Annotated in this window: 43 protein-coding genes and 3 pseudogenes; 22 read left to right on the forward strand and 24 right to left on the reverse strand. The window is 58.1% G+C overall.

Annotation, left to right across the window (positions count from 1 at the left end):
• The first annotated feature begins 85 nt into the window (after positions 1–85).
• The 9 genes from ACVW0C_RS08860 to rsgA all read left to right on the forward strand — a co-directional run bounded on the left by ACVW0C_RS08860 (position 86) and on the right by rsgA (position 9,829).
• On the forward strand, positions 86–262 hold the full coding sequence (locus ACVW0C_RS08860; RefSeq protein WP_414424808.1) for a hypothetical protein: 177 nt from the start codon (positions 86–88) through the stop codon (positions 260–262).
• A 134-nt stretch (positions 263–396) separates the two neighbouring features.
• Complete coding sequence (locus ACVW0C_RS08865; RefSeq protein WP_457384975.1) at positions 397–1,317, forward strand: hypothetical protein; 921 nt, start codon at positions 397–399, stop codon at positions 1,315–1,317.
• An 86-nt stretch (positions 1,318–1,403) separates the two neighbouring features.
• Positions 1,404–2,624 (forward strand): DUF445 domain-containing protein, encoded by a 1,221-nt coding sequence (locus tag ACVW0C_RS08870; protein ID WP_011434466.1) that lies wholly within the window; start codon positions 1,404–1,406, stop codon positions 2,622–2,624.
• A gap of 40 nt (positions 2,625–2,664) precedes the next feature.
• Positions 2,665–4,326, forward strand: a complete 1,662-nt coding sequence (locus ACVW0C_RS08875) for a bifunctional metallophosphatase/5'-nucleotidase (protein ID WP_457384977.1) — start codon at positions 2,665–2,667, stop codon at positions 4,324–4,326.
• 156 nt (positions 4,327–4,482) lie between these two features.
• Positions 4,483–5,220 (forward strand): nucleotide exchange factor GrpE, encoded by a 738-nt coding sequence (gene grpE, locus ACVW0C_RS08880; protein WP_457384978.1) that lies wholly within the window; start codon positions 4,483–4,485, stop codon positions 5,218–5,220.
• A gap of 179 nt (positions 5,221–5,399) precedes the next feature.
• Complete coding sequence (gene dnaK, locus ACVW0C_RS08885) at positions 5,400–7,208, forward strand: molecular chaperone DnaK (RefSeq protein WP_457384980.1); 1,809 nt, start codon at positions 5,400–5,402, stop codon at positions 7,206–7,208.
• Between the two features lie 130 nt (positions 7,209–7,338).
• A complete protein-coding gene (gene dnaJ, locus ACVW0C_RS08890) occupies positions 7,339–8,523 on the forward strand; it encodes a molecular chaperone DnaJ (protein ID WP_414329167.1) in 1,185 nt (394 codons plus the stop codon).
• The gene (locus ACVW0C_RS08895) at positions 8,520–8,789 is read left to right on the forward strand and encodes a sulfurtransferase TusA family protein (RefSeq protein ID WP_414329168.1); all 270 of its coding nucleotides are present in this window, start codon (positions 8,520–8,522) and stop codon (positions 8,787–8,789) included. The genes dnaJ and ACVW0C_RS08895 overlap by 4 nt, the downstream gene beginning before the upstream one ends.
• A complete protein-coding gene (gene rsgA, locus ACVW0C_RS08900; protein ID WP_457384982.1) occupies positions 8,786–9,829 on the forward strand; it encodes a ribosome small subunit-dependent GTPase A in 1,044 nt (347 codons plus the stop codon). Before ACVW0C_RS08895 ends, rsgA begins: the two co-directional genes overlap by 4 nt.
• 160 nt (positions 9,830–9,989) lie before the next feature.
• On the opposite strand, the gene ACVW0C_RS08905 is transcribed toward rsgA, so the two are convergent.
• From ACVW0C_RS08905 to rpmH, 5 genes are all read right to left on the reverse strand, one after another.
• Complete coding sequence (locus tag ACVW0C_RS08905; RefSeq protein ID WP_414382545.1) at positions 9,990–10,571, reverse strand: Uma2 family endonuclease; 582 nt, start codon at positions 10,569–10,571, stop codon at positions 9,990–9,992.
• A gap of 185 nt (positions 10,572–10,756) precedes the next feature.
• On the reverse strand, positions 10,757–11,338 hold the full coding sequence (locus tag ACVW0C_RS08910; protein ID WP_011434474.1) for a Uma2 family endonuclease: 582 nt from the start codon (positions 11,336–11,338) through the stop codon (positions 10,757–10,759).
• 88 nt (positions 11,339–11,426) lie between these two features.
• Positions 11,427–14,987, reverse strand: coding sequence for a chromosome segregation protein SMC (gene smc, locus ACVW0C_RS08915; RefSeq protein ID WP_457384984.1), 3,561 nt, complete (start codon positions 14,985–14,987; stop codon positions 11,427–11,429).
• Between the two features lie 83 nt (positions 14,988–15,070).
• Complete coding sequence (gene rnpA, locus ACVW0C_RS08920) at positions 15,071–15,472, reverse strand: ribonuclease P protein component (protein WP_414355543.1); 402 nt, start codon at positions 15,470–15,472, stop codon at positions 15,071–15,073.
• A gap of 93 nt (positions 15,473–15,565) precedes the next feature.
• Positions 15,566–15,706, reverse strand: a complete 141-nt coding sequence (gene rpmH / locus ACVW0C_RS08925; protein WP_011434477.1) for a 50S ribosomal protein L34 — start codon at positions 15,704–15,706, stop codon at positions 15,566–15,568.
• Positions 15,707–15,931: 225 nt separating this feature from the next.
• Here rpmH and dnaA point away from each other — a divergent pair, with 225 nt between their 5' ends.
• Complete coding sequence (gene dnaA / locus ACVW0C_RS08930; RefSeq protein ID WP_457384986.1) at positions 15,932–17,335, forward strand: chromosomal replication initiator protein DnaA; 1,404 nt, start codon at positions 15,932–15,934, stop codon at positions 17,333–17,335.
• A 166-nt stretch (positions 17,336–17,501) separates the two neighbouring features.
• The gene (locus tag ACVW0C_RS08935) at positions 17,502–18,185 is read left to right on the forward strand and encodes a hypothetical protein (RefSeq protein WP_148202667.1); all 684 of its coding nucleotides are present in this window, start codon (positions 17,502–17,504) and stop codon (positions 18,183–18,185) included.
• Positions 18,186–18,313: 128 nt separating this feature from the next.
• On the opposite strand, the gene ACVW0C_RS08940 is transcribed toward ACVW0C_RS08935, so the two are convergent.
• The 3 genes from ACVW0C_RS08940 to ACVW0C_RS08950 form a co-directional block, all read right to left on the reverse strand.
• The gene (locus ACVW0C_RS08940) at positions 18,314–19,135 is read right to left on the reverse strand and encodes a class I SAM-dependent methyltransferase (protein ID WP_414342194.1); all 822 of its coding nucleotides are present in this window, start codon (positions 19,133–19,135) and stop codon (positions 18,314–18,316) included.
• Between the two features lie 107 nt (positions 19,136–19,242).
• Positions 19,243–21,165 (reverse strand): ATP-dependent zinc metalloprotease FtsH, encoded by a 1,923-nt coding sequence (ftsH, locus tag ACVW0C_RS08945; protein ID WP_457384988.1) that lies wholly within the window; start codon positions 21,163–21,165, stop codon positions 19,243–19,245.
• Between the two features lie 136 nt (positions 21,166–21,301).
• Complete coding sequence (locus ACVW0C_RS08950) at positions 21,302–22,177, reverse strand: SDR family NAD(P)-dependent oxidoreductase (protein ID WP_457384989.1); 876 nt, start codon at positions 22,175–22,177, stop codon at positions 21,302–21,304.
• A 227-nt stretch (positions 22,178–22,404) separates the two neighbouring features.
• Here ACVW0C_RS08950 and ACVW0C_RS08955 point away from each other — a divergent pair, with 227 nt between their 5' ends.
• Positions 22,405–22,992: a hypothetical protein gene (locus ACVW0C_RS08955; protein ID WP_457384991.1), complete on the forward strand. Its 588-nt coding sequence runs from the start codon at positions 22,405–22,407 to the stop codon at positions 22,990–22,992.
• A 9-nt stretch (positions 22,993–23,001) separates the two neighbouring features.
• Here ACVW0C_RS08955 and ACVW0C_RS08960 read toward each other — a convergent pair whose 3' ends face one another.
• On the reverse strand, positions 23,002–25,527 hold the full coding sequence (locus ACVW0C_RS08960; RefSeq protein ID WP_457385024.1) for a DNA gyrase/topoisomerase IV subunit A: 2,526 nt from the start codon (positions 25,525–25,527) through the stop codon (positions 23,002–23,004).
• 197 nt (positions 25,528–25,724) lie between these two features.
• Between ACVW0C_RS08960 and ACVW0C_RS08965 the strand changes: the two genes are divergently transcribed.
• Complete coding sequence (locus ACVW0C_RS08965; RefSeq protein WP_457384993.1) at positions 25,725–26,471, forward strand: arsenic resistance protein; 747 nt, start codon at positions 25,725–25,727, stop codon at positions 26,469–26,471.
• 13 nt (positions 26,472–26,484) lie between these two features.
• Positions 26,485–26,676, forward strand: coding sequence for a hypothetical protein (locus ACVW0C_RS08970; RefSeq protein ID WP_457384995.1), 192 nt, complete (start codon positions 26,485–26,487; stop codon positions 26,674–26,676).
• Here ACVW0C_RS08970 and ACVW0C_RS08975 read toward each other — a convergent pair.
• The 4 genes and pseudogenes from ACVW0C_RS08975 to ACVW0C_RS08990 form a co-directional block, all read right to left on the reverse strand.
• Positions 26,673–28,578, reverse strand: a pseudogene (locus ACVW0C_RS08975) (ABC-F family ATP-binding cassette domain-containing protein). The gene ACVW0C_RS08970 and the pseudogene ACVW0C_RS08975 sit on opposite strands and share 4 nt — an antisense overlap.
• A 140-nt stretch (positions 28,579–28,718) precedes the next feature.
• Positions 28,719–29,723 (reverse strand): phosphate/phosphite/phosphonate ABC transporter substrate-binding protein, encoded by a 1,005-nt coding sequence (phnD, locus tag ACVW0C_RS08980; RefSeq protein WP_457384997.1) that lies wholly within the window; start codon positions 29,721–29,723, stop codon positions 28,719–28,721.
• Between the two features lie 183 nt (positions 29,724–29,906).
• Positions 29,907–30,224 (reverse strand): hypothetical protein, encoded by a 318-nt coding sequence (locus ACVW0C_RS08985; protein WP_457384999.1) that lies wholly within the window; start codon positions 30,222–30,224, stop codon positions 29,907–29,909.
• Positions 30,181–30,561 carry a hypothetical protein gene (locus ACVW0C_RS08990; RefSeq protein ID WP_457385000.1) on the reverse strand — a complete coding sequence of 127 codons (381 nt, stop codon included), beginning with the start codon at positions 30,559–30,561 and terminating at the stop codon, positions 30,181–30,183. The genes ACVW0C_RS08985 and ACVW0C_RS08990 overlap by 44 nt, the downstream gene beginning before the upstream one ends.
• Positions 30,562–30,831: 270 nt before the next feature.
• Here ACVW0C_RS08990 and ACVW0C_RS08995 point away from each other — a divergent pair, with 270 nt between their 5' ends.
• The gene (locus ACVW0C_RS08995; RefSeq protein WP_457385002.1) at positions 30,832–32,226 is read left to right on the forward strand and encodes a phosphoglucomutase/phosphomannomutase family protein; all 1,395 of its coding nucleotides are present in this window, start codon (positions 30,832–30,834) and stop codon (positions 32,224–32,226) included.
• A gap of 65 nt (positions 32,227–32,291) precedes the next feature.
• Here the strand turns inward: ACVW0C_RS08995 and ACVW0C_RS09000 are convergent, their stop codons facing one another.
• A complete protein-coding gene (locus ACVW0C_RS09000) occupies positions 32,292–33,536 on the reverse strand; it encodes an RNA-guided endonuclease InsQ/TnpB family protein (protein WP_457385004.1) in 1,245 nt (414 codons plus the stop codon).
• Positions 33,537–33,593: 57 nt separating this feature from the next.
• Here ACVW0C_RS09000 and tnpA point away from each other — a divergent pair, with 57 nt between their 5' ends.
• Complete coding sequence (gene tnpA / locus ACVW0C_RS09005; RefSeq protein WP_457385006.1) at positions 33,594–34,034, forward strand: IS200/IS605-like element ISSoc10 family transposase; 441 nt, start codon at positions 33,594–33,596, stop codon at positions 34,032–34,034.
• Positions 34,035–34,503: 469 nt separating this feature from the next.
• Here the strand turns inward: tnpA and ACVW0C_RS09010 are convergent, their stop codons facing one another.
• Positions 34,504–35,613, reverse strand: coding sequence for a hypothetical protein (locus ACVW0C_RS09010; RefSeq protein ID WP_457385008.1), 1,110 nt, complete (start codon positions 35,611–35,613; stop codon positions 34,504–34,506).
• Positions 35,614–35,673: 60 nt separating this feature from the next.
• A complete protein-coding gene (locus tag ACVW0C_RS09015; RefSeq protein ID WP_457385009.1) occupies positions 35,674–36,894 on the reverse strand; it encodes a DUF7933 domain-containing protein in 1,221 nt (406 codons plus the stop codon).
• A gap of 421 nt (positions 36,895–37,315) precedes the next feature.
• Here ACVW0C_RS09015 and ACVW0C_RS09020 point away from each other — a divergent pair, with 421 nt between their 5' ends.
• Positions 37,316–38,689 carry a hypothetical protein gene (locus ACVW0C_RS09020; protein ID WP_457385011.1) on the forward strand — a complete coding sequence of 458 codons (1,374 nt, stop codon included), beginning with the start codon at positions 37,316–37,318 and terminating at the stop codon, positions 38,687–38,689.
• A gap of 74 nt (positions 38,690–38,763) precedes the next feature.
• Here ACVW0C_RS09020 and ACVW0C_RS09025 read toward each other — a convergent pair whose 3' ends face one another.
• The 4 genes from ACVW0C_RS09025 to psaA form a co-directional block, all read right to left on the reverse strand.
• Positions 38,764–40,320 carry a phytoene desaturase family protein gene (locus ACVW0C_RS09025; protein ID WP_099812798.1) on the reverse strand — a complete coding sequence of 519 codons (1,557 nt, stop codon included), beginning with the start codon at positions 40,318–40,320 and terminating at the stop codon, positions 38,764–38,766.
• Between the two features lie 81 nt (positions 40,321–40,401).
• On the reverse strand, positions 40,402–40,983 hold the full coding sequence (locus tag ACVW0C_RS09030) for a Uma2 family endonuclease (protein WP_414388189.1): 582 nt from the start codon (positions 40,981–40,983) through the stop codon (positions 40,402–40,404).
• A gap of 107 nt (positions 40,984–41,090) precedes the next feature.
• The gene (gene psaB, locus ACVW0C_RS09035; RefSeq protein WP_457385013.1) at positions 41,091–43,325 is read right to left on the reverse strand and encodes a photosystem I core protein PsaB; all 2,235 of its coding nucleotides are present in this window, start codon (positions 43,323–43,325) and stop codon (positions 41,091–41,093) included.
• Between the two features lie 21 nt (positions 43,326–43,346).
• The gene (gene psaA, locus ACVW0C_RS09040) at positions 43,347–45,614 is read right to left on the reverse strand and encodes a photosystem I core protein PsaA (RefSeq protein ID WP_414351196.1); all 2,268 of its coding nucleotides are present in this window, start codon (positions 45,612–45,614) and stop codon (positions 43,347–43,349) included.
• A gap of 327 nt (positions 45,615–45,941) precedes the next feature.
• Between psaA and ACVW0C_RS09045 the strand changes: the two are divergent.
• A pseudogene (locus ACVW0C_RS09045) lies at positions 45,942–46,028 on the forward strand (hypothetical protein); the annotation flags it as partial.
• A gap of 2 nt (positions 46,029–46,030) precedes the next feature.
• Here the strand turns inward: ACVW0C_RS09045 and ACVW0C_RS09050 are convergent.
• Positions 46,031–47,242, reverse strand: coding sequence for an RNA-guided endonuclease InsQ/TnpB family protein (locus ACVW0C_RS09050; protein WP_457385015.1), 1,212 nt, complete (start codon positions 47,240–47,242; stop codon positions 46,031–46,033).
• A 74-nt stretch (positions 47,243–47,316) separates the two neighbouring features.
• Between ACVW0C_RS09050 and ureC the strand changes: the two are divergent.
• From ureC to ACVW0C_RS09065, 3 genes and pseudogenes are all read left to right on the forward strand, one after another.
• Positions 47,317–47,679: pseudogene (gene ureC / locus ACVW0C_RS09055) on the forward strand (urease subunit alpha); the annotation flags it as partial.
• A gap of 50 nt (positions 47,680–47,729) precedes the next feature.
• A complete protein-coding gene (locus ACVW0C_RS09060; protein ID WP_457385017.1) occupies positions 47,730–48,836 on the forward strand; it encodes an ABC transporter ATP-binding protein in 1,107 nt (368 codons plus the stop codon).
• A 45-nt stretch (positions 48,837–48,881) separates the two neighbouring features.
• Positions 48,882–50,141: an ABC transporter substrate-binding protein gene (locus ACVW0C_RS09065; RefSeq protein WP_457385019.1), complete on the forward strand. Its 1,260-nt coding sequence runs from the start codon at positions 48,882–48,884 to the stop codon at positions 50,139–50,141.
• 3 nt (positions 50,142–50,144) lie between these two features.
• On the opposite strand, the gene ACVW0C_RS09070 is transcribed toward ACVW0C_RS09065, so the two are convergent.
• From ACVW0C_RS09070 to ACVW0C_RS09080, 3 genes are all read right to left on the reverse strand, one after another.
• Entirely contained in the window at positions 50,145–53,123 is a 2,979-nt protein-coding gene (locus ACVW0C_RS09070; protein WP_457385020.1) for an ATP-binding protein, read from the reverse strand.
• Between the two features lie 18 nt (positions 53,124–53,141).
• A complete protein-coding gene (locus ACVW0C_RS09075) occupies positions 53,142–53,783 on the reverse strand; it encodes an ABC transporter permease (RefSeq protein WP_011431701.1) in 642 nt (213 codons plus the stop codon).
• Between the two features lie 226 nt (positions 53,784–54,009).
• Positions 54,010–54,801 carry a hypothetical protein gene (locus ACVW0C_RS09080; protein WP_457385022.1) on the reverse strand — a complete coding sequence of 264 codons (792 nt, stop codon included), beginning with the start codon at positions 54,799–54,801 and terminating at the stop codon, positions 54,010–54,012.
• 215 nt (positions 54,802–55,016) lie between these two features.
• On the opposite strand from ACVW0C_RS09080, the gene ACVW0C_RS09085 reads away from it, so the two are divergent.
• Entirely contained in the window at positions 55,017–55,502 is a 486-nt protein-coding gene (locus ACVW0C_RS09085) for an ureidoglycolate lyase (RefSeq protein ID WP_011431703.1), read from the forward strand.
• Positions 55,503–55,778: the final 276 nt, after the last annotated feature.

Consider the following 55,778-nt stretch of genomic DNA (forward strand, 5'->3'; position numbering starts at 1 on the left):
ACTCCGTCCCGCTAACGCGAATGGAAACAAACAGAATGCTATCGCTGCATAGTTGAACAGTGATGTTCAGCAGTGTTCAGCGTAAATGTATCAGCCTTCACCTTCTCCTTCTCCAGAAGGACGGTCTCCTGCAGAACCCAAGCCGGAGTCCAGCCCCGAGGCTCAGGAGAGTGAGGCTACAGAGTCTCCTAAGCCAGAATCCCCAGCCCCCCAGCCAGGGGATCCCGGCGGACCGACTCCTTCTCCTTCCCCCAGCCCCTAGGGAAAACTCGATCCAGACCTCGAACAGGCTCAATAGTGTTTTAAGAGCTTCCGATCCCTTAATACCTACTAAATCTAGTGGGCACAAGCGGGGCAGGATGTTAAGCTACTGCCAGTTGCGACTGGATGGGATCCATGAGCTCAACCTTGCAGCCGTTCCTGCATTTGTTGCAGAGGAGTTCCTTTTGGGGGGTGTTGATAGCCGGTGCCGTTACCCCGGTTGCTGCTCAGCAGTTCGAGTTCACCCCTCAGCCGGTGCCCCCCAGGGGGGATCCCGTCCCTACCCTGCCCTTGCTGAGCCCTCCGCCCTCCCCCGGCTCTGCCACGGCCCTGCCACCGATACCTCAGGTGCCGCAAATGCCGCTGGATCCCACGGCTCCGGCCTTGGATCCGATCCCGGTGGTGCCCGTTCAAGCGGCCCCAGGTGGACACCCCCCCCAAGGCGAGGCCTATTCCTATCAACGTCGGCCCGACCTCAGCCCAGGTGGGGATCTCCCTGGAGCCACGCGGGGCGAGCTGCCTGCCGGCACCCGTATTCTCCTCACGGCTTACCGCCCCATCACCTTCCAGCCCTACCAGGCCATCAACGGCCACCTGGAAGTCTCCGAGCCGGTGGTGGATCGCTTTGGCCAGGTGGTGATCCCGGCAGGGAGTGTAGTGTGGGGCACTTTTGAGCCGGTTTACCGAGAACTGAAGTTGTCTGGCCGGGAGGCGGAGAGCGCCGATCCCCAAGAGCGGGTCGTCGGCAGCCGCTTTGTGGCCAACCGCCTCACCATCGGCTCTTCCACCTACTTGGTGAGAGGCCAATCTGCGCCGCTACCAGTCGGGTTGGATCGCAACGCCGATGTCGGCACAACTGTAGCCCGCGGGGCAGGCTATGGGGCAGCAGGTGGGTTGGCCTTGGGAATTCTCACAGGGGGATGGGGCTTTTTGCCGATCTTGGCCGGCAGCTTGGCCGGCGCTGCGGCAGGCAGTACCAATATTGACCGGGTGGTGACGCTGCAGCCCAATACGCTGGTGGAGCTGGAACTGACCGATAGCCTGATCATCCAATAACTGGTCAACGCTCTTTTGCCCTGTGGCTGGCTGAAGTGACTCGGGGCAGCTCGGTAGAGTAGAAGAGAGCCCCCTCCATTGGTTCCATGGCCTTCTGGATCTACGTTGTGCCCCCGCTGGCCGGGCTGGTGATCGGCTATTTCACCAACGACATTGCCATCAAAATGCTGTTCCGGCCCTACCGCCCCTATCGGGTTTTCGGCTGGCGCATCCCCTTTACCCCCGGCCTGATCCCGCAGAACCAACCCCGTCTGGCCAAGCAGATCGCCAAGACCATCATGGGATCCCTGCTCACGCCGGAGGAACTGCACAATCTGGCCCGCAAGCTGCTGCAAACCGAGCGCATGCAAGCAGGGATCCGCTGGCTGCTGGGGGTAGCCCTGGATCGGCTGCAAAACCCTGAGCAACAGCAGCAAACTGCTCAGGTGTTGGCGCGCATTTTAGCCGACCTGTTTAACGAGTCGTTGCCCCGCCTGGTGAAGGTGCTTGCCCGTCAAGAAACCTTTTTGGAAGGGCCCATTAACCAACTGTTCGACCAAGTGTTGCTGGAGCTGCGCCTCAGCAGCGAGCAGGCTAAGCAGCTCTCGGAGTGGATCCTGAAGCAGGCGCTGCCCCCAAAGGTGTTGCGGCAGAACTTGGTGGACTTTCTCACCGATCGCAACATCGAATCCCTTGACGAGGAGTTTCGTGAACGAGCGACCGGCTCCTACTGGGTGGTGGCCAACTTGTTCGGCCTGAAAAATGCCCTGTTGCGCCTGCGCACCTATTGTCTAGAAGAGCCGGAAGGGGCAGAAGCCATCTTGGAAGATCTGCTCAAAGACATCAACGCCTCCCGCCGCCTGACCGAGATCCTGCAGAACCTCTCGCTGCAAAACCTGCCGGTTTCCGCCGTGCGTCAGTTGCGCCGTGCCCTCCGCGACGGGATTCAAGATTACCTGCGCAGCCAAGGGCCAGAGGTTATCAAAGGGCTGGGGGAGACCATCGATTGGGAAAAAGTGGCCAGCCTGGTGTTGGGACGCCTGCGCAACTCCAAGGCGTTGATCACCTCCATCGACCAGATCAGCGCCGACCTGGCTTTGGTCTTGGAGCGCTACCTAGAACGGGATCTCGAATCCCTGATGATGCAGGTGATCCCGGTGTTGAACCTGGATCAGGTCATTGCCGATAAAGTCAACGCCACCTCCCCTGCCGACCTGGAGCAGGCCATCCAGCAGATTGTGCGCCAAGAACTCCAGGCCATCGTCAACTTAGGCGGCCTCCTCGGCTTTTTGGTGGGCTGTGTGCAGGTGCTGTTCTTGCTGGGCTGACGAGTTTGGGTTGGGCTTTGACTTTGGCTATGATATGAGAATGCGATTAACAATTCTCCACACTTCGGATCTCCATGCCAATCTACATCCCTGGAACTACTTCACCGGGATCCCTGCGGAGCACGGTTTAGCCAAGCTGGCCACCCTCATCAAGCGCGTGCGAGCAGCCAGTGAGGATCCCGTCCTGCTCATCGACAGCGGCGACACCATTCAGGGATCCCCTTTAGGCAGCTACTATGCGCAAGTGGAGCGCGTCTCCCCTCACCCCTTGGCTCATGCTCTCAACGCCTTGGGCTACGACGCCTTTACCCCTGGCAACCACGACTTTAACTTTGGGCTTCAGGTTCTCCGGGATTTTGTCGGCGATCTCCGCTGTCCGGTGCTCTGTGCCAACATCCTCCGCCAGAATGGGGATCCCCTCTTCCAGCCCTACCTGATCCGGGAATTGGCCGGGGTTCGCGTTGGCTTGCTAGGGCTGACCACCCCCCGCATCGACACCTGGGAGCGACCCGACTACATTGCGGGGCTGCGCTTTGCCCCCTTGTTGGAGACCGCCCGACACTACCTATCGCTGCTGCGACCTCAGGTGGATGTTTTGATCTTGATCCTGCACAGCGGCCCCAACCAATTGCCCCCCCTGCGCACCCCTGAGCATTGGCACAACCCAGATCGCTCCGGCTGGTGCAGCAACAAAAGCCTGGCAGGGGAAAACGAACTGTTGGCCCTGGCCGAGCTGGACGGCATTGACGTCATCCTCTCCGGCCATACCCACCAGACCATCGCCGGTCTGGGGGGATCCCCAGCTCTAGTGGTGCAGCCCGGCTATTGGGGCAGCCACCTCTCCCAGGTATCCCTGGAGCTGGAGCGCCAGGGCAGCCGCTGGCAAATCATCAGCAAAAGCGCACAGCTCCTCTCCGCCGAAGGGATCCCTCCCGATCCCGAACTCTTGGCCTTGACAGAGCCCTATCATCAAGCCACCCTGCGCTACATCCGTCAGCCCATTGGCCAAGCCCGTTCTGCCTATAGCGGCGGTCTGGCAGCCCGTCTGGGGGCCAACCCTCTGGCAGAGCTGCTCCATCAGGCCCAATTGCAAGCAGTGCGGGAGGCAGGATTCCCCGCAGAGCTCTCCCTGGTCAACATCTGCAGCAGCGCCGGCCTGTCAGCAGGCCCCATCTCCCTGCAAGATGCCTACAGCCTCACCGTCTACGACAACACCCTCTGCGTTTTGGAGATCACCGGAGATATTCTGCGGCGCGCCCTGGAACAGACTGCCGGCTATTTTCGCCAGTTGGATCCCAATCACCTTCCCGCCGATCCTGCTGCCGTCGTGGCCCCCGAAGCCCGCGGCTACACCTTCGACCTCTACCACGGCATCGACTACTGCTTCGATCTCACCCGCCCCGTAGGAAAGCGCCTGGTGACCTTACAATTCCGCGGACAGCCGGTGGAACCAGCACAGACCTTTCGCCTGGCCATTAACCACTACCGAGCCGGCGGCGGCGGCGGTTACAGCATGTTCCAAGAAGCCCAAACCCTGTGGATCTCAGCCGATAGCATCCGCGACTTTCTGGTCTACTATATTCACACCCACTCCCCCATTCAACCCATCTACAGCCCCAACTGGCGCCTAATCCCCGACTTGGCCAAGATCTACTTCCCCGATTGCCTGGGCCGGCCACGGGAACATCTGCTGGTCGGCTAGGAAAGAAAAGATATTGACTTCAACTGGCTGAAAGAGAACCCGGTAGAATACGATCAACACAGAGCCTGGTTTGGCTGAGTGCAGCGGCGGTTTTGAAACTGCCAAACTGGGGATATCCGAGTCACTGCTCATTGCTAACACTTGCCGACATCGCCCATGACTGCCGAAGAGAAGCAACCGATGGCCCCAGAAGATACCCATCCTGAACTACAGGAAGAAGAGATCGACGTAGAGGCAGAGCTGGAGAAGCTGATTTTGGAAGATAGCGAAGCAGAAGCCGGTACCTCCTCCGAAGAAACCGCAGCTGAGCCTTCTCCAGATCCCGGTGAAGCTCTCAAGCAGCTCCAGCACGAGTTGGAAGTTGTCCGCCAGCAACTCAAAGAGAAAGAAGACGCCTACCTGCGCCTCTACGCCGATTTTGAAAACTACCGGCGGCGTACCCAGCGGGAAAAAGAAGAGTTCAGCCAAAAAGAACGGCAGAAATTTGTGCTGGAGATCTTGCCTGTTGTGGACAGCTTTGAGCGGGCTCAGCAGCAGCTGAAGCTGGAAACCGACCGCGAGCGGGAGTTGCACAACAGCTACCAGAGCGTCTACCGCCTGCTGGTGGAATGCCTGAAGAAGATGGGCGTCTCCCGCATGAAATCGGTGGGCCAGCCCTTCGACCCCAACCTGCACGAAGCCATAGCCCGTCAGCCCAGCCCAGACTATCCCGAGGATGTGGTAGCCATCGAATATCAGCCAGGTTACAAGTTGGGGGACTTGGTGATCCGTCATGCCATGGTGGCCGTCTCGGCGGGCAGCCCCAGCTCTGAACCATCCCCGCCAGCCCAGGCCACCAGCGAACCCGGCCCGGAGAGCACTCCTGCCTCTCCCCAAAACCCCCAACCTTCCTAGCCGAACTTGCTCACTTGAACCTTGACAAACAGAGCCAGAGCAGTCTCAGAAACGCTACAGTAAAGCTACGGAGACGAAAGCAACGTCTGAAGGTTTCAGCGGGATTCTGGGCAGAATGCTTTTAAGATCCGTGGAATCGCGTTCTTGGGTTGAGACTTGGCGCACGGGGAGAGGGGGCTATGGGTAAAGTCATCGGGATTGACCTGGGAACCACCAACAGTTGCGTGGCGGTTTTGGAAGGTGGTCAGCCCGTTGTGATCACCAACGCCGAGGGAGGGCGCACCACCCCCAGCATTGTCGGCTTTGCCAAGAACAACACCCGCTTGGTGGGCCAACTGGCCAAGCGCCAGGCGGTTACCAATGCCGAAAACACCATCTTCAGCATCAAACGCTTCATTGGCCGCACCTTTGCCGAGACCGAAGATGAGCGGAGGCGGGTTCCCTACAAGGTCATCCCCGGTCGAGACAACATGGTGGAAGTGGCGGTGCAAGATCGCGCCTACACTCCGCAGGAGATCTCCGCCATGATCCTGCAAAAGCTGAAGGCCGATGCGGAGGCCTATCTGGGGGAGCCGGTGACCCAAGCCGTGATCACCGTTCCCGCCTATTTTACCGATGCCCAGCGGCAGGCCACCAAAGATGCGGGCACCATTGCCGGCCTGGAGGTGCTGCGCATCATCAACGAGCCGACAGCAGCCGCCCTGGCCTATGGCCTAGACAAACAAGATCAAGACCTGCGCATTCTGGTTTTCGATTTGGGTGGCGGCACCTTCGACGTCTCGGTGCTGCAACTGGGCAGCGGCGTGTTTGAGGTGCAAGCGACTGCCGGCAACAACCACCTGGGGGGAGATGATTTCGACCAAAGAATTGTCGATTGGCTCATCCGTCAGTTTTTGGAGACGGAAGGGATCGACCTCTCGCGGGATCGCATGGCCCTGCAGCGGATGCGGGAGGCTGCCGAGAAGGCCAAAATTGAGCTGTCCAGCACCCAGGTTACACTCATTAACCTGCCTTTTATCACCGCCGACGATTCGGGGCCCAAGCACCTGGAAGTGGAGCTGACCCGCGGCAAGTTTGAGGAGTTGGTGCGGGATCTGGTGGAGGCCACCGTGGAGCCTACAGAACAGGCGCTGCAGGATGCTGGCCTCTCCCCTGCAGACATCGACCGCGTGCTGCTGGTGGGCGGCTCTACTCGTATTCCCGCTGTCCAGGAGAAAATTCGGCAAATCTTCAAAAAAAACCCAGATCGCTCCGTCAACCCGGACGAGGCGGTGGCCCTTGGCGCTGCCATCCAGGCAGGCGTGGTGGGTGGAGAAGTGAAAGATCTACTGCTGCTGGACGTGATCCCTCTCTCGATTGGGGTGGAAACGCTGGGGGGAGTCTTCACCCGCATCATCGAGCGCAACACCACCATTCCCACCAGTAAAACCCAGATTTTCTCCACTGCCACCGATGGCCAGAGTGTGGTGGAGATTCACGTCCTGCAGGGAGAGCGGGCCATGGCCAAAGACAACAAGACCTTGGGCCGCTTTCAACTGACCGGGATCCCGCCGGCTCCCCGTGGGGTGCCCCAGATCGAGGTTTCTTTTGACATCGATGCCAACGGGATCTTGAAAGTCTCGGCTCGGGAAAAGGGGACAGGAATCGAGCAGAGCGTCAAGATCACCAACAACGGTGGCTTGAGCAGCAGCGAGATCGAGCGAATGCGTCGGGAAGCGGAGGCCTATGCCGAAGAAGATCAGCGCCGGCGGCAGTTGGTGGAAGCCCGCAACCAGTCAGATAGCCTGCTCTACAACTACGACAAAACCCTGCAGGAGCATGGCAATCGCCTCAGCGAAGCTCGAATCCAGCGGGGGGCTCAAGTGGCGGGCACATTGAGGGCATTGCTGGCAAATGATAACGTAGACTTAGCAACTTTACGGAACGCAATGGAAGAACTGCGGGCTGTCCTGCTGGAGATGGGTAGCGAGATCTATGGAGCTCGCTGAGGATTCTAGGCAACTGCTTGCTCTCCCCCAGCTCCGGTGCCTTGTAGGTCTGCTTCGGTTGTGCTGCCTGATAAGTTGCATCTCAAGTGTGTCTGATGTTTTGATCTTTAGCCTCTTCTGAAGCGCTTCTATGGCTCGCGACTACTATGAAATCTTGGGGGTTAGCCGCGATAGCTCCAAAGAGGAGATCAAGCGCGCCTATCGACGGTTGGCTCGTAAGTACCACCCGGATGTCAACAAGGAGCCAGGCGCCGAGGAGCGCTTCAAAGAGATCAACCGTGCCTATGAGGTGCTCTCTGATAATGAGCTGAAAGCCCGCTACGATCGCTTTGGAGAAGCGGGTTTGAGTGGAGCTGCTGCGGCAGCAAGTGGATTCCAGGATTTTGCGGGGATGGGTGGCTTTGCCGACATTTTCGAGAGCTTTTTCACCAACTTTGCAGGGGCAGGAGCCAGCTATGCCCGCAGTCGCCAGGGGCCGGTACGGGGCGATGATCTGCGCTTTGACCTAAAACTGGAGTTTCTGGAAGCCATCTTCGGCGGCGAAAAGCAAATTCGCATCAGCCACCTGGAGGTCTGCAATGTCTGTGGGGGCAGCGGGGCCAAGCCCGGTACGGAGGTGAAAACTTGCCCCACCTGCGGGGGCGGTGGTCAGGTGCGACGGGCAACCCGCACGCCGTTTGGCAACTTTACCCAGGTCTCGGTTTGTCCCACCTGTGGTGGCAGCGGTCAGGTGTTGGAGGAGCCCTGCTACAACTGCAACGGCGAGGGCTTGGCCCAAACCACGAAGAAACTGCGCATCAACATCCCAGCCGGTGTAGACAGTGGCACCCGTTTGCGGGTTTCCGGGGAAGGCGATGCCGGTCGACGCGGTGGCCCGCCCGGGGATCTCTACGTCTACCTGTTTGTGGAACCGGATCCCGACTTCCAGCGAGATGGCCTGACCATTCTCTCGGAGGTGCGGGTGAGCTATTTGCAGGCCATCTTGGGGGCCAAGGTCTCTGTGCCCACCGTGGACTCGAAAGCCGGCCTGGAGGAGGAGGTGGAGCTGACCATCCCAGCCGGATCCCAGCCGGGTACAGTGCTGACCCTGGAGGGCAAGGGGGTACCTCGCATTGGCAACCCGATGTCTCGGGGCGACCACCAAATCACCTTGGTGGTGGAGATCCCCACCCGCATCAGCTCAGAAGAGCGGGAATTGCTCATGCGCCTGGCTGAGCTGCACGGAGAACGCATCAACAAGCGGGATGGTTTCTTGGGCGGGTTGTTGCGGGGGCTGGCCCAGATGCCTGGCAACCGGGAGCGTGAGGAAGAATGACTGCAGAGGCTGTTTCGTCGGAAGAGGTCAAGTTTATCCTTGACCAGCGCGGGATCCCTTGCCCACTTAACTACGTGCGGGCGAAGCTGCGCCTGGAGCGCATGGCTCCTGGAGAACTGCTGGAGCTGTGGCTGGATGCGGGAGAACCTCTGGAGCAGGTGCCCAACAGTCTAGCCATGGCCGGGCATCGGATTGAGGGACAGGCAGCTTCCCCCGAAGGCCATTACATTCTCTGGGTGCGTCGCGGCACGCCTGCGTCGCCATGAGCCCGGTGAAACCAGAAGGAAAGGGGGATCCGGGATCCAGTTGTACCGGCTGGGTGCGAGCAGCGCAGGCCAACTTTTATCGCGTGCGTATCGATCCAAGTTTGGCTGCCCTCTTTCCCGAGATCCCGGCTCGGTTTCCGGTTGAAAAGCCCACGCCGGCAGAGATTCTCTGTACCAGTCGGGCCAAGCTGAAAAAAATGGGTCAGCAGGTGATGGTGGGGGACTGGGTGGAGGTGCGCTTGCCGCCTGCTGCCGCCGACCTCTGGCCGGAGCGGGGGGTGATCGAGGCGATCCTGCCGCGGCGCACTCAGCTGCCTCGACCCGCTATTGCCAACGCGACCCAAGTTCTGGTGGTGGTGGCCCTGGCCGAGCCCGACCCTGAGCCCAACGCCCTCAGTCGTCTGCTGGTGCAAGCCGAGGCCAGCCAACTGCGGGTTCAGGTGGTGTTGAACAAATGCGACTGCGTGGATCCAGAAGTGGCGACAACTTGGGTGGAGCGTCTGCAGAGGTGGGGATATGAGCCTCTGTTGGTCAGTGCCCACACCCAAGCTGGGATCCCCCAGTTGCAACAGTGCTGTCGAGATCAGATCTCGGTGGTGACAGGCCCTTCCGGGGTGGGCAAATCCAGCTTGCTCAATCGGCTGCTGCCGGACGTTCGGCTGGCCACTCAGGCCGTCTCCAGACGTTTGGGCCATGGTCGGCACACCACCCGCCATGTGGAGCTGTTTCCTTTGCCGGAAGGCGGTTGGATCGCCGATTCGCCGGGATTCAATGCTGGCGAAGGGATCCCGCCGGTGCATCCTTTGCAGTTGATACGGTGCTTCCCCGAAGTAAGGGATCGCTTGGGCGCCTGTCAGTTTCGCGATTGCCTGCACCATCGAGAGCCGGGCTGTGGGCTCCGAGATCTGGATTGGGAACGACGGACTTTTTACTTGCAGCTTTTGCAAGAAGTCCAGCAGGTGCAAAAGGCATCGGTGGGCCTTATCCAGCCTGGCCAAGATCCCAGTCTCGCCAGAATTGCGCGAAAGACCCCAATCTGAGGACTATAGTCATTCCAAACTAGATTGAGACACTCCTCAAGCATTCCGTGCAGCTTCTGCGACCACTCCCAGCCCCTCTTCCTTTGGGAGAGGGGAGTTAGGAACCAATGCACAAATGTTTCATTCCTGTCTAAAATGACTATAAAACGACCGTAGAATGTCAGGTGGACCAGATCTTGCGGATGGGCAAGGTGAAGCCCGGCAGCACGTCCTCTCCTGATAGGGTTTCCGGATCTTCGACCAATTCCGGCGCTTGCCCTTGTCGGTAGATCATCACCCGCTTGGCCTTGGGATCCAGCAGCCACCCCAGCCGGCAGCCGTTGTCCATGTATTCTTGCATCTTGGCCTGAGTTTGAATCCAAGAGTCGGTGGGCGAGAGGATCTCCACCACAAAATCGGGGCACAAGGGCAAAAATCCTTGACGGACTGAGGGATCCAAAGCTTCCCACTTTTCAATCGGGATCCAGGCCAAATCAGGGGAGCGGTCGCTGCCTGAAGGCAAGGAAAATCCGGTGGAAGAATCAAAGCTTTTCCCTCGGCCCGATTGCCGATTCCAAACATAAACTTCCCCGGCAATTTCAAAGTTAAGATTGCCCGTTTCCCCACCGGTTGGAGACATGATGACCAATTCTCCTTGGGCAGTACGCTCCAGCTTCAGCTCAGGATTGGCGGCACAAAGCCGGATAAAATCTGCTCGGCTGAGGGTTATCAGGGGAGATAGATTCAGAGTCAGAGCAGCCATGGTAGTGTGACTCCGCCTGTTTTTGGCCTATCGCTCAACATTTTTACTGCAGCTGTTTCCAAGGTTGGGAGAGTTCTGCAATTGCGTGGGATCCCTGTCATGCAAGAGATCCATCAGAGTTGGCTGGGTTAAGGGTGTGGAAAAAAGCTGTATCAGGGATCGTAAATCCGTGAAAGCTACTCATATCAAGCCGACCAGATCTTGCGGATGGGCAAGGTGAAGCCCGGCAGCACGTCCTCTCCCGATAAGGTTTCCGGATCTTCGACCAATTCCGGCGCTTGCCCTTGTCGGTAGATCATCACCCGCTTGGCCTTGGGATCCAGCAGCCACCCCAGCCGGCAGCCGTTGTCCATGTATTCTTGCATCTTGGCCTGAGTTTGGATCCAAGAGTCGGTGGGCGAGAGGATCTCCACCACAAAATCGGGGCACAGGGGCAAAAATCCTTGACGGACTGAGGGATCCAAAGCTTCCCACTTTTCAATCGGGATCCAGGCCAAATCAGGGGAGCGGTCGCTGCCTGAAGGCAAGGAAAATCCGGTGGAAGAATCAAAGCTTTTCCCTCGGCCCGATTGCCGATTCCAAAGGGTTAAGTCTGTGGTGATTTCGGCATTCCAGTGGCCGGTTTCCCCGCCGGTTGGAGACATGATAACCAATTCTCCTTGAGCGGTACGCTCCAGCTTCAGGTCAGGATTGGCGGCACAAAGCCGAATAAAATCTGCTCGGCTCAGGGTTGTCAGGGGGGATAGATTCAGAGTCAGAGCAACCATGGCAGGCGTTTGGACACTCCTAAACCATTCTTAGAATGAGTCTAATGGGACCTCAGGATTTGCCCTCTGCTCTTAACCAAGCCACATCTTAACTGGGGTGAGGGGCGGGTTTGGTCAGGCCGATCACCTGAGTGTATGCACCGCGGGCCTGGGTTACACCAATGGTGTGCTCAGCTTTTTCGATCATGGGGCGGCGTAAACTGACCACCAAAAACTGCGCCTGACGAGATTGCTGCCAGATCATATTGGCCAATTTTTCCACATTGGCCCCGTCCAAAAACATATCTACTTCATCAAAGGCGTAAAAGCTGGAAGGGCGGAATCGCTGCAGAGCAAAAATAAAGCTGAGGGCTGTCAACGATTTTTCTCCTCCCGACATGGCGCTGAGACGGCGCACCGGCTTACCTTTGGGGTGGGCCACCAAGGTTAGACCGCCTGCGAAGGGATCCTCTGGGTTTTCCAATTCCAAATGACCATCCCCATCGGAAAGTTGGGCAAAGATGGTTTGAAAATGGCCGTTGACGGCATGAAAGGCATCCAAGAAGGCTTGCCGACGCAGGGTGGAAAAGTTCTCGATGCGCAGCAACAACTCGGTGCGCTCTTGGTGCAGGGTTTCCAGTTTGGCGCTGAGATCCCGCAGGCGAGCTTGGGTCTGTTCGTATTCGGCAATGGCCAGCATGTTTACCGGCTCCAGGGATCGCAATTGCTCTTCGGTTTTGCGTTTTTGCCGCTGCAGCTCGTCTAAGGTCAGGGTGGCGGGCAAGTCGGGCAGCGGATCCGGCAGCTCTTGGGCCACCGCTTGCAGTTGGGTTTGCAGTTGGGCCAGCAGAGCCTCTTTTTCCTGTTGTTGGGTGAGGGCGTTGTAGCGTTCCCACTCCAGGCGTTGGATTTGCTGTTGTTGGGCCCGCAGTTGAAATTCCTGCCGATCTCGCTCTTGGCGCAGGTGGGAAAGTCGGGCCTCGATCTGGCTTATCTGTTGCCGTTGCTCGGCAAGGTGTTGCTGGATGTGACCAAGGGTGGCTTGGGCTTGGACGATCTGCTCCTGCAGATAGGCTTGGCGCTGTTTGCTCTCCTGCAGGCGCTCCTGGTGGTGCTGGATTTGGGCCTGTTTCAGGTGTTGTTGGCCGGAGTTCTCCTGCTGTTGCCGCTCCAGTTGGGCCAGTTGCTGCTGCAGCTCTGCCAAGCGACTTTCTTGCTGCTGCACCGCCTGCTGCAGTTGCTGCCAATGCTGGTTCACCGGGGATCCCTCCAGTTGGCTGAGCTTGAGGGCGAGATCGGCTAGGCGCTGTTGCAAGGGATCCCAGCGCAGTTGAATCTGCTGGAGCCGCTGCTGGATCTGGTGGCTTTCGCTTTGCCTTTGCGCCAGGGATCCCTGCAGGTGTTGCAGGCGGGCCTGTTGCTTTTGGCAGTCGGCTTGGTGCCGCTCCAGATATTGCTGGGCTTGCAGGGCGTCTTGGCGAGCCAGGAGCAGGGCTTGGGCCAGTTGTTTTTCGCGGGCTTGGGCTGCTTGTAGGCGCAGGGTGAGGGCGGCCAGCAGTTCCTCCAGCTCGGCCAAGCGGGAGCGCAAGGCGGCCTCCTCGGAAGGTTCGCCGGCAGAAAAGTGGATCCCAGCTCGCTGGGGGGCGCTGCCGCCGGTCATGGCGCCCGAAGTTTCCAACAGCTCCCCTTCCAGAGTAACCATGCGGTGCTTGCCGATGTGGGGCTGGGCCAGCTCTAGGCTTTGGAAAACCAGGGTGGAGCCGAACACAAAGCCGAAAACATCCCGGTAGCGCTCTTCAAAACGCACCAAACGAATGGCGTAGTCGATCAGGCCGTCCAATTTCAGGGGGCTGGGGGGGCGGGTGGGCTGGAGCTTATTCAAGGGCAAAAAGGTGGCGCGTCCGGCTTTTTCCCGTTTCAAAAAGTTGACAGCGCTCACGGCCACGGTGTCATCCTCCACCACCACAAAGTGCAGCCGGTTGCCTGCTGCAACCTCCAGGGCCAGTTGATACTGGGGATCCACCTGCCCCAACTGGGCCACCAACCCCAAAACCCCCGGCAGACGGGCACTCAGGATGGCTTGGGTCGCCCGGGATCCCTGGGACTCTTGCAACACTTGGCGGCGGGTTTCCCATTTGTCCAGTTGCCGCTGCTTGGCGTGCAGCTCGGCGGCCAGGCGCTCGTGGGTGGCGCGATCCAACTCCAGGCCGGCCTGCAGTTGGGCCAGCTCTTGGGCCAGGGTCTGAACCTGAGCTTCCGACTGTCGGCAAGTGTGTTCCAGCTCGGCGGTGAGGGCCAGGTGGGATCCCAGCCACGCCTCGATCTGGGCAATCTCCGCCTGGATCTCTTGGCTTTGCCGTTCCAGTTGCCGTTGTCGCTCTTGCAGGCGAATTTGCTCCTGTTGGAGAGGCTCCTGTTCGGCGCGGAGTTCCTCAATGTGGCGGGTGAGGTAGCGCTGCTGTTTCACCCAGGCATCGGCGGATTGGGCTAGGGCGCGCAGTTGTTCGCGGCTCTGTTCCAGGCTGGTTTGGGCTTTCCGAACCTGGGCCTGCAGGGATCCCTGGGCTTGGGCCAGTTGCTCTTGTTGGCTGTGCAGGTGTTCCAGCTCCGCCTGCAGATGCTGCTGTTGGGCTTGGCACTCCTGATGTAGGCGCTGCGCTTGCTCGATCTCCTGCTGCCAGGCTGCGATCTGTTGGCTGACCTGTTGCCGTTGTGTTTCGGCGGCGGCAATCTGGGCTTGCAGGTGCAGGTATTCCTCCTCTCCAAGGGCGTGGATGCGGCTTTGCAACTCGGTCAGGGCGGCTTCGGCTTGCTGCAAATGCTCGCTCAAGGTCTGCACCTGAGCGGTGGCCTGCTCCTGAACCTCCAGAAGCTGCTGAATGGCCGCCTGGGTTTCTTCCACTTGGGCCTGCAAATGCCGCCAAAGCAACACCTGTTGCTGCTGCCCCAGCGTTTGCAACTGCAGCCGCAGTTGCTGATAGTGTTGGGCCTTTTCGCTCTCTCTGAGCAGCCGCTCTCCTTGAGCTTGCCATTCTTGTTCGATGAGCCGAAAACGCTCAATTTGTTCCCGCACCGCCTCCAGCTTGCTGTTGGCCTGGGCGATCTTGCGGTCGAAGGTGGCCACCCCCGCCAATTCGTCGATGATCTGCCGCCGTTCCTTGGGGTGCATGGAAATGATGCTGGTGACATCCCCCTGTAAAACGACGTTGTAGCCGTTGGGGTAGATGTGCATCGCCTCCAGTTGTTCGTGCAGCTCGCTCAGGGTACAGGGCACATCGTTGATGTAGAAAGTGCTGGTGTAGGGGAGAGAATCCGTCCCGCTATCGCGAGTGGGATCCTCAGCCTTTCCGGGCTTGACCCGCAGCCGGCGACTGACTTTCCATTCCCTGGGCTGACCATCTTCTCCCGGCCCCAGCTCAAAGGTGACAGAAACATGGGTTTCCACCTGCCGATTGCCGTTGAGGCTGCCGGAATGCACCAGATCCAAAAGCCTCTCTGCCCGCATCCCCCGCGAGGACGATAAACCCAGCGCGAACAGGATCCCATCCAGGATGTTGGACTTGCCGGAGCCATTGGGGCCGGAAATGACCGTAAAGCCCGGCAGCAGGGGTATCGAGGTTGTGCTACCAAAGGACTTAAATCGGGTCAGCTCAATCCGCTTGACGTACATGACACCCCATATCTAGCGTGACCACCGGCAGATGATGGCAACAGGCTAGCATGGGTAGCAAAAACCTGTGCAGCTCAAGTTTCTTAGGACGGCTTGGCATCTGAGTCTGCACCTGTTGAGTCTACATCTGTGCCGACGAGCAGATCGGCCTTTTGTAAAAGACGATGCACCTCTGCCCTCAGCTCCGGCCATCGGTAGGTCAGCAGGTTTGCCTTGGAGATGAACAGCAGCCGGTAGCCGGGTTTCAGGTTTGGGCACAGGGGGCGCAAGATTTCTCGCAACTGGCGGCGCAGCCGATTCCGCTTTACGGCAGATTTGCTCACCTTTCTGCCGATCACCAGTCCCACCTGGCTGGGGATCCCTTCGCACCCTGCGGGCATCGGCTGAAACAGCAGGGTCAAGCCTGCACCGGAACGACGTTGGCCCCCCTGGTAGAGCGCCTGAAAAGCTCGTCGATCCCGCAATCGATGAGGAGCCGGCAACATTGGGCACCGAGGAGAGTCTGCCCCAGAAGTCAGCGAGTTTTGGGCTGCAACGCTCCAAAAAACCAAGACAAATCAAATCTCTGACCAAAGGGCTTAGGAAACCGCCAGGCGATAACGCCCCTTGGCCCGCCGTCGCCGCAAGACCTGCCGCCCAGTTGCCGTTCGCATTCTGGCCCGAAACCCAGAGACGCGAATGCGTCTGCGATTGGTGCCACGAAGGGTACGCTGAGTCATGGTGAGAAGCCAACTTATGAATCCAAGATCATTTGCCAGAGCTGACCAGACCGAAATTAGCCCGCTTGAAACTGATCGCAGACGCTTAATCTTAGCAGACTCAATGGAAAATTGCTAGATTGGCCACCCCGCGCCGAGCAGTTAAATTGGGAATCCCGAAGCTCCTGTCGAGGAAGCCGCCGCTGTTTCCTCTGGGCTTCTGCTGTGTCGCTCTGAGTGTGTGGTGTGGATATTTCCCTGGATCAGCTCTGGGATGAAGCCCTGTGTCATCTGCAGGTGCAGCTCAGCCGCCCAACCTTTGAGGCTTGGATCAAAACGGCGCGGGCTGAATCGTTGGTGGACAACCGCCTCACCATCTGTACCCCCAGCGAATGGGCACGGGGCTGGCTGCAAAAGCACTACGCTTCCACCATCACCGAGGTGGTGCAGCGGGTAGCCGGGATCCCTTTGCAGGTGGAGTTTTCCGTTTCCCCCCACGCTTCTGTCGAGGCAGAACCCCCTTCAAGGGCGATTTCCACAACATCGGGCAGAGCCGGCAGCTTACCTGCCTCCACCACCCTAGGACTGGAAGTCGGCGGCAGCCTGCCCATGCGGGCGCCGGATCTCAACCCCAAGTATTCCTTCTCGCGGTTTGTGGTTGGCCCCAACAACCGCATGGCTCACGCTGCAGCTCTGGCTGTGGCCGACAAGCCTGGGCGCGCCTACAACCCCCTGTTTCTCTGCGGTGGGGTGGGTCTGGGCAAAACCCACCTGATGCAGGCCATTGGCCACTACCAACTGGAGGCCAATTCACGCGCCAAGGTCTTCTACGTGTCCACCGAACGGTTTACCAACGATTTAATCGATGCCATCCGGCGAGACAGCATGCAGTCTTTCCGGGAGCACTATCGGGATGTGGATATTTTATTGGTGGACGACGTTCAATTTATCGAAGGCAAAGAGTACACCCAAGAGGAGTTTTTTCACACCTTTAACACCCTGCACGAGTCCGGCAAACAGATCGTACTGGCCGCCGACCGTTCCCCCCATTTGATCCCTCGTCTGCAGGAACGTCTCTGTTCTCGGTTTTCGATGGGCCTGATTGCCGAAATTCAATCGCCGGATATCGAAACCCGCATGGCCATTCTCAAGAAGAAAGCCGAGTACGAGGGAATGAACTTGCCCGCAGAGGTGATCGAGTACATTGCCACCACCTACACCAGCAACATCCGCGAGCTGGAAGGCGCCCTGATCCGCGCCGTCGCCTATGTTTCCATTTCCGGCTTGCCGATGAGTGTAGAGACGATTCAGCCCATCCTCAATCCCCCCAGCGAGCCGAAAGAGATCACCGCCGACATGATTACCGATGTGGTCTGTGAAGAATTCGGCATCGACCGAGACAGTTTACTGGGATCCTCCCGCAAGCGCGACATCAGCCAAGCACGGCAAATTGCCATGTTCTTGATGCGCCACTACACCAACCTCAGCCTGCCCAAAATTGGCGACTACTTTGGGGGAAAAGATCACACCACCGTCCTCTATAGCTGTGAAAAGGTCAGTCAGCTACAGCGGCAAAGTCTGCAATTTGAACGGCAACTGCAAAAATTGGTCGAGCGCTTGCGGGTGGTTGCCAACAGCCGGAGCAGCTAGGCTTTCTGTTGTCGCTGGGCCGTCTTTGAGGTGTTGTTGCCGCGCTGTGGAGCACCTCCAGCCTTGCCCGTCTGCGTGGAGAATCCCTCGGAAAGCGGCTACAGTAGGGACGCGATGCATGGGGTTGCAGGCGGTGAGACAGTCTGGCAAAGGGCTTCCCCTGGGTATGCTGCTCCTCTGGGCTGGACTGGTGCCTGGGTGGCCAGTTTGGGCCAATTCCACGCAAGCCAGCATTCAGGATCCGGCGCCAGCCACGCTCTCAGCCGCTTTGGATTTGGGCTTGGATAGCCAACTTTTGGAAGGCAGCCCCGTGTTGCGCCGCTGGCTGCAAAACCCGCCCCATCTCCTGGAAGAAATCCGCAACACCCCTGTCTTGCCCACCCGCTTGCAGGCCGGCTTTGAGTCCTCTTCGCACTGGCGAATCAGCCTACAAGACTTGCGTCTGGGAGATCGCCTCACCCTCAGCGGTGACTATCGCCAATCTTCCGAACATCCCGAAGTGCGCCAGTACGGGTCGGAAATGCGCTACTTTCTGGCCCCCATGGGATCCCGTTTTAATCTGGCGCCACAACTGGGGTATCGGGCTTTGGAACAAAAGAACCGCAGCCTCAGCGGAGTTAGCTATGGGGCTTTTGCTGTTTTGGCCTTGGCTCCGGGAGGTGTAGATTTGACCGGCAGCTACAGTTGGGTTGCCCCCCAGGAGCCGGAAGAAGGACAGGCCACCCTGGCGGAGCTCACTGCTGCCTACGCCATTAGCCCTTCCTTTCGTCTTTCTGCTCGCTATAGCCTGCGCAACTCGACCCTGGATCGGGAGTTTAGCTTTGGCGTTGGGCTGGAGTGGATCCCCTAGCCTGCGCTCTCGCCCTCACTCCCAGGCCCTCTCCCGGTGGAAGAGGAGGGCTGGGGATCGACGCGACTTGGATTTGGGTGATGGCTCCGCTCTGGACTCAATGAATGGCCACCTCAACCCAGCCCAGATCAGAGGCGCACTGCCCGCACAAAGGCCACCCAACCCAAGCTGAGATAACGCTCCAACTGCAGCCCCACCTGTTGAAGGTGCTCGCGCAACTGGGTTTCCGAGAAAAAATGAAGGCCGGTGGCTTCCAGCCATTGCTGCACCATCTGCCCCCATCCCTGGACCTGCTGGCTGTGCATCGAGACAAAGGCCCCTCCCGGTTTCAAGACGCGGGCAATTTCCCGCAAACAGGGATCCAAAGGCAATTCGTTCAAGGTGGCCCCGCTGATCACCGCCCCAAAAGTTCCAGAGGCGAGGGGAAGCTGTTCAGCCCGAGCCCGCATCAGGCTGTAGTGCTGCCAGTGGGGCTGCGCTTGTTGAGCGGCTTCCGCCAATACCCCTGCTGCATTGTCCAGGCCGATCACCGTCCGTTGTGGATCCTTGGCCAGGAGCAAGCGGCTCCAGTACCCCCCGGCAGTGCCCAAATCCAAGATGGGATCCCCCTCCCCCACCAACTCGGCCAGCAGTTGACTCTCCCGCTCGCTCCCAAAGCTCTCCCCCGTCAGCAGCGACAGAGCCCAGGGCCGCCAGAGGCGATCGTAGCCCCAGGCAAACCCAGGCAGATGGGCAATGGCTTGGGCCGGCGTGAGATGCAGGTCCGATGAGCTGCCGATAAAATCCACAGCCCCAGAAGCGGTGATGGGGTAAATTTGGCCACAACTGGGACAATAAACCCGATCTGCCACGGATCCCTGTTCCCGCCCTGGTGATTGGGTCAACCCTTCCCGACCGCAGCTCAGGCAGCGATAAAGGTGAACCGGCAAAGCAGAGAGCGAAGAGAGCATGCGACAGCCCAACGCAACCCAAAACTCGCGAGGAAAAGGGGGCAGCTGCCGGGATCCAGCCCCAACAACCCCCCCAGTTGTCTATCTGGCAATGGAGATGGGATCCCTTAGACCAGCTTTGGACTCCGTCCCGCTTCCGGGAATGGACTGGGTAGGCCGACCTTCTCCGGGATGGGCACATACTCCGAGACAATCGCCCGGAATTCGTCGCCATCCAGGGTTTCCCGTTCCACCAAGGTATCGGCCAATCGATCCAGCAGAGGGCGGTGCTCCAGCAAAATCTGCTTGGCTTTCTGGTAACAGCTCTCCAGGATCTGCCGCACCTGGCGGTCGATCTTGGCGGCCACATCCTCCGAGTACTCGACGCGGTTCATCCAGCCGCCGCCCAAGAATACCTCGTTGTTGGGGGGATCCAGCATCAAGGGCCCCAGCTCAGACATGCCAAAGCGGGTCACCATCTGCCGCACCAGATTCGTGTTCTGCTGCAGGTCGTTGCTGGCTCCGGTGGTCACTTCCGAGTAGCCGAAGACGATCTCTTCGGCCGCCCGACCGCCAAAGCCCACCACCACCCGATCCAGCAGCCAAGCGCGGCTGTACATGCCGGAGTCGATCTGCTCCTCGTTGGGCAGTTGCTGGGCAAAGCCACCTGCGCCGCCGGAACGGGGGATGATGGTCACCTTGTTCAAGGGATCTGCATGGGGCAGCAGCGTCATCAACAGGGCATGGCCACACTCGTGGTAGGCGATCAGGCGCTTGCTCTTGCCGTCCAGAAGCGGCGGCTTGGTCAGGCCAATGGTGATGCGGTCAATGGCGTCCTCAATGTCTTGGTTGGTGATGGCCATGCGCTGACGGCGGGCCGCCAAAATGGCCGCTTCATTGAGCAGGTTGGCCAGATCCGCACCGGCAAAGCCAGGGGTACGGCGGGCAATCGCCTCCAGGCTGACCTCTTCCGCCAGCTTCTTGTTGCGGGCATGCACCCGCAAGATCTCGTAGCGCCCCTTAAAGCTAGGCCGATCCACCGTAACCTGGCGGTCGAAGCGCCCCGGACGCAAGAGAGCGGCATCCAACACATCAGGGCGGTTGGTGGCGGCAATCACGATAATGCCGGTGTTGCCCTCAAAGCCGTCCATCTCGGTGAGCAACTGGTTCAGGGTTTGCTCGCGTTCGTCGTTGCCCCCGCCAATGCCGGCCCCCCGCTGCCGGCCCACCGCGTCAATCTCGTCGATGAAGACGATGCAGGGCGCATTCTCCTTGGCCTTCTTGAAGAGATCCCGTACGCGAGAGGCACCCACCCCGACAAACATTTCCACAAACTCAGAGCCGGACAGGCTAAAGAAAGGCACTCCTGCCTCGCCGGCAATGGCCTTGGCCAGAAGGGTTTTGCCCGTCCCCGGCGGCCCCACCAACAACACGCCTTTGGGGATCTTGGCCCCAACAGCGGTGAAGCGCTCCGGCTTCTTCAAGAAGGTAACCACCTCTTGCAATTCTTCTTTGGCTTCTTCAATCCCGGCCACATCGTCGAACTTAACGCCGGTTTTGGCTTCCATCTGAAAGCGGGCCCGCGATTTGCCGAAGTTCATTGCCTGCCCAGGGCCGCCCGCTCCGCCACCGGCACGCCGCAGGAAAAAGAACAACCCCCCCAACAGCAACAGCGGGATCACCAGGTTGCCCAGAAGCGCCCAAAAGGCGCTGCCATTGCGGGTGGGTACCACTGCCACTTCGATCCCCTGCTCGGTGAGGCGGTCCACCAGTTGCGGTACGGTGTTGGGCAGCAGGTTCACTCGGTAGCGGGTGGAATGCTGGGTCTGGGGATCCACAGCCGTAACTTCAGCTACCAGATTGTTGTCCGTGAGGCGCACATCCGTAACCCGCCCCTCCTCGACGTAGCGCAAAAAGCGATCGTAGGTGAGGGCCGAGGCCAAAGCTGCATGGGCGGGTGCAGGCTGCAGCACCAGGCCGGATCCCTGCCAGAGACAAAAGCCCAGCAGGAGGGCGATCAGCCAGCGCTGGGGAGATAGAGGCTTGTTCATAGGGAAGAGAACGCTCGGTTATTAAAAGTCCTTTAACAAACTTAACCTGTCCCTCCTGGAAGGCACAACCCTACCCCCGCAAGGATGAGCTCCTGAGGGATCCCTGCCTCATCCGATGCCCGCCACAAGCCTGCAGTTAGGCCGAGCCGGGGGATCCCAGACCATCCAGCCCATAGACGCGCCGCCACATGGAGTCAGCCAGAGCAGCGGGCATGAGCCGCATCAGCCCCAACGCCACCTTACCCCCCGTGAAAGCGGTGTAGCGGTCGGAAGGGTGAGGATCGGTCATCGCCCTCAAGATCGGCTCCGCCACTTTTTCCACCGGCCAGGCCATTTTGCTGAACGAGCTGGCCAGCTCGGCGGTCTTGTCCAAGATCGCCTTGTAGGGGCCGTTGGGGTTGACAACGGCAGCAAAGGTTTCTTCCGCCACGCGGCCAAACTCGGTGGCTACCGGCCCCGGCTCGATCAAGATGACCTTGATGCCGAAGGGGGCCACTTCCACCCGCAGGGCGTCGCTGAGGGCTTCGACAGCAAACTTGGTGGCGCTGTAAACGCCGCTGAAAGGCATGGACAGCTGGCCGGCCACCGAGCTGAGGTTGAGGATGCGGCCACTGCCCCGTTCCCGCATTTGGGGCAAGAGGGCACGGGTGAGGGCGTGCAAGCCAAATACATTCACCTCAAACTGGCGCCGCATGGCCGCCACATCCACCTCTTCCACCGGCCCCATCTGGCCATAGCCGGCGTTGTTCACCAGGATATCCACCCGGCCAAAGTGATCCAGAGCCTTTTGGGCCAGCGCCTCCACCTGGGCCGTATCGGCCATGTCGGTGGGCACCACCAGCGCCTCCGCTCCCCGACTCTCCACCAAGTCTTTGACGTTTCGCAGCAGCCCTTCCCGGCGGGCCGCCAGCACCAAGCGAGCCCCGCGTTTGGCCGCCTCCAGAGCGACGGCTTCCCCAATTCCAGCAGAGGCACCGGTAATCAGCACCACTTGATTGGCAAGTGAAGGCATGGTTTCTTTATATCCAAACTCTCCACCATCCTAGAAGAACGACCGGGATCCCTGGAGAGGGGCAGCCTCGCCTTCCGAACTTCTGGATTCGGCATCCGCTATCATGGCTACATTGGGTAAACCCAGAAAACAGCCGGGACAAAGCCCGATAGACAGGTCTCTGCTTGGGCTGAAGTCCTATGGTGCTTTGATTTAAAGTAGAGAGTTGTGTATAGGGTGCAGCGACTGTGAAGTACTTCTGCAGGCGAGTTGGCCGAGGTCGATCTCTCTCCCCGGAAGAGCGTTGGGTTGTTACTGAGGTTCGATTGGCTCAATTGCTCAGGGCAGCGGAAGCCAACTTGCGGGCCAATTCTGAGTTGCGCCAACAGCAGCAGGAGCAGCAAAAGCAACTGGAAGCCGAGCGCCGCCACAGCGAAGCCCTAAGAGACTCGACCGCCGATTTGCGCACCAGCGTGATGGAGCTGCGGGAAGGACAGGCCCTTTGGCAGAGCCATGTGGAAGAGCTGCGCTCTTGTCTGCGGGAGCTGCTCAAGGAACAAAGCGAACTGGTGCAGATTGTTGCCCAGCAGCAGCACATCCTGAAGGATTGTCAGGAAGTCATCCGCGCCATGCTGGAGCAAATGCGAGATGACCACCGAGACTTCCGCTCTGCCATCAGCATCTTGCTGGAGGAGCTGCACCAAACCGTGCGCTGTTTGGTTCTCAAGGCAGGTGGAACCCTTCCCAAGCCCGTTCGCCATCCCGAAGCGCCGGAGACGGATCCCAGCTCTCAGCCGGCCGATTCTGCCTCGCCTGGGGAAGGCTCTCCGTCCTAGCGGCAGTAGCTATCCTGCCTCGGCTTCCGGCAGCCACTGCGGCCAGAACAGGCGCAACTCCCTGACCCGCTCCCCTTTGACCAGGAGGGATCCGTCCCCGGATCGGCTTTGCAGCGGGATGTCAGCAGGGGAGAAGGAGTACATCCGTTCGGACTCCGTGAGCACATCCAGTTGCAGATGGGGATGCTGCTCCAAATCGGGGGGGAGACCCACCAAGCTCGCCAAGCCATCTCCCCGGTCGGAGAAGTGAAAGGCCGGCACGCCCACTTGACTCCGCTCCAGGATGGGGATCTCGCTCAGGGGCAAGCGCTTCAGGTGGCCCAACCGGCTGGCCAGAACCAGGATCCCTTGCGGGGGCAGCAGCGCCATACCAACTATTCGCTCGGCGCGCCCCAAACGCAGGGCCGGCGATCCCATAGCCGCTCGACCCATCAAAGGGATCCCTTCGGCAGCCAGCCGCAGCACCCGTCCCCCTGAAGTAGCCAGGACGACGCTGTAGCCTTGGTGGCCGGGATCCCAAAGGGCTGCCCAGCCCAGCTCATCTCCCTCTTTTAGCTTTAGGACAGTGGATCCCCGTTGGGTGAGGCCCATCAACTCTGCCAGGGCCAGCCGCTTGATCCGCCCCTGCCGGCTGAGCACCACCAAACTTGCCTTGCCCGGATCCGGATCCAACGTGAAGGTGGCAACCATCGGCTCAGGGTTGGGAAGAAGGGTGAGCAGGGGTACCCCCCGTGAAGACCCAGTGCTGAGGGGGATCCCTGCGATGGGCACGGTAAAAGCCTTGCCGCCGGGGGTGAGCACCAAGATTTCCTGCTCCAGCGTGACGCATTCCAGGCCGACCAGCACATCTTCCCCCAGTTCCCGTTGCGCCGGGTTGCTGCGGGAGCGACGGCCAGGCAGAGGCAGGCGGCGCACATAGCCCTTGCGGGTGAATTGCAGCAAGAAGTGGGTCTCTTCCGTCTCTTCGCCGCTGGGGATTTGGGCCACTTCCGCTTCCAGCTCCGAGGCCGAGAGGATCTGGGTGCGCCGGGGATCCCCGAAGGTCTTTTTCAGGTGTCGCAGCTCTTTTTTCAAATAATTCAAGAGCTTGCGGCGGTCGCTGAGTAGCCCCTGCAGTTCTTCGATGCGGGTCTGCAACTGGGCGTGTTCCTGGTGCAGCCGTTCCCGCTCCAATCCCGTCAGGCGACGCAGAGGCATGGCCAAAATCGTCTCTGCCTGCTGGGGGGTACAGCCCAGGCGAGTTTGCAATTGGGCTTTGGCCGTGGTGCCATCGGGCGCTTGCCGCAGCAGCTCGATCACCCCCTCCAGATCCGCCAACGCCAGCAACATTCCTGCCACCTCTTCCGCCTTGCGCTGCACCTGCTGCAACTCGGCACGGAACATCCGGTTGAGGGTGGCCTCGCGAAATTGCAAAAAGTGTTGCAGGATCTCCTTGAGGCTGAGCTGCCGCGGTTCCCCGTTCACCAAAGCCAGCAGGATGGCTCCAAAGTTGCTTTGCAAAGGGGTGAGCTTATACAACTGCTGCAAAACCGCCTGCGGGTTGGCTTCTCGCTTGAGCTCCACCACCACGCGAATGCCGCTGCGATCCGACTCATCCCGCAGATCGGCGATGCCGCTGATGCGGTCTTGGTTGGCCAGCTCGGCCACTTTTTCGATCCAGGCGGCTTTGTTCACCTGATAGGGAAACTCGCTGATGATCAGGGCGGGTCGGCGGTGGCGTCCTTTGCCCGGCTGGATCTCCTCGAAGCGGGCTACCCCCCGCAGGGTGATGGAACCGCGCCCGGTGAGGTAGGCTGCGCGGATCCCTTGGGTGTCTAAGATTTGGCCGCCGGTGGGAAAATCCGGCCCTGGGATCCACCGCAACAGTTCCTCAGGGCTGAGGTCGGGATGGTCGATCAAAGCCAACAGGCCATCCACCACTTCCCCCAGGTTGTGGGGTGGGATATTGGTGGCCATGCCCACAGCAATGCCGGCAGAGCCGTTGAGCAGCAAAATGGGCAAGCGGGCCGGAAGAACGGTGGGCTCCGCCTGGGATCCGTCGAAATTGGGCATGAAATCGACAATCGCTTCCGATACCTGCTCCAGAAGCGCTGTGTGGCTCAGCTCCGCCAGCCGGCACTCCGTGTAGCGCATAGCCGCCGGCGGGTCATCATCCACAGAGCCGAAGTTGCCGTGTCCCGCCACCAGGGGATAGCGGCTGGAAAAGTCTTGTGCCATGCGCACCAGCGCGTCATAAACTGCCTGATCCCCGTGGGGGTGATATTTCCCCAGCACATCCCCCACCACCCGTGCGCATTTGCGGTAGGGGCGATCCGGCGTCAGGCCCAGCTCGTGCATGGCGTAGAGGATGCGGCGGTGTACCGGCTTGAGGCCATCCCGCACATCCGGCAAGGCCCGCCCCACGATCACGCTCATGGCGTATTCCAGGTAGGAGCGCTGCATCTCCCCCTGCAAATCGGTGGCAATCACCCGCCCTTGACGCGGCCCCCCGTTCGATTCGGATCCCAGTCCGTCGAGAGTCAGTTGCTGAGTCATGGCACAAAGGAGCGGAACGCTTTCCAGGTTACTGTAGCCGTTTCTCTGGTTCTTGCGAGGTGGGATCCCACACTGACAGGGGCTGAGAGACTGGAAATGCTGCTCACTATCCATCGAGTTGTATCCATGCGTTTCTCTGAAAGAGCTCAACCTTTGCTCGTTGTGGTATCGATCGGCGTGGGTCTGGCCCTCACAGGATGGCCAAACTCTGTCCAAATCTTAAGAGGCTGGGTACAACCTCTGTTGGCTTTGCTGCTTTATCTCACTTTCCTGGGCATTCCACTCGCATCTGGGGGAAAGGTTTTTTTCAGAAACTTGAGCAGGTTAATCGCGCTTCTAAAGCTGTATTGGCAGTGGCGTTGGCCAGTTTGTCGATCAACTTTCTGTGGACTCCGATTTTTGCCTGGGGATTGGGGGCTGTTTTTTTATCGGATCTGCCAGATTTGTGGGTTGGCCTGCTCATGTTGATGGTAACTCCTTGTACGGATTGGTATTTGGTTTTTACAGGGATAGCGGGTGGAAATGTGGTTTTAGCAACGGCCCTGTTGCCTGTTAATTTGGTTCTGCAAGTTTTGCTTTTGCCAGTTTATCTTTTGCTTTTGGCAGGAGATTTAGTCGAATTAAATGTTGAAATTTTATTGTCAGGCTTGTTTTGGATCCTTTTCTTGCCTTTGCTGGCAGCAGCACTCACACAATACTCCATTCGGCAAATCAAAACGGAACGTGGAGAGAGGGGATCCCTTGAAAGCTATCAAGACCGGATTAGCATCATGCAGATTGTGGCTTTGAATCTAGCGATAGTTTTTATTTTTGCCACTGAAGGAAGCATTCTCGCTGAGAATCCAGCCCTACTTTTCAAGCTTCTGCCTCCCATTCTGGTTTTTTTTCGCCGTCAACTTCCTCTTGGCTTACCAGGTCAGCCGCTGGCTGGGTTTGGCTTATGAGGAGTGGGTCTGTTTGACCTGTACAACCTTGGCTCGCAATTCTCCGCTTGCTTTGGCCATTGCTGCTTCTGCTTTTCCGCAGCGTCCGTTGATCCTTCTGGCTTTGGTGATCGGCCCCCTGATCGAGCTGCCGGTTTTGACGATTGTTGCCCAGATGCTGTTGCAAATTCGACAGAAGAGATGCTGGAAGCAGGCTCGACGCTAGTTGAGGTGGCGCTCGGCCAATTCTAGCCAACGGGCGGTCCCGGAGTCGATGGCGGCGGTTAAGTCTGCCAGTTTCTGGGCTAACTTTTGCACTTCGCTGTAGCCGCTGGGAGGGTTGCGATAAAGGATCTGCTCAATTTCAGCTTTTTCTGCCTCCATCTGCGGAATTTGGCTTTCAAGCTGCTCATATTCCCGTTTTTCTTTGAAGGAGAGTTTTCTGCTTTGTGGGATCCTATCAAGCTCTTTTTCAGGCTGGGGAATGAGAGGGACAGACTCAGGGCGGGCGGATTTGATCTCACTCTCTTGGCGCTGCTTATGCTCCAGATAAACAGAATAGTTGCCAGGATATTGCCGGATTTGGCCGGATCCCTCAAAGGCGAAGATGCGATTCACGGTGCGATCCAAAAAATAGCGGTCATGAGACACCACGATCACACAACCATTGAATTCTTCCAGATAGTCTTCCAATACTGCCAAGGTTTGCACATCCAGATCATTGGTGGGCTCATCCAAAATCAACACATTCGGCGCTTGCATCAACACCCTCAACAAAAACAAGCGGCGGCGCTCACCACCGGAAGTGGAGTGGGGCATATTGTTGATTGGGGGGAAAGAGAAAGCGCTCCAACATTTGCGATGCGGTGATCGTCTCCCCATCGGCAGTTTTCACCAGCTCTGCCACTTCTTTGAGGTACTCGATCACCCGTTGGTCGGGGTTGAGGCTGAGATCGTCAGAGTGTTGGTCGAAGTAGCCAATGTGGATGGTGGGGCCAATCTCCACTCGGCCCGCATCTGGAGCCAATTTGCCGATGATGATATTCATCAAAGTCGATTTTCCCGCCCCATTGGGGCCAATAATGCCCACCCGATCATCGGGGGCAAAGGTATAGGTAAAGTCTTGAATGAGGAGTTGGTCGCCGTAGGATTTGTGGATCCCTTCTAGCTCGATCACCTTTTTGCCGATGCGACGCCCGGCGGTCGCAATATCCACTTGTCCCAGAGCTTGCTTGAATTCTTGATTTTGTAGGTCTTCGATGCGCTGTTTGCGGGCTTTTTGCTTGGTGCTGCGGGCTTTGGCGCCTCGTTTGAGCCATTCCAATTCCCGCCGTAAGAGATTGGCATACTTGCGTTGGGATCCCTTTTCGACCGCTTCAGCAGCCGCTTTTTTCTCCAGGTAGTAAGAGTAGTTGCCGCTGTAGGCATACAGATCGCCGCGATCAATTTCCAGAATGCGCTGGGTAACCCGATCCAAAAAATAGCGGTCGTGGGTGATCAGCAGCACTGCCCCAGCAAAACGATTCAAATAATCTTGCAACCATTCCACCGATTCGGCATCCAAGTGGTTGGTGGGCTCATCCATCAGTAGAGCATCTGGCTCTGCCAAGAGGGCTGACGCAATGGCAATCCGCTTACGGTATCCCCCCGACAAATCGCCAACGCGGGCCTGAAAGTCTGCAATGCCCAAACGGCTGAGAATGGTTTTGGCCTGGGTTTCCAGATCCCAAGCGGATTCCACCTCGATACGCTCGCTAATACTGGCCAACTGGGATAACAGACTGGGATCCCCACCTTGATGGGCCAAGCGATGGGAAAGCTCCTCGTAGGCTCGGATCAGGCGCATTTTTTCTCCGGCAGCCGCAAACACCTGCTCCAGCACCGTATGCTCGGGATCCATCTCTGGCTGTTGGGGTAGGTAGATTATCCTCGCCCCAGAACTGACCCAGAGGTCGCCCCCATCGATGGGTTCTAGGCCAGCGATCATCTTGAGCAGTGTGGATTTTCCGGAACCGTTGGTGCCGATGATGCCGACTTTATCGCCTTCTTCTAGGCTGAAACTGGCATTCCTCAGGAGTTCCTTGATGCCAAAATCTTTGCGAACGGAGTTGAGGGTGAACAGGGCCATGGGGGATCAGGATGCTGGGATCTGCAGGATAGGTCTGCAACGATGATACTGTCCGGCTCGATCCTGACTGTTGCAGGACAACAAAAAGGGATCCCCGATCGAGAAGGGATCCCATAAGTGAAAGATCTGCTGGAGAGGATTTAGAGCTTGTACTCCACGCCGCTGGCTTTATCAATAGTGCGGATCACTTCCCAATACTCTTTGTAAGTGATGGGAATGAACTGCTCCTCACCACTCTTGCCAAACTCTTCCGCTAGCTTGGTGCCTTCCCACTCAAAGGTGAAGAAAGCCTCTTTCACTTTTTCCGCCACTTCTGGGTGGAGGTTGTAGACAACTCCATAGGCTGTGGTGGGGAAAGTTTGAGATTTGTAGATGGTGCGAATTTTGCTGGGATCAATCGTGCCCCGCTTGGCCATGCGGGTCATCACGGAGTTGGCAATAGCCGCCGCCTCGTAGTCACCGTTAAACACACCCAAGATAGAGTTCTCGTGGTTGCCTGAGAAGACAGTTTGGTAGTCAACCCCGGGCTTCATGCCAAATTCCGCTTTCAGCAGCGCCGAAGGAGCCTTAAAGCCAGAGTTGGAGGTTTCGCTAGTGAAAGCCAATTGCCGACCGCGCAGATCTTCGATGGATTGGATATCGCTATCGGCAGGAACGATGATCTCCATTTCGTAGCCGAAGCTGCCATCCAAGCTGGCCATCATAGCAAAAGGACGGAAGCCCACCGCATTCACCGCCAAAGGGACAGAGCCGGTGTTAAAGCCGGTCACATGCAAACGGCCCGCCCGCATCGCTTCCAACTGAGCAGCATTGGACTGCACTGGGAAGTATTCCACCTTCTTGCCGGTTACCTCTGCCAAGTGATCGAGAAACTCAGCCCAAACGTTCTCGTAAATTGAGGGATCCTCAACGGGGGTGTAGGCAAAGATCAGGGTATCCGGATTGATCCACTCGTTCGGATCTTCCGGCACATCGGCAATCAAATCGCCATCGCGGTCGCAGAAGCGCACATCCATCTCCGGCGGACGGGGGCAATCTTTGGCCCGGGCATGCACCAGTCCAGACAGGGCTACAGAAGCACCGGCCACGGTGGCAACTAGCCCCACGAGCAAAGAGCGACGGCCTGCCAAGAAAGTTTTCATCATAGTGTCCATTGACTCCTCAATGAGGGCTTAGTGTTTCTTCAAGGAACTGATAGAAAATAGCAGGCTAGAGTTAACTTTTCGTTAAGCGAAGATTAAGAAAAGGTAATCTCCACTCAAAATCCGCAGAATTTCAGAGAGGGATCCCAGTGATTGCTACTGATACGCTGGGTTTACCCGTAGAACTCACTCCCAGGCCCGAATGGCCGAAATGGCCACCAGCAAGCTACCAAAACCGACAACACCCGCCAAAAATGCCCCAAAGTGCCCTTCGGTTTCGGGTAGCTCGTGCTTCAGCACTTGAAAGATTAAAACCCCCGCTACAAAGGCAATGCTGGCGGCTAAGGCTATCTCCGGCAAAATGGCCCTTTGCCCCATCAGCCAACCGACAAAAAGGGATCCGATCAACAGCCAACGCCCTTGGTGCTGAAATAAGTGGGGATGATGCTCAAATAGATCTTTACAGACGATGCTGAGGTGGATAGCCAAAGCGATGGTCAGCAACAGGCAACTGAGCCATTCTTGCACCGTGTGTCTTAGCAAATAACCCTTGCTTGGAAGATTGGGCCAGCCCCTCTAACCCATATACCGTAACAATGCCCAGCAACATGAGCAGATGAATGTGTTCAATCAAATAGCCCAACACAGGCACTTCTAGGGGCATCAAGTGTTGTTGCAGCTCCGTCACTTCCGCCAAAAAAGCCGTGAACACATAGGCCAGAGAAATCCCTCCACCCAGAGAGAGCCAGTAGCGCTGCGGAATGTTGTGCAGGAGTTGCTGTAGCCGCCGGGTGAAGAAGATCACCCCAATCAAGGTCAGCAGAAGGAGTAGGCTGAACATCTTGGCACCACAACTTGCAGAACTGTACCCACGTAAATACGCGGAGGAACTCCCTCGCAGATACCTTGGGCCGTCAGGCTGGGAGCTGGATTGATGAACCCTGCAAGAGAAACTCCTCTCTTATTACCCCCGCTCCAGCTGAGAATGCAGCCCATTTTGCCTGAGAGTGGGCTGAGAAACCGCAGATCAACCGCTTTTTCGTCCTCCTTGAAACCATTGACCTTGGCATCATGCTATGAGTTGATGCGACGGGATCCGATACATCAAGCCATGCCCACCCCCCCCATCCGCTTTGGCACCGACGGCTGGCGAGCCGTGATCGCCGATGGCTTTACTTTCCAAAACTTGGCCCTTGCCGCCCAGGCCAGCGCCCAAGTATTGGCCCGCACCTACCCCGGCGAAGGGATCCTGGTCGGCTACGACAACCGCTTTCTTTCGGAACGCTTTGCCGCCCACGTTGCTGAGGTGGTGGCCCGCCTGGGGATCCCAGTTTACCTCTCCACCTGTGTGGCCCCAACGCCGGCCTTTAGCTGGGGTGCCAAGGAGCGGGGCTGCCACGGCGCTTTGGTGATCACCGCCAGCCACAACCCCCCCCACTATTCCGGCCTCAAGGTCAAGGGGGGATTCGGTGGCTCCGTGCCGCCGGAAGTTACCGCCGCCATCGAGCAGGAGCTGCAAAGCCTCCAGCCTCTTGGATCCCACAAGGCCCCCATCCACACCTGGGATCCCTGGCCCGGCTACCTGGCTCAGCTCAGCCGCTTTGTGGATCTGGAAAAGCTCAAGGGATCCCCGGCCAAGATTTGGGTGGATGTCATGTTTGGCTCTGGCGCTGGCGGCCTCAAGCGCCTCTTGGGGGAGAAGGTCATTGAGTTGCAGGCGCATCGGGATCCCTTGTTTGGGGGATTTCCCCCTGAGCCTTTGCCCCAAAACCTGCAGGCTTCTGCTCAGATCATCGCGGCGGATCCGGCCCCCTTGAAAATGGGCCTGGTCTTTGATGGAGATGCCGACCGCATTGCCGCCCTGGATGGGCAGGGCCATTTCCTCAGCCCGCAGATCCTGATCCCCATCTTGATCGACCACTTGGCGGGGCGACGCGGCTTACGGGGCGAGATTGTCAAAACCATCAGCGGCTCCGAGCTGTTTGTTAAAGTTGCACAGCACTATGGCCTACCGGTTACGGAAATGCCGGTGGGCTTTAAGTACATCGCCGAGCGCATGATGAGCACCCAGGTGCTGTTGGGCGGGGAAGAATCGGGCGGCATCGGCTACCTGGGCCACATTCCCGAGCGGGATGCTCTGCTTTCGGCCCTCTATCTCATCGAAGCGGTCGCGGAAACCGGCCAAGATCTCAGCGCCCTTTACCGAGCTTTGCAGGAACGGGAAGGGTTCACCTCTGTTTACCTGCGCCGCGATCTCCACCTCGCGGATCAAAACCAACAAACTGAGTTATTCAAACGGCTACAGATGGATCCCCCGGCTGAGATTTTGGGGCAGAAAGTGATCAAGCATTTCGACAAAGACGGCCACAAATTTACCCTTGCCGACGGCAGTTGGGTGATGATTCGCGGCAGTGGCACCGAGCCTCTGCTGAGGTTGTACTCAGAGGCGAAAGACCTAAAAGCAGTGAACGCCCTCCTGGATTGGGCAGCAACATTGGCAGCTTAGTTCAGATCCGAGTACCAAGCCCTACGATACTGATCCGAAAAGCACGGAGTGACATACTCCCGCACTCATGCTGACGCAAAGCGCTCCGCGCCGCTAAAGCGAAAGAGTGCGGGCTTCTCAGTGACTCCTGTGAAGGACGTTTCCTGAGCTTTAAGAACGGGATGCCCCACCGCTCTGTATTTGATGTTTATCGCCGCGTTGTGGTCTCGGCTCAGCTCTAGCCCACAATGCGGGCAAGAGTGCCACCTGTCTTGAATGGTCTTCGGTACCTTTTGGCCGCACCGAGAGCAGTTTTGGCTTGTGCCGTTTGGATCCACTGCGATCACCCTCAGCCCAGCTCTTTCAGCCTTGACTGCGAGAATCCGCAGGAATTGCCCCCACCCGGCATCATAAGTAGATTTCGCTAGTTTGGTTCTGGCAATACCTTTGATGTTGAGCGCCTCATACGCAATATGCTTTCCCTTGCTTACCAGCTTCTTGGCTGTTTTGTAGTGGAAGTCTTTACGCTGGTTGGCCACCCTGAGATGAGCCTTGGCCACCCGCTTCAGGGCTTTCTTACGGCGGTTTGACCCTTTCTGCTTGCGGGATAAAGACCGCTGCAGCCTCTCCAGCCGCTTTTGGGCGCGGCGGTAATACTGGGGCACTGGGACGGACTCCCCCGTATCGGTCGTCAAAAAGGAGTCCAGCCCCATGTCGATCCCCATGGTGTTCTCCAGTGTTGGCAGGTCAGGAGTGAACTCGGGGACAGACGTATCTTGCAGGCTTAATGTCACATACCACCCGTCCGCTTTGCGGGTGATGGTAGCAGTCTTGATGACAAAACCGTCAGGCAAAGGACGGTGCTGAATCAGCTTAACTGTGCCAATCTTGGGCAGATGAATGAACTTCCCCTGAAGGCAGTCCTGCTTCATCTGGGGGAAGGTGAAGGAACGATACCGGCCCACCCCCTTGAATCTCGGCCTCCCTATCCTCTTGCCGTTGCGGTCGCCTTTCAGCCAGCGGTCGAATGCTTTGTGCACTCGCTCTACGCAATCTTGGAGGACTTGCGAGTGGACTGCTTGGTATTCGGGGAACCTTGCCTTGGTGTTCACCAAGTCTCGTTTTTGGGAGTAGACATCCGGCCTGTCTCTCAGATCAGGCAAATGACAGATTAAAGGGCAAGCGTTGATATCACAGCGGTTTTGCTCCCACCAGTTAAACCGCTCTGCCAGCCGATAGTTGTACTGCTTGCGCAACAGCTCCAGCCATTGCTCCATCAGGACAACTTGACTGGGCGTAGGCCGCAGGCGGTACTGATAGGCAGTCCTCATCTTAAGCGTACTCAGAAACCGCTACACTGATTATAGCGCCAGCAGGGATTAGCGACCATGAAGCATGATTTTGTTTCCAGCGGCAGAGCTGTATCTGATTTGAAGGCACACTTGGTCTTAACCACCAAGTACCGACGCAAGGTATTTACTAGAGAAATGTTGCAGCGATTGCATGAAGTTATGTATGACCTCTGCCAAAAGTGGGGCTGCAAACTTATTGAGTTTAACGGCGAGGCAGACCATGTTCATCTGCTGTTCCAGTACTACCCGCAGGTGGATCTGTCCAAATTGGTAAACAACATCAAATCCGTCTCTAGTCGCAGGATGAGAAGCGAGTTTGCGGACTACATCAGCAAGATATACCGGAAAAATGTGCTGTGGAATGAATCTTATTTCATCGCTTCATGTGGTGGGGTAACAGTCTCGGCATTGAGCCAGTACATTGAAAGCCAAGGTACTCCCGCCTCTCATCCCGACCCAAGCGCTCCGCGCCGCTAGCGCGTTCGCTTCAGCGGGCCGTAGGCCATACGTCCTGCGGACAGAGGGCGGGGCTTCTCGGCGGACTAGCTAAGCGCGCCCAGCCCCTGAGGAGACACGCTGGGGACTTTGGATTTGATGTGATCAGTTCCATCACCCCCTCCTAGCTTTGCACAGATTTCTTAGAGGCGATATTTGCTATTCGACTTTAACTGAAACAAACTTTTGAGCTGAAATCGGAGGAATCGAAGAATCGGTAACGGTCACCAATGCAGAGAAAGAAAGGCCAATGGGGGGCTGGTTTGCTGCCGCTGGACATTGAACGGAAATGATGCCTGTTGCGGGGTCGAATGCGAAGGGTGCTGCGGGAGCTGGCTCAGCTTTGAAAGTAAGAGGACTCTTAATGGTGCCGGTAAGAGTAACTTTTGGAGGCACAGTAAGCTTCAAGTTAAGTTTAGCGCTGCAGTTCACCGACGTATCGTATTCAATCCTAGATACTGGCAGGTGGCGGAGTTGGCAGCGCTTTAACTTCAACAGGGATCACAGCACTAAGATCGCTGGTCAAGAAATTGGTAGCAGTGGTCAGAGCTGTATTGAGCTTAATAGTGACTGAGCCTGCAGCTGCACCATCGGTCAGGCGAATAACCGCGAATTCCTGAGGTCCTTTGTTGCCTTCCTTAAAGACTAGCGTGCTGGTCGAAACGGTAAACGGAGCGCCTGGCACAAAAGGATTGGGAGTTCCGCTCACATCCAATACAACCTGCCCACCAATCGGAGCTGCTGCTTCGAGCGTAACCGCTACTTTAGCAGAGGTTCCAGCTGGAGCATTCTCGCCAAATGTAATGGAGGTAGGCTTAACAGCAATGCTAGGCGGTTCAGTTTGCAATAAGGTAACTGGCACAGCGATATTCACACTGCCCACCGGATAATTGCCAGCCGTTGTGGCAGGGTCGCGGGTAACTGTGATGGTGGCATTGCCCGCTTGCGTGGCCGGGATCAAACGAGTTAACCCAACTTTGGGTGTATCTGGGGATTCCGGTGGAATGACGACGGTTACAAAAGAGGCAGCCGTTGTAGAAATGCCCACCACCTGTGGGTTATTGCTTTCCACCTTCAACACCAAACTGCCATTAGCAGGAGCTTTGGAAGGCGTAAGGGTTATAGTTTCGGTAGAACCAACAGTTGTGCCTTTCGCAAACACAACTTTTTCCGGCGTAACGCTAACTTTCCCAACAGGGAACGGCGTCGGGGGAGGAGAAGGGAAAGGAGTAGAAGGAACAGGGATCTCCGCCTTAATGGTGGGAACAGGAGCAGGAGAGGGAATCGGAGGAATGGTTGGGGCTGGGAGAGGAGGTTGGATAGCAATGGTAGGAGTTGGTAAAGGGATCCCTGGGGCTATAGGAGGTAAACCCACCTCAGTGCCTCCGGTAGGTACGCTGGGCGTTTGCGGCGGAATGATCGGCCCAGGAACAAAGCTAGTGGCACTTTTGTCGTTGGATTGCTGACAGCCGATCAAGCTTGCCGTAGTGAAGAAAACAGCCCCCGCGCTGCCTAAAGCCCGCAACCAACTTCTTTCAGTCTTGAACTTTTGCACCTTCATTTCCTGCCACCTTCGCTTACAAAACGGAAGTCCTCTCCAAAGCCGCATCACCATTGGCTGCTAGTTAGCTACTAGAGTGATGGGAGGAGCTGCACTGGGTAGAGTCTGATTGTTCGACACAAATAGCAGCGGCAATGTGTAGATCCCAGGAGCCGTTGCTTGAATGGAGACGTTCACCTCGCAAGTAGCACCTGCTGCCAGAACTCCGCCCGAAAGGTTGATGATCCTTGTTCCCGGTATTGCGCCCAAAGTGCCCCCGCAGGTATTTGGATTGGCAATGCCGGCAGGTGTGGGAGGATTGGCCACGACCAGCCCCTCTGGCAAGACTGCCTGGAAGCTGAGACCACTCAAGGGAATAGCGCCAGCCACTCGGTTATCGACTACAAAGGTGAGGGTAACAGGTGTATTGACCGGCGCTGGATTGGGCAGTAGGAAGCGAGCAAACAGGGGCGAGGGTCCCACAGGAACCGGCGTTGGCACAGGAGTGGGGCCTGAGGTAGGCGTAGGTACAGGCGGCAGAGGAGTAGGAGTTGGAGTGGGAGTTGGCTGAGGAAGGTTGCCACAGGGTGGAATGGCAAAGCCGCGCACCTCGTTTCGAGTTTCCCCTGGATTGAAAATTGAGTCATCAACCCGCAAAACTTGTCCAAAAGCATCTCTAATAGTTAGGACAAAAACAATGTCATCTCCTGTCAGTATTTCTTGGTTCTCGATCCTCCTACTTCCCTTTGAAAAAATCCTCAAGTCATCGAAAAACCTAGGATCCGTTGGAAACGTGTAGCTAAAGTTGAAGCCGTTAGCGTCAGTGAACGTGTTGCCTCTCCCAATCAGCAGGTTCCTAAACTGACTCAGGGCCTCAGGCCGGATTACGCTGGTAACATCCGTTCCACAAGTGATGTTCAAGACCTGAATGTCTACACTCGCAATTGTTCCTCGGACAATCAGGTTGGTCAAGTCCACTCTGTAAGAGAGCGATGCAGACGGCTGATCGACATCAAAACCACCCTCCGGCCCAAATTGCGGCGGATCCGGTAAGTCGGGCTGAATGGGCGGCGGCGTGATGGGGGCAAAGTCCGGCCCGGGGCGAAAGGTGATGGGCGTGAGGTTGGGTGAAATGGTAGGGGCAACCGCCACCGGAGGGGGTGTAGCTCCGTCGGCAGTCAAGAGGGGCGGCAGCCCACCAGTAGTCTCGCTGCTACAACCAGTGACCAGGGCCAGCGAAGCCCAAGTTACCAGAAGGGAAAGGCCACCGCCGCCAAGGGCTGAGCCAGAACGTCGTTTCATTGGGGAAGTCTCCACTCACTCACACCACAGCAAATCTTTCCGACAGCGTCCAGCCGGGATCCACTGAATTTACCCCTGTACATTGACAAGCAAGATTACGAGGTATCCCGTTTGAAAGGGGGATGACTGCTGTTAGTTCTACTGCATTCCAGGGCGTTGTCAAGCGACCGGCAGAGCAAATCCAAGAAATTTTTCCGGAAATGGCCCATCCCCTAGATATGGGGTATCATAGCCTCGAGCAGGGGCGGCCAGCTTACCTGTAGCGTTGGGGTTGGGTGCCTTTCCCTCCATTTTGTGTGTGGATTTCCCCAGATTAGGGTGTGTGAGGAAGTGCCTTATGAACTTCAAAGGTCGCTCATTAGCGGTTTTGTGTGGAGTCTTGCTGCTAGGCGGCTGCGGCGAGGTTAATGAGTCCCCGACCTTGCCTGGGCCCGTCCAGGTGGATCCCACGGCGTTTGTCTCGGCGCAGGAGTACCGCTTTACCCCCGGCTCGGTGCTGGAGACCACCAGCCTCCGCTTGGACTATGTCAATCCGAGGTTTGACAACGGGATCCCTGTGCGTACCAACCCCTTGCAGGGAAGCGGTGAAGCTCGCATCGCCAATGTTGAAGCCCGCATCTTGCCCGTGAACGAGATCCCAGCCACTGAGCTGACGATTGACTCAACTCTTCGCTCCAGCACCCTGGCCGTCCAAATTGGGCGAACCACACCGCTGGTGAATATCACTGCCTTTGGACCCAACGACGGCAGACTATCTACGCAATTTAGTATCGCCGGGCTGGTTGCAATTTCGACCCTCCCCAACGACCAGCGCATTCGAGTGAACACAACCTTTAGAGCCGCCAGGGAAGGTACTGTCTTGACTCTCACCGTGCGCCGAATCTTGGTGAATAGGAATGGCAACCAAGTTGTCCTAGAGGGAGATTCTTCTCTCATTGTCCGCACCACGGGGGTACTCTATGAAGATCCTGGCCCCAACGGCGACCCACCAGCAGGAAGCTTCGTGAACCCAACAGAAGGAGTATCTGCCATTCTCCAGACAGGTAGTTTCTCCGCCAGCTTTGTGGTGCGGCAGCGAGGTGTTGCGGGCGATGGCACTCCTGAGGATGCCTTGGCTCTCTTTGCCCGCCTGAACTTCCGGCCCAACCAGGCGGAGATTGTCTATCGCCCTGCCCAGGTGGGTACGCAGTCGGTGCTGTTTGCTCCGGATCCGACTCGACCGAACATCTTGCCCAACCAGTTGGTGCGTATCCGGCGCCTGTTGAACGGCCGCGTACAGGCGGAGTTTGATCCAGCCAACGTCAGCACAGTCCTCAACTTTGTGCAGGTCAGCCCTCCACCGCGACCTTTCCCCACCCCAATTCCCCAGTTACCTGTTCCCACTCGTCCGGATGCCCCAACAGCCTTTGATTACTTTTTCTCATTGCGCACAGAGCGCTCTACGGGTACCTTGCCCGGCTCGCCTGCGGAAGGAGACAACCCTCAGCCCGTTATCCTTCAAGGCATTGTGCCCACCACAGGAGATTTCGTCTTCCGCACCCTAGCCGGGGCGCAGTTGGCGGGGCCGTTTAACCGGCTTGATATTGGTGGGGGAACCCAAAGAGGGAACCTGAACCTTGTCTTCGACCAAACCACTTCGGCAGAGCGGATTTCCGGTCAGTGGTTCCTGGAACAAGAGTTCCCCACCGGCAACATTGAAGGTGGGACGGCGGATGAACCAGGAACTCCTGCTACTCAGGAAGGGGCCATTTTGATCATCCGTGGGTTCTTTGAGGGAACGGAAGTACGGCTGTAACCCAGGCAATCCGTCTAATCTCCAACCAGGGATCCACTCCGGCTTGGCTCTTGTGGCTGAGCCTTTTTTGTCTGTTAAAGCTTGGGCAGATCGCTGAGCACCACCTGTGCGCAGTTGTGGCCAGGGATCCCGGTCACTCCGCCTCCTGGGTGCGCCCCTGAGCCGCAGAGGTAAAGGCCGGGAATGGGGGATCGATAGTCGGCCAGGCCGGAGATGGGCCGTAGGTTGTAGCTTTGATCCGGCGTCATTTCCCCGTGAAAAATGCTGCCCCCCACAAGGCCGAAGCGGGCCTCCAGATCCACGGGCGACAACATCTGCCGTGCGATCACGGCGTTTTTAATGTTGGGGGCAAATTGGGCAATTTTGTCGATTACCCGATCGGCAAATTCCTCCCGTAGGCCATCGTTCCAGTCTCGCCCTTTGGGTTGGTAGGGCACAAACTGACAGAAACAGGAGAGAATGTGCTTGCCTGGGGGAGCCATCGTCGGGTCGGTGGGGGATTGGCTGTAGATCTCGATAAACGGATCCCGGGAAGGGATCCCGTATTTGCAATCATCCCAAGCCCGCTCCAGATAGGCCACCGAGGGAGCAATATCCACTGTGGCAGAGCTGACAACTTCTGGGGGCACTTCAGCAGGGGCTGCTGTGTAGCGAGGCAATTCTTCCAAGGCCAAATTGAGCTTGTACACCGGGCCTGAGGTGCGGTAGTGCCGTTCTAGCCGGTCACGCAAGTCTGGGGGCAAAGAGGAGCAGAGCCGCAAAAAGGTGATTTGGGGATGGGCATTGGAGAGAACCGCCCGCGCCCGCACGGTTTCCCCCGATTCGAGGATAACCCCAGCGGCCTGCCCACTCTCCATCAAGATCTCCGCCACTGGAGCAGACGTGCGGATCTCCACCCCTAAGTCCAGAGCTGCCTTGGCCATCGCTTGGGTAATGGATCCCATCCCACCGCGCACATAGCCCCAGACCCCACGCGAGCCAATGGCCCGACCTACCGCATGGACTAGCCAAATGTAGGGCGTACCTGGAGTCATCGGCCCGGCAGAGGTGCCGATCAAAGATTGGGGAGCCATCGCCGCCTTGACCTGCTCCGACTCGAAGAATTCATCCAAAAGATCGGTGGTCGAGAGGAGCATGATGCGGCGGAAATCGTCTTCATAGCCAGCAGCTGCAAAGCGATCCGCCAGTTGCCCCAGTGAAATCGGCGGCTGCATCAAAGTTGGCTCCACCACCTCGTTCACCCGATCCCAAAACTCCTCCCAGCGGTCGTAGGCTTCCGCATCTTTGCGAGAAAACTTGGCAATTTCCGCTTTGCTCTTGGCGCGGTTATCGGCATACAGGAAGAGGTGCTGCCCATCCGGGAAGGGCATGAAATAGGAAGGTTGCTTGGCATAGACCTCAAAGCCATAGTCCGGCAGGCGCAGATCGCGGATGATCTCCGGTCGCAGCAAACTACAGGAATAGGAAGCCACCGACACGCGAAAGCCTGGGTGAATTTCTTCTGTAATGGCAGCCCCACCAACGGTGTGATAGCGCTCCAGCACCAGCACTTTTTGCCCGGCCTTGGCCAAATAGCAAGCGCTCACCAGCCCGTTATGCCCGGCCCCAATCACCACTGCGTCGTAGCTCATCAACAATCCTTTTGCAAATGCTTCCCCACCCACAATACTCCTGCCAGCCAAGATTCGATCTGCCGGCAAGGGATCCCTGCCTTAACCGATGGAAAAAACCTGATCCAGACTCAACTCTCCAGCCAGGATCCCTGGGATCCCAACTTTCTCCTTGGGGGTGTAAGCCTCTCTTTTTTGGTAAACTCCCGACTCTATTGGCAAGCTGTACGTCTCTAGGCAGTTCTCTTGCAAGTTCAAGATCCAGTAGTTGGGGATCCCGGCTTTGGCGTAGAGTCCGAGTTTGACTTCCCGATCATAGGTAAGGGAAGAATCAGCCACTTCGATGATGAGATAGATGTCTTCGGGCTGAGGATGCCGAGAGCGGTACTCATCCTGCTGAAAGCGCACAATGGCAAAGTCGGGCTCTGGCTCGTGATTGGGGGGCAGTTGCACCGGATCCTGGGTGCGCACAATAGCTTGCTCCTGCACAAGGCCCACCAACAGTCGGTACAGGCGGCTACAGTAGGCGGCGTGCCTCTCCCCTTTCGTCATCTTTTGAACCAGGAGCCCGTCAATCAGCTCCAACTGATTGGGCTCTTCAATCTGTCCAGACTCAATCAGTCGATGAAACTCCTCAAAGGTATATCGCCTGATATAGGGATCCAATCGGGCGGCTAGAGTCATCGACCAAACTCATCAGACCCTAAACTTCATATCACCACTCTACCAACTCACAAAAAAGGGATCCCTGGACAAGCCGAGGGATCCCTATTCAGCAGGTTATGGGCTTGCTACCCCGACTGAGAGGCTGTCGAGGCGATAACAAAGGCCGCGTAGGTCAGCACGTAACCCACCGTGAAGTGGGCCAGACCCACCAGACGACCCTGCACAATCGACATGGCCACCGGCTTATCCTTCCAGCGGATCAGCTTGGCCAAGGGAGTGCGCTCATGCGCCCACACCAAGGTCTCGATCAGCTCTTGCCAGTAGCCGCGCCAGGAGATCAGGAACATGAACCCGGTTGCCCACACCAGGTGGCCGAACAGGAACATCCAGGCCCAAACCGCCAGGTTATTCATCCCGTAGGGGTTGTAGCCGTTGATCAACTGGGCGGAGTTGGCCCAGAGGTAATCCCGCAGCCAGCCCATCAGGTAGGTGGAGTTCTCGTTGAACTGGGCAGTGTTGCCGCTCCAAACCCCAAGCTGCTTCCAGTGCCAGTAGAAGGTAACCCAGCCGATGGTGTTCAGCATCCAGAACATGGCCAGGTAGAAGGCATCCCAGGCGGAGATGTCGCAGGTGCCGCCCCGACCCGGGCCATCGCAGGGGAAGCTGTAGCCGAAGTCTTTTTTATCCGGCATCAGCTTAGAGCCGCGAGCATCCAACGCACCTTTCACCAGGATCAAGGTGGTGGTGTGCAGGCCCAGGGCAATGGCGTGGTGCACCAGGAAGTCACCCGGGCCAATGGGCAGGAACAGGGATCCATTGGGATCGTTGATGGCCTGCAGCCAGCCCGGCAGCCACACGTTGCCGTAGTTGGGCCAAGCAGTAGAAGCAAGGCTGTCGGGGTTGGACAACAACACATCCATGCCGTAGATCATCTTGCCGTGAGAGGCCTGGATGAACTGAGCAAACACCGGCTCGATCAGGATCTGCTTCTCCGGCGTGCCAAAGGCCTGCATGACGTCGTTGTGGACGTACAGCCCCAGGGTGTGGAAGCCCAGGAACAGCGATACCCAGCTGAGGTGGGAGATAATCGCTTCCTTGTGATCCAGCACCCGCGCCAGCACGTTGTTCTTGTTGGCCTCAGGATCGTAGTCCCGCACCAGGAAGATGGCCCCGTGGGCAAACGCCCCCACCATTAAGAAGCCAGCAATGTACTGGTGATGGGTGTAGAGAGCCGCCTCCGTGGTGTGATCCATGGACATGAACACGTAGGGGTTGAGGGCGTACATGTGCTGCGCCACCAGCGAGGTCACCACCCCCAGACAGGCCAAGGCCAGAGCCAACTGGAAGTGCAGGGAGTTGTTGACCGTGTCGTAGAGACCTTTGTGGCCTTCTCCCAGCAGGCCTCCGAAGGGAGTGCCCTTGGGGGGGTTGTGGGCGCCAAGGATCTCCCGGATGCTATGGCCAATGCCCCAGTTGGTGCGGTACATGTGGCCGGCCACGATGAAGATCACCGCGATGGCCAGGTGGTGGTGGGCCATGTCCGTCAGCCACAGGGACTGGGTGTTGGGGTTAAAGCCACCCAAGAAAGTGAGGATGGACGTGCCCGCCCCTTCTGCCGTGCCCCAGACATGGTTGGCCGTGTCCGGGTTCTGGGCATACACCCCCCAGTTGAGGGTAAAGAAGGGCTTCAGACCTGCCGGGTGGGGCAGAGTGGTAAGGAAGTTGTCCCAGCCTACGTGCTGCCCGCGGGACTCGGGGATGGCGACGTGTACCAGGTGACCAGTCCAAGCCAGGGAGCTGACCCCAAACAAGCCGGCCAGGTGGTGGTTGAGACGGGCTTCAGCGTTCTTGAACCAGCTCAGGCTAGGCCGGAAGCGGGGCTGCAGGTGCAGCCAGCCGGCAAACAGAAACACCGCCGCCAACAACAACAGGCCGATGGCACCGGTGTAGAGATCGCCGTTGGTGCGCAGGCCAATGGTGTTGAACCAGTAGTACAGGCCAGAGTAGGCCGCGTTGACGGGGCCGCCGCCCCCCGGTTGGGTAAAGGCTTCCACCGCTGCCTTGCCAAAGTGGGGATCCCAGATGGCGTGGGCGATGGGGGTGACACCCGTGGGGTTGGCTACCCATTGCTCATAGTTGCCTTGCCAGGCAATGTGGAAGACGTTGCCAGACGCCCACAGGAAGATGATTGCCAGATGGCCAAAGTGGGTGGCGAACAGCTTTTGGTAAAGCCGCTCCTCCGTCATGCCATCGTGGGTCTCGAAGTCGTGGGCGGTGGCAATGCCATACCACAGCCGACGCGTGGTGGGATCGCTGGCCAGGTCTTGGCTGAATTGGGGAAAACGAGTTGCAGTTGTCATGATTCTCTCTTCCTCCTTGCCTTAGCCGAGTGCGCCGAACCGTGCCAGGAAGAACGCCCAGGTGGTGACGATCCCTCCCAACAGGTAGTGGGCCACACCGACCGCCCGACCCTGAATGATGCTCAGAGCGCGGGGTTGAATGGCCGGAGCGACTTTTAGCTTGTTGTGGGCCCAAACGATGGACTCAATCAGCTCCTGCCAGTAGCCGCGACCGCTGAACAGGAACATCAGGCTGAAGGCCCAGACAAAGTGAGCGCCCAAGAAGAGCAGCCCATAAGCCGACAGAGCCGAGCCGTAGGAGTTGATCACCTGCACCGATTGCGCCCACAGGAAGTCCCGCAACCAGCCGTTGATGTTAATGGCGCTGGTGGCAAAGTTGCCGCCGGTGATGTGCTCAATCGTGCCATCGGCGTTGACGGTGCCCCAGATGTCGCTCTGCATCTTCCAGCTGAAGTGGAAGATCACGATGGAGATGCAGTTGTACATCCAGAACAGCCCCAGGAACACGTGATCCCAGCCGGAGACCTGGCAGGTGCCGCCGCGGCCCGGGCCATCGCAGGGGAAGCGGAAGCCCAATTTGCCTTTGTCCGGGATCAACCGGGAAGAGCGGGCAAACAACACCCCCTTGAGCAGGATCAGCACCGTGATGTGGATGGTCATGGCGTGGATGTGGTGCACCATGAAGTCCGCCGTGCCCAGCACCATCGGCATCATGGAGACCTTGCCGCCCACAGCTACCACGTCGCCGCCAAAGATGGGGCTAACCGAGGCGCCCACATAGGGAGCCGTGCTGGCAATGGCCGAAGTGTGCAGCGACTGGATCCACTGGGCAAAGATGGGCTGCAGTTGGATCCCGGTGTCCGAGAACATGTCCTGCGGACGGCCCAGGGCTTGCATCGTGTCGTTGTGGACGTAGAAGCCGAAGGCGTGGAAGCCCAAGAACAGACACACCCAGTTCAGGTGGCTGATGATGGCGTCGCGGTGGCGCAATACCCGATCCAACACGTTGTTGCGGTTCACCGCCGGGTCGTAGTCCCGCACCATGTAAATGGCCCCGTGGGCAGCACCCCCCACCACGAAGAAGCCGCCTATCCACATGTGGTGGGTAAACAGGGAGATCTGGGTGGCGTAGTCGATGCCCATGTAGGGGTAGGGGTTCATGGCGTACATGTGCTGGGCCACGATGATGCTCAGGGATCCCACCATGGCCAGGTTGATGGCCAGCTGGGCATGCCAGGAGGTGGTGAGCACTTCGTAGAGGCCCTTGTGGCCTTCGCCGGTGAAGGGGCCTTTGTGGGCTTCCAGGATCTCTTTAATGGAGTGGCCGATGCCCCAGTTGGTGCGGTACATGTGGCCGGCCACGATAAAGAGCACGGCAATGGCCAAGTGGTGGTGGGCTTGATCGGTTAGCCAGAGGGCGCCCGTTTGCGGATCCAGGCCACCCTTGAAGGTGAGGAACTCCGCGTATTTGCCCCAATCCAAGGTAAAGAAGGGCACCACCCCGCTGAAGATGCCCCAATCCACGCTGGGGAACATCTCCTTCATCAAGGCGGGCTTGAGGATGAACTCGTGGGGCAAAGGCACCTGATCCGCCGGCACGCCCGCATCCAACATCTTGTTGATGGGAATGGCCACGTGGATTTGGTGGCCAGCCCAGGCCAAAGAACCCAGCCCCAGCAGGCCCGCTAGGTGGTGGTTGAGCATCGATTCCACATTTTGGAACCACTCCAGCTTGGGAGCCCGCTTGTGGTAGTGGAACCAGCCGGCGAACAGGCACAGCCCGGCCATCACCAAGCCACCAATAGCGGTGCAGAGGAGTTGGAACTCGTTGGTGATGCCGGCAGCTCGCCAGAGGTGAAATAGACCAGAAGTAATGCGGATCCCTTCGAAGCCGCCGCCCACATCCCCATTCAGGATCTCTTGGCCGAAGATGGGCCAGACCACTTGGGCGCTGGGCTTGACGTTGATCGGATCCGCCAGCCAAGCAGAATAGTTGGAGAACTGAGCTCCGTGGTAGTACATGCCGCTCAGCCAGACGAAAACCACTGCCAAGTGGCCGAAGTGAGCGGAAAAGATCTTACGAGAGACGTCTTCTAAGTCGCTGGTGTGACTGTCGAAGTCATGAGCAAGAGCATGGAGGTTCCAGATCCAGGTCGTGGTCTTGGGGCCACGGGATAGGCTGCGGTCGAAGTGCCCCGGCTTAGCCCATTTCTCAAATGAGGTGGGAACCGGATCCACATCAACCGACACCTTGACCTTCGGCTCTCGCTCCTTTGGCGTAGTTGTCATCAAGAACTCCTCTCTTGCGACAAGGAACGAAGCATCCCTACCCCTTGGCAGAAGATTCCCCCAGGGCAGGACTTACCTGGCATTATAGGTCAGGGTTTGTGAGCCCTCAGTTGCTTCACAATAATTAAACGAGGGATCCCTTGTCCCATCGAGGCTGGAGTCGATTGGCAATTGTTCTTTCGATCATAGATGTAAATATATGTAACGAATTTTCAGTCGACCCAATGGGTTCTAATGAAGGGTTGAAACCAGACAACAAGCAGCAAGGGATCCCCTGGGTGGGGATGTGTGGTAAAACCCTGGCAGCCCTTTTGCAGATACCACCCTATGACCCTAGAGATTCCCCGTCGCCAATACGTCAGCAACTACGGCCCCACCGTAGGGGATCGGGTGCGCCTGGCGGATACCGAAGTAAACTACCCGACTCCGACCGCTAAAGCGTTACAGAGCGGGCTTTCAGTAGCCCTGAGCCTGCTCTGCTCTACCAGAGAACAAAACAGGCCCGAACCTCTAGGCTGGTTTACGACAGCCCCCAAAAGCGCAATCACATTCGCACCATTCAAATCCGCATCTCCTCCCCATCCACAGTGCCCACACTTGAACGACTTGCCACTGCGGTAGGACTTGCCCTGCTCAGGGTGGATGTGTAAGCACCGGTGACAGGTCTGCGACGTGTAGGCAGGCGGCACAAGAACCAGAGAAACCCCTGCAGCCCTCGCCTTGTATTCCAGAAACTGACGTAGTTGGTAGAACGCCCAACTGTTGGCCCTGCGCCGCTCGGCTTTGCTGCGCGGCTGTTGATTGACCCTTTCCCGGATCCCTGTCAGGTCTTCCAGGGCAATAGCGCTATTTGTCTCCTTTGCCCTAGAGACAATAGCTTTGGAGATGCGATGATTGACCCACGCCTGAAAGCGTCTCTCCTTGCCAGACAGCCGTTGCAGCAGTTGACGGCATCTGCGCCGCGAACTGCGGGTGCCCTTACTGGCTTTGCGTTGGAGTGCCGCCCTCAGCTTGGAGTAGTGGTCTCGGACTCTGTTCAACTGCTGTCCATTCCAGTTATCCCCTTCTGACGTATGGGCAATATCCGTCCTCCCCAAGTCCACCCCCAGCACTCTACCCGTGCCTTGCGGTGGGGATGGCTCCGCTTCCACACAGATCTGAATAGAGTAGGAACCGTCTTTGCGCTTGACCAGAGTGGCAGATTTGGGATTGGAGCCCGCCAGCCGTTCTCTCTGGTAGCGGCCAATCGCCAGCTCAAAGCGCTCCCGACCCTCCACCGTGGTCAGCGACACCGACCAGTCTTTCTCGCGAAACGAAAAGATACGAGCGTCGTAGGTCGCAAAGCCTCTCTTGAACGCTTTGACGGGGCGGTTTTTCTGTCGGGCAACTTTACGGGCACCGGCCAGCCGTCTGCAGACCTGCTGAGCCAAGTTACTGGACAAGCCGAACCGGGCACGGATTTCGCGGTAGCACAGAGACTGGAGCTTAACGGCGTTGGCGACTTTCTCCGGCGTGTTCTGGTTGACCCAATTCAAGGCTTGGCCAAAAGCCTCCAAAGTCGCTTCCAATTTGGCGGCTTGCGACTGGTACGCCTTGAGCTTGCAGGATACGGTCAGGACTTGGGTCATGGTTCTATCATAACTTCCGCATTCCTCCCGGCACTGACCCTACGGGTACAGTGCGGGGCTCCTGCGATTTCTAGCTGAAGGGGGGCCTGATTGCCTACGCCCAAATGGGGGATCCCAATGCTTCCATTCCAACCCCGCAGCCGGTGTACCCTCGCCCCATGTTCGGCAGCTTTGGCCGCGCCTTGACCGAGACCAGCCTGCTCTTTGTCTCCCAGGCTGCCCTAGACCTGGGGATCCCGGAAAAACTGGGGATCCAGCGCCGGGCCGTAGCGGTGAAAAATTGCCGCGAGATCGGCAAAGCGGATTTGAAACTCAATACCGCCACTCCCCACATTGAGGTGAACCCGGAGACCTATGAAGTGCGGGCCGATGGAGAATTGCTCACCTGCGAGCCGGCAGAGGTGCTGCCCATGGCACAACGGTACTTTCTGTTCTAATTTTGGGAGAGTTTGAGAGCTCTATTGAGCGTTTGATCGGTAACCCAAGCATGGGCCACCTTGTTCTCCGCCACCTCAGCAAGCGCTTCCACAAGCGAGGGATCCCTGTCCTCAGGGATTTGTCTTTGAGCGTGGAAGCAGGGGAGATCTTTGCCTTGCTGGGGCCATCGGGCTGCGGCAAGTCCACCACCCTCAATCTCATCGCCGGTCTGCTGGAGCCGGATCCCTTGCCCTATCCGGGGGAAATTTGGCTGGACGGGATCCCCCTCAACCCTCTGCCGCCGGAACGGCGCGGCGTGACTTTGCTGTCCCAACACAGCCGCCTGTTTCCCCACCTGAGCGTGGGGGAGAATGTCGCTTTTGGCCTGAAAATGCGGGGCATTCCCCGGGCAGAGCGGGAGGCTGCCGCCTGGCGCATGTTGGAGCGGGTGCAATTGGCCGGGTTTGCTCAGCGTCGGCCCAGTCAGCTTTCTGGCGGACAAGCGCAGCGGGTGGCCCTGGCGCGGGCTTTGGTGATTCGGCCCAAGGTGCTGCTGTTGGATGAACCTTTATCGGCCCTGGATGCCAACCTGCGCCAAGAGATGCAGGCCCTCATCCTGGAGCTGCAGGCGGAAACAGGGGTGACGACGGTGCTGGTTACCCACGATCAAGCAGAAGCCACAGCCATGGCCCAACGCATCGGCCTGATGTTTGAGGGGCAGCTACACCAGGTGGGATCCCCTGTGGAGTTCTATCAGCAGCCGCGCTCCGAGCGCATTGCCCGCTTTTTTGGCGGGGTCAATTTTTTCGATGCGCAGGCGGAGGGTCACCAACTTCGCCTCAACAACGGGATCCGCTTGAAAAGCGCCGTGCCACTTCAAGGTCAGGTGCGGCTGACGGTGCGTCCGGAACAGGTGCAGGTGCTTCCCCAGCCGCCCGGCTTGGCCGACAATGTTTTCTTGGCCCAGGTGATGGCGGAACGCTTTGCGGGCACCCAGCGACGGCTGACCTTACAAACCCCTTGGGGCAGTCTGCAGGCTTGGGTGGCTCCCCACCAAGTGTTTGCGCCGGGGCAGACGGTGTGGATCCACTTGCCGACAGAGGCTCTGTGGCCTGTGGAGATTGGCGGGGATCCCTCACCCCCAGCCCCTTTCCCCAAGGAAGAGGGAAGAGTTTAAGTTGAATCTGGAACCTGAAAGTTGGATGGGGGTGGAGGCAAGGCTATGCAACCCAAAAGCGTTTTCTGGAAGCGACGGCAGGTATTGGCCGGCCTGGGATCCCTGGGAGCTTGGGCGTTGAGTCAAGGCTCTCCGTTGGCCCAGAATACCTCACAGAGTTCGGTAGATCTGGGATCCCTGAGCTGGGCGGATATTCTGGAGCGGGCGCGGGGCAGCTCTGTCAACTGGGCCATGTGGAGCGGCAGCGAGGCCATCAATGGCTTCGTGGATGGCTGGGTGAAAAGCCAGTTGCAGGAGCGTTATGGCGTTCGCTTGAACCGGATCCCGCTCACGGATACCGTTGAAGCAGTCAACAAGGTGATTGGGGAGGTGCAGGCCGGTCTGCGCAGCGGCGGCAGCATCGATCTCATCTGGATCAATGGCAACAACTTCCGCACCCTCAAGCAGGGGAATTTGCTCTTCGGCCCTTTTGCTGAGAAATTGCCCAGCTTGCCCTTCTACGATCCCGCCGATATTGCAACGGATTTTGGCCTGCCCACCGAGGGCTATTCTGCACCCTACACCGGCAACTACTTTTTGATGGCCTATGATGCCGAACGGGTACCCAATCCCCCCCAGAGCCACGCCGAACTGTTGGCTTGGGCAGAGGCCAACCCAGGGCGATTTACCTACGTGGCCCCGCCGGATTTTCATGGCAGCCGCTTTTTGTTGAGCGCCTTCTATGGTGTGACCGGGGGCTATGCTCAGTACAGCGGGCCGGACTTCGATGCCGATCTCTGGGCGCGACAATCCCCTGCCCTGGTGGAATACCTGAGAAAGCTGGATCCCTTCCTGTGGAGACAGGGCCAAACCTACCCGCCCACCTTTGCCCGCCTGGCGGAGCTTTTTGCCAACGGCGAAGTGTGGCTCATCCCCACCTTTATCGATCAGGTGATCTTACGCAAGGGCAACGGCCAATTTCCTCCCAGCACCACCCCCTATGGGATCCCGGGCACCAGCTTGATCGATCCCTCGTTCACGGCCATTCCCATCAATGCGGCCAATCCTTGGGGGGCGATGGTCTTGGCAGAGGTCTTGGCCAGCCCGGAGGGGCAATTGGAAAAGTTCAAGCCGGAGGTTTGGGGGGATCTGCCGCTCATTGATGTCAGCCGGTTGTCTGCCGACTACCAAACAGCTTTTGCCCAGCTGGAGGCTGCTGCCGGGATCCCCATTCAAGAGGCCATTGCTGGGGCAGTGCCCATCGTGAACTCCGAATACACGGTGCAACTGGAGGCCCTCTGGCAGCAACAAGTCTTGCCGGGATAGGGGTCACCCAGCCTCTCTCTCTTGGGGATCCGACATTGCGGGCAATGGCGGAGCAGGATCCTCACCTTGGGGCAACCAAACTTGGAAATGCGTCCATCCATCCGAGCTGTTGACGGAGATATTCCCCCCCATGTGCTCCACCAGTTGCTTCACCAAAGCCAGCCCCAGGCCGGTGCCGCCGTGCTTCCAGCGATCCGATTGCGGGATCCGGTAGAACTTCTCGAAGATGCGGGGCAGCTCTGCTGTTGGGATCTCGCTGCTGTTGCTGCAGACGAAGAGGATCCCCTGCCCTTCTGAGACAACCCGCAGGTGGATGGATCCCTCGGGGGCCGTGTACTTGATGGCGTTGTGCAGCAGCTCGCGCAGAATGCGCCCCAAGCAGGTGGGGTCGGCCCAAAGCGAGGGGATCCCTGCCTCCAGGTGCAGTTGCAGGTGTTGATGTTTGGCTTGGGCCAAAGGCTGAGCCCCGGCCAGCAAATCTTGTAAATACCGCGGCAGAAAAATATTCTCTGGTTGCAGCAGATACGTCCCGGCTCCCAGCCGTCGCATATCCAGCAGGTCGTTAATGAGCTCGATTTGCCGGTTGCACTCTTTCAGGGCAATGGTGAAGTAGTGCCGCTGTTTCTCGGGGTTATCGCGGGTCATTTGCAGCATTTGCAAGGCCATGCGCACATTGGTCATGGGGGTGCGCAGCTCGTGCGAGACGGTGCTGAGGAAATCATCCTTCAGCAGATTCAGCCGCTCCAATTCCTTCACCTGCGCTTGGGCTGCTTGGTACAAACGGGCTTGGCGGATGGCCAGGGCACATAGGTTGGCCACCTGATAGGCCAGTTGAATCTCGTCTTCGGAAAACTCTTGCTCCGGCAGCCGCTCCAACAGCAAAGCTCCCAGCCGCTTCTCTTTGTCCCAAAGGGTGCAGGCCAGCAGCCGCACCCAGCGTCCTTCCTTCCGACAACAGCAGTGGATTTTCCATTTCTGCTGTGAGGAAGAATGGGACTGCAGCAGGCGCAAGAACTCCGGGTCACTGGCGTAGTCTGGCCCATGCAAGGGATCCGCCCCGCCATCTTGAGCCACGTCAGAAGAGAGAGAGGGGGAGTAGCAGTAGCCAGGGATCCAGGTTGATCCATCGTCTGAGAGCAAGAGGATATGGCAGCCGCTTAGGTTGAGTGCCTCGGCCAGGCTTTTGACCACTTCTTCCAGAATTTCCCCCTCATTCAGGCTGGCCACCATCTGGCCGCTGAGGGCGCGCAGCATCGCCTCAAAGCGAAAAGCCTGCTGCAGCTTGGCCGTGCGCAGCTCCACCTGGGCTTCCAGCTCGCGGTTGAGGGCCTGCAACTGCTGTTCTGCCCGTTTCTGCTCGGTGATCTCCCGCCCCACCGATAGGATCTCCACCAGGCGGCCTCGGCTGTCGAAAATGCCCTGATCTACCCAGCTAATCCAGCGGGACTGGCCGTTTTCTCCGGGATACTCCCGCTCGCTGCAGTAGAAAGGATGCTCAGGCGTGAGAGCAGCAAAAGCTTGCAACACCTTAGCCTGCTCTTCTTCCGGCAGCCGATCCCGCCAAGGTTGGCCCACCACCTCCTCTGCCCGCCGACCGAAGAAGCGCAAATAGGCAGGATTGACATAGGTGATGCAGGTATCGGGCCGAAAGCGACAAATGAGCTCCGTCTGCTGTTCCACCACGGCGCGGTATTCTTGCTGCTGCTGCCAGAGACGATCCAGCAGGGCCTGCTGAGCTGCTGCCGCCTGCTGCCAGGCTTTGGTTAGCGTCTGCACCTCCTGGATGGGGCCGGGATCCAAAGGAGGCCAGGGCTGGAAACCGCTGTGTATAAATTGCTCGGCTACTTGGGTGAGGCGGCGCAGGGGACGGGAGAGAGCTTCGCCGAGGAGGATCCCTGTCCCCAGCATGCTCAGCAATAGCCCACCCCCCAGCAGCGCAGCCTGTTGGGCGCCCCGATGGACTTCGGCCAGAAGGGTTGCCTCTGGGATCCCATGCACAAAATAAAAGCCCAGCCTCCCTTTACTCTGGAGGGACTCCACCTCCGCCCAGTAGGGGATCCCGCCAACCACGAGGCGCAGCGAATCTTGGGAAGAGGCCGTCCCCCAGGAGCCCACCTGCTCTTGCACAGCCACCAGCAGCGGATGGGGAGCAGGCCCCGCCGTACTGGCCACCACTTGCCCCTCTTCGTCCAGCAGAAAGCTCACCCCCACAGCAGAGCTGCCTTGTACTCGTTCCAGAAAAGCCTGAAGCTGCTGAATGGACAGGGAAGCCAATAAGCTGCCGTAAACCCGCCCCCCCGAGTCGGTCAGGGATAGGGACGTCAGGATCAGCCGCTCTGGATCCTGGGCAGGAAGCTCCGCAAAAAATCGGGTTACCACCCAAGTGTCGCGGATCCCTTCCGACTGCAGGAGCTGGGGAAACCAGAACAACCGCCTCAAATCCACAAAGCCTAACTGCCTCCTCAGGCCAGTGGGATCCCCTGTCTCTGGATCCCGTTGGCGGCCCTGGGCGGATCCCGGCAAGAGGCCGGGGGTGTGGTAAGTCCAGATCGACCCATCGGCGTGACGGCGGGCGATCACAAACCCCCCTTGAGCCGAGACAAAGCCGACATAGCTGAGCTCAGGAAATGGCTGCAACTGGCGGGCAAAGTGAGCTTCCAGCACCTCTAGATCGGCTGGGCTGGGGGTTGTCAAATCGGGCAGCAGCCCCCCCCTCACTGCCCCTTGATTGAGGGCATTGATCTGAAGGGGAATTTGCAAATATCTGGCAAGATGCTCTTCGGTGCGGTCGGTAACTTCCCGCCTCAGTTGCTCCGTCAAGCGCAGCGCCAGGTGTCGCCCGCCCTGCCAGGAGAGATAGGCCACTCCCCCCACTCCCCCTGCTACTGAGAGCACTAGGGGCAGCAGCAACGCCACCCGCAAAGGAATGGAGCGGAAAGGCCACCGGGATCGCACTTCAGAAGAACTAGAGGAAGACGGCATGGGATCCCTCACAGAACCTCAGGCTTGGGGAGGTTCCAAAGCCCGCTGCAGAGTGCCAAGGCCGATCTCGGCCGCAATAGCCAGAAGGGCCACTGGAACCGCCCCCACCAGCAAGATAGCGTTGTCATAGAGAGCAAACCCCAGGGTGATAAAAGTACCCAGCCCTCCTGCGCCGATAAACGCTGCTAGCGTAGCACTGGCAATCACCTCAATGGTAGCCGTTTTAACACCAGCCAAGATCACCGGCAAAGCCAAAGGGATCTCCACGTGCCGCAGTACCTGGCCAGGAGTCATGCCCATGCTCAGGGCAGCTTCACGCAGGGCCGGCTCAAGGCTGCGGAAGGCCACATCCGTGCTGATCAGAATGGGGGGCAAAGCCAGAAGGGTTAGAGCCACAACTGCCGAACGGAAGCTGAGGCCGAAATAGGGGATAGCCAAAAACAAAATGGCCAAGCTGGGGATCACCCGCAGGCTGCTAAACGCATTGATCACCACCAGAGAAAGCATCTGGGAGCGGGAGCTGAAAAAACCCAGCGGCAAACCCAACAGCAGCCCCATTCCCAAAGGCACCGCCACCAGTTGCAGGTGTTGGACGAAAGCTTGAAACAGCATGTCGCTGTGGTTCTGGGCGTAGGCCAGGGAGCGGGCCAAAAGGCTCATCTAGAGGTGTGTGGATGACAGAGGGATCCAAGACAAGCCCCAGTGTAGCGCCGGCAGGCGATCTTGACAGTGCGGAATAGTGCAGAGCGGGGATTTAGCACCAATCAGGGAGATGGGGTCACTCCAATTTCGGTCTCCGACCTGCTAACGCGGTGCAATCAACCTCAACTTTCTCCCAAGGATTAGAACCCACAGCGCCGCCTGCCGACAAAAATAACCATCTGTTTCACTGCCCATCTGAGTTGCCATCTCTATCCTGCTGATCTTTCTCAATCTTGTCTGGATCCCTGCTTGGGGCCTGGTTGGCTTCTCGCTCTTGTAAGCGGCGGATTTGCGAGCGCACCTGCAGAGCAATCTGTAAAGCAGTCTCCAGGATACGACCCTGTTCGCTGGCCTGCTCGCTCACCTGCAGAGCTGTCAACGCTGCCAAGTTATCTCCAAAGAACTCGCTCTGCTGCTCGATCAGGTCTTCGTTTTGCCGCAAGATCCGTTCGGTTTTCAAGGCGCGAATGAGATCGGCCCGGGTCAGTTTCAGGGCTTCGATCACCTCAGCCCTCTGGGCCAGCTTCACCTCGGGGTTGCCCGCTTCCACCAACTGGTCGTTGACATGGATGGCCTGGATGATTCGGTTGTAGCGATCCACCTCCCCCAGCAAATTCAACAGCAGCGGCATGCGGCGGCTGCGGAAAATCCAATAGGCTTGGCCCAGAGCGGCAATGGCCGCCAGGATCCCCCATTCCACCAGCCAAGTGCCCCAAGTGGCCTGTAGGCCAGGGATCCAAATCCGCCCCACCAGAGTCAGCAGGGATCCCCCTGTCCAGAAGGTCAAGAAACGCAAGAACAAGTCCAGCGTCACCAGCAAGCGTAGGAGATCCCAGAAAGCGGAGAACTGGCGCAGGCGATCCTTAAAGCGACGAGCAGGCTGAGGCCGATACAACCAAGCCACCGGCACTTGAGAGAGGCTTTCAACTTGAGCTGGGGAGATGATCAGCTCTTGTAAGTCCCGCTGCATCGCCATTTGCTCTGCTGAGGCTGGGAAGTTTTCCCATTGTACTTGCGACCTTGAGCAGCTTGGGCTTGCTCAGGGATCCCTTCCCAGAAGGGAAGCTGCCTGGCCAAGTCTCGATAGAATGGGGTTCGCTGGGCTGTTTGCGTCTTCACGCCCTCGTGCTCACGTTGTAGGGCAACAGTGAGACACAAGACAGCTCGTCAAACGCAAAGGAGAAGAGCAGGGTGACCAGCCAATTGCGCCAACTGAAGGCCCATCTCGCTGAACCGGAAAACTTTGCCCCCTACGGACAGGTCATTTGCCCCACTCCCGATCACAAACCCTTCGACAGTCAAGATGCTCAGTTGTTCTTGAATCAAGGGCAGCCCCGCTTTTACATCATGCGCTTGCCTCGCCGCGGCCTCAAGTTTACTCAGATCACCCACCACATCCGCTGCACCCAGTGCCTGGGATCCCTGAATGGCAAGGAGTGGTTTATTGGTGTTGCACCTCCTGCCGATGAGCTGCACGTGGATCAGATTCAAGCCTTTCGGGTGCCTGGGGATCGCTTTATCAAGCTGGAGATGGGCACTTGGCATGCCGGCCCCTATTTTGACCACGAAGAGTTCATCGATTTCTACAACTTGGAGCTGGCCGACACCAACATCACCGATCACGAAACCATAAACTTACTCCAAACCTACAACCTGGAGTTCCAGATCACCCCCTGACAAGCTTTTGGGGATCCCTTATCAATCGGGCAAAAAGCAGCATTGATCACAGCAATCTTTCGCTTGAGCGCAAGAAGAGTTGTGGGGATCCGTACTCCACTATGGGTGGAGAGAGAAAGTGGGCTTGGATCCCAGTCCTAGTGGATGTAGCCGACTTGGGTGAGCGTTCCTTGACTTGGGCTTAACAAAGGAGGGGCGCGGGGAGCTATAAGTCCCGCGCTGTATGCAAAGCATCAGCGTCGGGATACATGGACTCCCCGCACTTGTCGATTCTCT

Source organism: Thermostichus sp. OS-CIW-26 (assembly GCF_054058395.1).

Bases quoted from the DNA above. Each gene is read 5' to 3' on its own strand.
- rsgA (WP_457384982.1), top strand. From the start codon at position 8,786: ATGAGCCCGGTGAAACCAGAAGGAAAGGGGGATCCGGGATCCAGTTGT.
- ftsH (WP_457384988.1), bottom strand. From the start codon at position 21,165: ATGAACAAGCCTCTATCTCCCCAGCGCTGGCTGATCGCCCTCCTGCTG.
- ACVW0C_RS09030 (WP_414388189.1), bottom strand. From the start codon at position 40,983: ATGACTCTAGCCGCCCGATTGGATCCCTATATCAGGCGATATACCTTT.
- ACVW0C_RS08995 (WP_457385002.1), top strand. From the start codon at position 30,832: ATGCCCACCCCCCCCATCCGCTTTGGCACCGACGGCTGGCGAGCCGTG.
- tnpA (WP_457385006.1), top strand. From the start codon at position 33,594: ATGAAGCATGATTTTGTTTCCAGCGGCAGAGCTGTATCTGATTTGAAG.
- ACVW0C_RS08950 (WP_457384989.1), bottom strand. From the start codon at position 22,177: ATGCCTTCACTTGCCAATCAAGTGGTGCTGATTACCGGTGCCTCTGCT.
- phnD (WP_457384997.1), bottom strand. From the start codon at position 29,723: ATGATGAAAACTTTCTTGGCAGGCCGTCGCTCTTTGCTCGTGGGGCTA.
- ACVW0C_RS09010 (WP_457385008.1), bottom strand. From the start codon at position 35,613: ATGAAGGTGCAAAAGTTCAAGACTGAAAGAAGTTGGTTGCGGGCTTTA.
- ACVW0C_RS09000 (WP_457385004.1), bottom strand. From the start codon at position 33,536: ATGAGGACTGCCTATCAGTACCGCCTGCGGCCTACGCCCAGTCAAGTT.
- ACVW0C_RS09075 (WP_011431701.1), bottom strand. From the start codon at position 53,783: ATGAGCCTTTTGGCCCGCTCCCTGGCCTACGCCCAGAACCACAGCGAC.
- ACVW0C_RS09025 (WP_099812798.1), bottom strand. From the start codon at position 40,320: ATGAGCTACGACGCAGTGGTGATTGGGGCCGGGCATAACGGGCTGGTG.
- grpE (WP_457384978.1), top strand. From the start codon at position 4,483: ATGACTGCCGAAGAGAAGCAACCGATGGCCCCAGAAGATACCCATCCT.
- ACVW0C_RS08960 (WP_457385024.1), bottom strand. From the start codon at position 25,527: ATGACTCAGCAACTGACTCTCGACGGACTGGGATCCGAATCGAACGGG.
- ACVW0C_RS09080 (WP_457385022.1), bottom strand. From the start codon at position 54,801: ATGGCGATGCAGCGGGACTTACAAGAGCTGATCATCTCCCCAGCTCAA.
- rpmH (WP_011434477.1), bottom strand. From the start codon at position 15,706: ATGACTCAGCGTACCCTTCGTGGCACCAATCGCAGACGCATTCGCGTC.
- ACVW0C_RS09060 (WP_457385017.1), top strand. From the start codon at position 47,730: ATGGGCCACCTTGTTCTCCGCCACCTCAGCAAGCGCTTCCACAAGCGA.
- ACVW0C_RS08875 (WP_457384977.1), top strand. From the start codon at position 2,665: ATGCGATTAACAATTCTCCACACTTCGGATCTCCATGCCAATCTACAT.
- dnaJ (WP_414329167.1), top strand. From the start codon at position 7,339: ATGGCTCGCGACTACTATGAAATCTTGGGGGTTAGCCGCGATAGCTCC.
- ACVW0C_RS09065 (WP_457385019.1), top strand. From the start codon at position 48,882: ATGCAACCCAAAAGCGTTTTCTGGAAGCGACGGCAGGTATTGGCCGGC.
- rnpA (WP_414355543.1), bottom strand. From the start codon at position 15,472: ATGTTGCCGGCTCCTCATCGATTGCGGGATCGACGAGCTTTTCAGGCG.
- ACVW0C_RS08865 (WP_457384975.1), top strand. From the start codon at position 397: ATGAGCTCAACCTTGCAGCCGTTCCTGCATTTGTTGCAGAGGAGTTCC.
- ACVW0C_RS09050 (WP_457385015.1), bottom strand. From the start codon at position 47,242: ATGACCCAAGTCCTGACCGTATCCTGCAAGCTCAAGGCGTACCAGTCG.
- ACVW0C_RS08895 (WP_414329168.1), top strand. From the start codon at position 8,520: ATGACTGCAGAGGCTGTTTCGTCGGAAGAGGTCAAGTTTATCCTTGAC.
- dnaK (WP_457384980.1), top strand. From the start codon at position 5,400: ATGGGTAAAGTCATCGGGATTGACCTGGGAACCACCAACAGTTGCGTG.
- ACVW0C_RS08910 (WP_011434474.1), bottom strand. From the start codon at position 11,338: ATGGTTGCTCTGACTCTGAATCTATCCCCCCTGACAACCCTGAGCCGA.
- ACVW0C_RS09070 (WP_457385020.1), bottom strand. From the start codon at position 53,123: ATGCCGTCTTCCTCTAGTTCTTCTGAAGTGCGATCCCGGTGGCCTTTC.
- ACVW0C_RS08965 (WP_457384993.1), top strand. From the start codon at position 25,725: ATGGCCAAACTCTGTCCAAATCTTAAGAGGCTGGGTACAACCTCTGTT.
- ACVW0C_RS08940 (WP_414342194.1), bottom strand. From the start codon at position 19,135: ATGCTCTCTTCGCTCTCTGCTTTGCCGGTTCACCTTTATCGCTGCCTG.
- psaB (WP_457385013.1), bottom strand. From the start codon at position 43,325: ATGACAACTGCAACTCGTTTTCCCCAATTCAGCCAAGACCTGGCCAGC.
- ACVW0C_RS08860 (WP_414424808.1), top strand. From the start codon at position 86: ATGTATCAGCCTTCACCTTCTCCTTCTCCAGAAGGACGGTCTCCTGCA.
- ACVW0C_RS08905 (WP_414382545.1), bottom strand. From the start codon at position 10,571: ATGGCTGCTCTGACTCTGAATCTATCTCCCCTGATAACCCTCAGCCGA.
- smc (WP_457384984.1), bottom strand. From the start codon at position 14,987: ATGTACGTCAAGCGGATTGAGCTGACCCGATTTAAGTCCTTTGGTAGC.
- ACVW0C_RS08990 (WP_457385000.1), bottom strand. From the start codon at position 30,561: ATGTTCAGCCTACTCCTTCTGCTGACCTTGATTGGGGTGATCTTCTTC.
- psaA (WP_414351196.1), bottom strand. From the start codon at position 45,614: ATGACAACTACGCCAAAGGAGCGAGAGCCGAAGGTCAAGGTGTCGGTT.
- ACVW0C_RS08870 (WP_011434466.1), top strand. From the start codon at position 1,404: ATGGCCTTCTGGATCTACGTTGTGCCCCCGCTGGCCGGGCTGGTGATC.
- ACVW0C_RS08935 (WP_148202667.1), top strand. From the start codon at position 17,502: ATGCTGCTCCTCTGGGCTGGACTGGTGCCTGGGTGGCCAGTTTGGGCC.
- ACVW0C_RS09015 (WP_457385009.1), bottom strand. From the start codon at position 36,894: ATGAAACGACGTTCTGGCTCAGCCCTTGGCGGCGGTGGCCTTTCCCTT.